The sequence below is a fragment of the Paenibacillus sp. IHB B 3415 genome, from assembly GCF_000802655.2.
GTDB lineage: Bacteria > Bacillota > Bacilli > Paenibacillales > Paenibacillaceae > Paenibacillus_AQ > Paenibacillus_AQ phytohabitans.
This window is the reverse complement of sequence record NZ_JUEI01000057.1, coordinates 1-54,468: the sequence shown is the minus strand read 5'-3', so window position 1 is coordinate 54,468 and position 54,468 is coordinate 1. Positions and strand designations below refer to the sequence as shown.

44 protein-coding genes and 1 pseudogene are annotated in these 54,468 nt (G+C 50.4%); 21 read left to right on the top strand and 24 right to left on the bottom strand.

What is annotated here, in order from left to right; translation table 11 throughout:
• Positions 1–348: 348 nt before the first annotated feature.
• The 6 genes from pgmB to QW71_RS23415 all read left to right on the top strand — a co-directional run bounded on the left by pgmB (position 349) and on the right by QW71_RS23415 (position 8,687).
• Positions 349–1,011, top strand: a complete 663-nt coding sequence (pgmB, locus tag QW71_RS23440; protein WP_039304589.1) for a beta-phosphoglucomutase — start codon at positions 349–351, stop codon at positions 1,009–1,011.
• Positions 1,012–1,365: 354 nt separating this feature from the next.
• Positions 1,366–3,684, top strand: coding sequence for a glycoside hydrolase family 65 protein (locus QW71_RS23435; protein ID WP_039304586.1), 2,319 nt, complete (start codon positions 1,366–1,368; stop codon positions 3,682–3,684).
• A 283-nt stretch (positions 3,685–3,967) separates the two neighbouring features.
• Positions 3,968–5,653, top strand: coding sequence for an alpha-glucosidase (locus tag QW71_RS23430; protein WP_039304583.1), 1,686 nt, complete (start codon positions 3,968–3,970; stop codon positions 5,651–5,653).
• Positions 5,654–5,805: 152 nt separating this feature from the next.
• Entirely contained in the window at positions 5,806–6,666 is an 861-nt protein-coding gene (locus QW71_RS23425; protein WP_200905965.1) for an AraC family transcriptional regulator, read from the top strand.
• A gap of 232 nt (positions 6,667–6,898) precedes the next feature.
• The gene (locus QW71_RS23420; protein ID WP_039304577.1) at positions 6,899–7,744 is read left to right on the top strand and encodes a DegV family protein; all 846 of its coding nucleotides are present in this window, start codon (positions 6,899–6,901) and stop codon (positions 7,742–7,744) included.
• Between the two features lie 142 nt (positions 7,745–7,886).
• On the top strand, positions 7,887–8,687 hold the full coding sequence (locus tag QW71_RS23415; RefSeq protein WP_047013931.1) for a class I SAM-dependent methyltransferase: 801 nt from the start codon (positions 7,887–7,889) through the stop codon (positions 8,685–8,687).
• Positions 8,688–8,813: 126 nt separating this feature from the next.
• Here QW71_RS23415 and QW71_RS23410 read toward each other — a convergent pair whose 3' ends face one another.
• From QW71_RS23410 to QW71_RS38185, 6 genes are all read right to left on the bottom strand, one after another.
• Entirely contained in the window at positions 8,814–10,478 is a 1,665-nt protein-coding gene (locus QW71_RS23410; protein WP_052770145.1) for an ATP-binding protein, read from the bottom strand.
• Between the two features lie 228 nt (positions 10,479–10,706).
• Positions 10,707–11,399, bottom strand: a complete 693-nt coding sequence (locus QW71_RS23405; RefSeq protein WP_039304574.1) for an ABC transporter permease — start codon at positions 11,397–11,399, stop codon at positions 10,707–10,709.
• Positions 11,392–12,309 carry an ABC transporter ATP-binding protein gene (locus tag QW71_RS23400; protein ID WP_039304571.1) on the bottom strand — a complete coding sequence of 306 codons (918 nt, stop codon included), beginning with the start codon at positions 12,307–12,309 and terminating at the stop codon, positions 11,392–11,394. Before QW71_RS23400 ends, QW71_RS23405 begins: the two co-directional genes overlap by 8 nt.
• A gap of 139 nt (positions 12,310–12,448) precedes the next feature.
• Entirely contained in the window at positions 12,449–13,384 is a 936-nt protein-coding gene (locus tag QW71_RS23395; RefSeq protein ID WP_039304567.1) for a sensor histidine kinase KdpD, read from the bottom strand.
• Positions 13,381–14,127 (bottom strand): response regulator transcription factor, encoded by a 747-nt coding sequence (locus QW71_RS23390; protein ID WP_306766063.1) that lies wholly within the window; start codon positions 14,125–14,127, stop codon positions 13,381–13,383. The genes QW71_RS23395 and QW71_RS23390 overlap by 4 nt, the downstream gene beginning before the upstream one ends.
• 18 nt (positions 14,128–14,145) lie before the next feature.
• Positions 14,146–15,045, bottom strand: a complete 900-nt coding sequence (locus QW71_RS38185) for a DUF4362 domain-containing protein (RefSeq protein WP_039304564.1) — start codon at positions 15,043–15,045, stop codon at positions 14,146–14,148.
• 566 nt (positions 15,046–15,611) lie between these two features.
• Here QW71_RS38185 and QW71_RS23380 point away from each other — a divergent pair.
• The 3 genes from QW71_RS23380 to QW71_RS23370 all read left to right on the top strand — a co-directional run bounded on the left by QW71_RS23380 (position 15,612) and on the right by QW71_RS23370 (position 18,198).
• The gene (locus QW71_RS23380) at positions 15,612–16,598 is read left to right on the top strand and encodes a phosphodiester glycosidase family protein (RefSeq protein ID WP_052770144.1); all 987 of its coding nucleotides are present in this window, start codon (positions 15,612–15,614) and stop codon (positions 16,596–16,598) included.
• Between the two features lie 6 nt (positions 16,599–16,604).
• Positions 16,605–17,615: a bifunctional glycosyltransferase family 2/GtrA family protein gene (locus tag QW71_RS23375; protein ID WP_039304561.1), complete on the top strand. Its 1,011-nt coding sequence runs from the start codon at positions 16,605–16,607 to the stop codon at positions 17,613–17,615.
• Positions 17,616–17,709: 94 nt separating this feature from the next.
• Positions 17,710–18,198, top strand: coding sequence for a DinB family protein (locus QW71_RS23370; RefSeq protein WP_039304558.1), 489 nt, complete (start codon positions 17,710–17,712; stop codon positions 18,196–18,198).
• An 81-nt stretch (positions 18,199–18,279) separates the two neighbouring features.
• Here QW71_RS23370 and QW71_RS23365 read toward each other — a convergent pair whose 3' ends face one another.
• The 4 genes from QW71_RS23365 to QW71_RS23350 form a co-directional block, all read right to left on the bottom strand.
• Positions 18,280–18,891: a uridine kinase gene (locus tag QW71_RS23365; protein ID WP_039304556.1), complete on the bottom strand. Its 612-nt coding sequence runs from the start codon at positions 18,889–18,891 to the stop codon at positions 18,280–18,282.
• A 141-nt stretch (positions 18,892–19,032) separates the two neighbouring features.
• A complete protein-coding gene (locus tag QW71_RS23360) occupies positions 19,033–20,163 on the bottom strand; it encodes a glycoside hydrolase family 105 protein (protein WP_235441530.1) in 1,131 nt (376 codons plus the stop codon).
• Positions 20,164–20,203: 40 nt separating this feature from the next.
• Complete coding sequence (locus QW71_RS23355; RefSeq protein WP_039304551.1) at positions 20,204–21,232, bottom strand: dienelactone hydrolase family protein; 1,029 nt, start codon at positions 21,230–21,232, stop codon at positions 20,204–20,206.
• Between the two features lie 19 nt (positions 21,233–21,251).
• Entirely contained in the window at positions 21,252–22,142 is an 891-nt protein-coding gene (locus QW71_RS23350) for a pectinesterase family protein (protein ID WP_039304548.1), read from the bottom strand.
• 73 nt (positions 22,143–22,215) lie between these two features.
• Between QW71_RS23350 and QW71_RS23345 the strand changes: the two genes are divergently transcribed.
• Positions 22,216–23,082 carry an AraC family transcriptional regulator gene (locus QW71_RS23345; RefSeq protein ID WP_039304545.1) on the top strand — a complete coding sequence of 289 codons (867 nt, stop codon included), beginning with the start codon at positions 22,216–22,218 and terminating at the stop codon, positions 23,080–23,082.
• A 31-nt stretch (positions 23,083–23,113) separates the two neighbouring features.
• On the opposite strand, the gene QW71_RS23340 is transcribed toward QW71_RS23345, so the two are convergent.
• Complete coding sequence (locus QW71_RS23340; protein WP_047013930.1) at positions 23,114–24,571, bottom strand: glycoside hydrolase family 28 protein; 1,458 nt, start codon at positions 24,569–24,571, stop codon at positions 23,114–23,116.
• Positions 24,572–24,589: 18 nt separating this feature from the next.
• On the bottom strand, positions 24,590–26,155 hold the full coding sequence (locus tag QW71_RS23335; protein WP_039304542.1) for a glycoside hydrolase family 43 protein: 1,566 nt from the start codon (positions 26,153–26,155) through the stop codon (positions 24,590–24,592).
• Positions 26,156–26,355: 200 nt separating this feature from the next.
• Here QW71_RS23335 and QW71_RS23330 point away from each other — a divergent pair, with 200 nt between their 5' ends.
• Entirely contained in the window at positions 26,356–28,590 is a 2,235-nt protein-coding gene (locus QW71_RS23330) for an AraC family transcriptional regulator (protein WP_039304540.1), read from the top strand.
• A 470-nt stretch (positions 28,591–29,060) separates the two neighbouring features.
• Here the strand turns inward: QW71_RS23330 and QW71_RS23325 are convergent, their stop codons facing one another.
• A complete protein-coding gene (locus QW71_RS23325) occupies positions 29,061–29,384 on the bottom strand; it encodes a hypothetical protein (protein WP_373604789.1) in 324 nt (107 codons plus the stop codon).
• Positions 29,385–30,836: 1,452 nt separating this feature from the next.
• Here QW71_RS23325 and QW71_RS23320 point away from each other — a divergent pair.
• From QW71_RS23320 to QW71_RS23310, 3 genes are all read left to right on the top strand, one after another.
• The gene (locus QW71_RS23320) at positions 30,837–31,817 is read left to right on the top strand and encodes a sugar ABC transporter permease (RefSeq protein WP_039304536.1); all 981 of its coding nucleotides are present in this window, start codon (positions 30,837–30,839) and stop codon (positions 31,815–31,817) included.
• 12 nt (positions 31,818–31,829) lie between these two features.
• Positions 31,830–32,714 carry a carbohydrate ABC transporter permease gene (locus QW71_RS23315; protein ID WP_039304534.1) on the top strand — a complete coding sequence of 295 codons (885 nt, stop codon included), beginning with the start codon at positions 31,830–31,832 and terminating at the stop codon, positions 32,712–32,714.
• Between the two features lie 141 nt (positions 32,715–32,855).
• Positions 32,856–34,400 carry an ABC transporter substrate-binding protein gene (locus tag QW71_RS23310; RefSeq protein ID WP_039304531.1) on the top strand — a complete coding sequence of 515 codons (1,545 nt, stop codon included), beginning with the start codon at positions 32,856–32,858 and terminating at the stop codon, positions 34,398–34,400.
• A 174-nt stretch (positions 34,401–34,574) separates the two neighbouring features.
• Here the strand turns inward: QW71_RS23310 and QW71_RS23305 are convergent, their stop codons facing one another.
• Entirely contained in the window at positions 34,575–35,375 is an 801-nt protein-coding gene (locus QW71_RS23305; protein WP_047013929.1) for an AraC family transcriptional regulator, read from the bottom strand.
• Between the two features lie 138 nt (positions 35,376–35,513).
• On the opposite strand from QW71_RS23305, the gene QW71_RS23300 reads away from it, so the two are divergent.
• Positions 35,514–37,763, top strand: a complete 2,250-nt coding sequence (locus QW71_RS23300) for an FAD-dependent oxidoreductase (protein WP_039304528.1) — start codon at positions 35,514–35,516, stop codon at positions 37,761–37,763.
• 101 nt (positions 37,764–37,864) lie between these two features.
• On the opposite strand, the gene QW71_RS23295 is transcribed toward QW71_RS23300, so the two are convergent.
• From QW71_RS23295 to QW71_RS23275, 5 genes are all read right to left on the bottom strand, one after another.
• Complete coding sequence (locus QW71_RS23295) at positions 37,865–38,980, bottom strand: glycoside hydrolase family 105 protein (RefSeq protein WP_200905964.1); 1,116 nt, start codon at positions 38,978–38,980, stop codon at positions 37,865–37,867.
• Between the two features lie 37 nt (positions 38,981–39,017).
• Entirely contained in the window at positions 39,018–40,814 is a 1,797-nt protein-coding gene (locus QW71_RS23290; protein WP_039304522.1) for a glycoside hydrolase family 2 protein, read from the bottom strand.
• Positions 40,815–40,877: 63 nt separating this feature from the next.
• A complete protein-coding gene (locus tag QW71_RS23285; protein WP_052770143.1) occupies positions 40,878–41,759 on the bottom strand; it encodes a carbohydrate ABC transporter permease in 882 nt (293 codons plus the stop codon).
• Position 41,760: 1 nt separating this feature from the next.
• On the bottom strand, positions 41,761–42,729 hold the full coding sequence (locus QW71_RS23280; RefSeq protein WP_235441529.1) for a carbohydrate ABC transporter permease: 969 nt from the start codon (positions 42,727–42,729) through the stop codon (positions 41,761–41,763).
• A 6-nt stretch (positions 42,730–42,735) separates the two neighbouring features.
• Positions 42,736–44,052: an ABC transporter substrate-binding protein gene (locus QW71_RS23275; RefSeq protein WP_039304512.1), complete on the bottom strand. Its 1,317-nt coding sequence runs from the start codon at positions 44,050–44,052 to the stop codon at positions 42,736–42,738.
• A 318-nt stretch (positions 44,053–44,370) separates the two neighbouring features.
• Between QW71_RS23275 and QW71_RS23270 the strand changes: the two genes are divergently transcribed.
• From QW71_RS23270 to QW71_RS23255, 4 genes are all read left to right on the top strand, one after another.
• Positions 44,371–45,288: a transcriptional regulator gene (locus tag QW71_RS23270; protein ID WP_039304509.1), complete on the top strand. Its 918-nt coding sequence runs from the start codon at positions 44,371–44,373 to the stop codon at positions 45,286–45,288.
• A 132-nt stretch (positions 45,289–45,420) separates the two neighbouring features.
• On the top strand, positions 45,421–45,666 hold the full coding sequence (locus QW71_RS23265) for a hypothetical protein (RefSeq protein ID WP_039304506.1): 246 nt from the start codon (positions 45,421–45,423) through the stop codon (positions 45,664–45,666).
• Between the two features lie 86 nt (positions 45,667–45,752).
• Entirely contained in the window at positions 45,753–45,962 is a 210-nt protein-coding gene (locus QW71_RS23260) for a hypothetical protein (protein ID WP_039304504.1), read from the top strand.
• Positions 45,963–46,090: 128 nt separating this feature from the next.
• The gene (locus QW71_RS23255; RefSeq protein ID WP_039304501.1) at positions 46,091–47,485 is read left to right on the top strand and encodes a SpoVR family protein; all 1,395 of its coding nucleotides are present in this window, start codon (positions 46,091–46,093) and stop codon (positions 47,483–47,485) included.
• A gap of 277 nt (positions 47,486–47,762) precedes the next feature.
• Here the strand turns inward: QW71_RS23255 and QW71_RS23250 are convergent, their stop codons facing one another.
• From QW71_RS23250 to QW71_RS23235, 4 genes are all read right to left on the bottom strand, one after another.
• On the bottom strand, positions 47,763–48,701 hold the full coding sequence (locus tag QW71_RS23250) for a VanZ family protein (protein WP_039304603.1): 939 nt from the start codon (positions 48,699–48,701) through the stop codon (positions 47,763–47,765).
• A 127-nt stretch (positions 48,702–48,828) separates the two neighbouring features.
• Complete coding sequence (locus tag QW71_RS23245) at positions 48,829–49,743, bottom strand: AraC family transcriptional regulator (RefSeq protein ID WP_235441528.1); 915 nt, start codon at positions 49,741–49,743, stop codon at positions 48,829–48,831.
• 67 nt (positions 49,744–49,810) lie between these two features.
• A complete protein-coding gene (locus tag QW71_RS23240; RefSeq protein ID WP_039304498.1) occupies positions 49,811–50,263 on the bottom strand; it encodes a flavodoxin domain-containing protein in 453 nt (150 codons plus the stop codon).
• A gap of 146 nt (positions 50,264–50,409) precedes the next feature.
• A complete protein-coding gene (locus tag QW71_RS23235) occupies positions 50,410–50,997 on the bottom strand; it encodes a TetR/AcrR family transcriptional regulator (RefSeq protein ID WP_039304598.1) in 588 nt (195 codons plus the stop codon).
• A gap of 159 nt (positions 50,998–51,156) precedes the next feature.
• Here QW71_RS23235 and QW71_RS38180 point away from each other — a divergent pair, with 159 nt between their 5' ends.
• The gene (locus QW71_RS38180; RefSeq protein ID WP_052770142.1) at positions 51,157–51,882 is read left to right on the top strand and encodes a hypothetical protein; all 726 of its coding nucleotides are present in this window, start codon (positions 51,157–51,159) and stop codon (positions 51,880–51,882) included.
• 154 nt (positions 51,883–52,036) lie between these two features.
• Here the strand turns inward: QW71_RS38180 and QW71_RS23225 are convergent, their stop codons facing one another.
• Positions 52,037–53,932, bottom strand: coding sequence for a PrkA family serine protein kinase (locus tag QW71_RS23225; RefSeq protein ID WP_039304496.1), 1,896 nt, complete (start codon positions 53,930–53,932; stop codon positions 52,037–52,039).
• Between the two features lie 170 nt (positions 53,933–54,102).
• On the opposite strand from QW71_RS23225, the pseudogene QW71_RS23220 reads away from it, so the two are divergent.
• Positions 54,103–54,468: pseudogene (locus QW71_RS23220) on the top strand (hypothetical protein); the annotation flags it as partial.

Here is a 54,468-nt window from a genome sequence, read left to right as displayed (position 1 = left end):
GAAATGGCGGCCTTTTTCGTCCCTTTTTTTGGGAAATCAACACGCCTATACTTTGTGCAACATTTCCTCCTGCTGAGGGCGTTTCGCAGACGGATTGTTGTACTTTATGCAACATTTTCACCTGCTGAGGGCGTTTCGCAGACGAAATGTTGTACGTGGTGCAGCATTTTCGCTATTTAACCAACTTTTCATTTGGATTGTTGTACGTGGTACAACAATTCTGCCAGCAGTAGGCGCTCCACCGATGATTGTTGTAGCAGCGCAGCATTTCCGCCCATTTATTGTGACGCGCCCATTCGGCGCAATTCTCAAATAGATTATATCCACTAACATTTTAGGAGGTTCAATATGTCAGAAGTTAAAGCTTGCCTGTTCGATCTGGACGGTGTACTCGTCGACACCGCCAGATACCACTATATTGCCTGGAGAGAGCTGGCGGAGGAACTCGGATTTGACTTCACCGAGCACGATAATGAGCGGCTTAAGGGTGTCAGCCGGGCCGCTTCTCTGAATATCCTGCTGGAGATCGGCGGCGTCGAGCTTGGAGAAGAGGAGAAAGCGAGACTGGCCGAGCAGAAGAACAACCGCTATGTCGAATACATCGCCAAGATGGACAGCTCAGAGATTCTGCCCGGCGCGCTGGACTTCCTGAAGGAATGCCGGGAACACGGCATCAAGGTAGCTCTGGGCTCCGCCAGCAAGAATGCGATGACCATCCTGAACAATACCGGCCTGACCCCCTACTTCGATGCGATCATTGACGGCACGCACACCAGCGCAGCCAAACCTGATCCGGAGGTCTTCCTGCTGGGGGCACAGGCAGTCAACATCGCTCCTGAAGAGTGTGTAGTCTTCGAGGATGCCGAAGCCGGCATCCTGGCCGCCACCCGCGCCGGCATGCGCAGCGTCGGCATCGGTTCGCCCGAGACGCTGGGCGCAGCGAATCTTGTAGTCCCTTCTTTGCAGCAGATCAGCGTTGCTGCACTCCGGGAATCTTTTGCCTCTGTTTGACGAATATTAACAGCTACTCTGTAATACGAGTCCATCTCTTCTGCCCTACTCTTTATAAAAGAACTGAAAATGGTCATTAAAATTATGGGGATGAAGCCGCGGAGCGGAAGTTTGGAACTGTAGGAGCGTTAGCGTCCGCCTGAAAGCTTTCCGTAGGAAAGCTCGCATCGGAAGCATATGCTAGAATCAGATTTCATCAGCTGAATATCGCTTACTAATAGAGAAATCTGATTATAACAGCGGTCGGAAGTCCAAACATTTCGCGCAGGGGCGACGGAGTCACCGTAATTTTAATACTACAGCTTTAGTTCATTTTATATACCTCATTCCCCCATTTAAAAGGAGCCAATAACAATGAAACAATACCTCAAAATTGATGAATGGTCCATCATCGAAGAATCCTTTGATCCGCAGACCCAGGAAATTTCCGAAAGCGTATTTAGCATCGGAAACGGGTACATGGGCGGCAGAGCCAACTTCGAAGAACAATACAGCGGGCACAGCCTGCAAGGCAGCTACATGGCCGGTGTATACTACCCTGACAAGACACGGGTTGGCTGGTGGAAGAACGGATATCCGGAGTATTTTGCCAAAGTCCTCAACAGCACCAACTGGATCGGCATCAACGTTGAAATTGACGGCACTCCGCTCGATTTGGCTGCCTGCACAGTCAGCGAATTCCGCCGTGTACTTAATATGAAGGAAGGCACACTCTCCCGCAGCTTCACAGCCACGACCGCAGACGGCAAAGAAGTGAAAGTGGAGAGCATCCGCATCGTCAGCATGGTCCGCCATGAGATTGGCGCCATTCGCTACTCCATCCAGCCGCTCAATTTCTCCGGTGAGATTACCGTGACTCCTTATCTGGATGGCGATATCAAGAACAAGGATTCCAACTACGACGAGAAGTTCTGGAACGAGGTCGAGAAGAAAGCGGAACCGGCGGGCGGACATCTCACCCTGAAGACCAAAAAGCTTGATTTTCACGTAACCTCGGCTTATGTATACGATATTCTGCTGAATGGTGAGCCGGTTGCCGCAGAAGCGGAAGCCCTGGAGCAGGAGAAGTATGTGGGCAGCAAAGTTACGATTCCGGTACAGTCCGGCGATCAGGTGGTTATTTATAAGTATGCCGCGAATGTCACCTCCCGCAATTACGGACTGGGACAGCTGGTAGACGCCGCACGGACCGCCTTGCAGAGTGCGCGTGAAGCCGGATTTGTAGCGCTTTTAACCGAACAGGCCACAGCTTGGGGCGATAAGTGGAAGGAAAGCGACATTATTATTGAGGGTGACGTATCGGCGCAGCAGGCAATCCGGTTTAATATTTTCCAGCTGAATCAGACCTATACGGGCGAAGATGACCGTCTCAATATCGGACCGAAGGGCTTCACTGGTGAAAAATACGGCGGCAGCACCTACTGGGATACGGAAGCTTATTGTGTGCCTTTCTATCTCAGCACCGCCGACTCCACGATTGCCCGCAATCTGCTGATCTACCGTTATAAGCATCTGGAGAAAGCCAAAGAGAATGCCCTAAAGCTCGGTTACAAAAAAGGCGCGCTCTACCCTATGGTGACGATGAATGGTGAGGAGTGTCATAACGAGTGGGAGATTACTTTTGAAGAAATCCACCGCAACGGCGCGATTGCTTACGCGATTTATAATTATGTGAACTATACCGGCGACAAGGCTTATCTCGGCCAATACGGGCTTGAGGTGCTGGTAGAGATCTCCCGCTTCTGGGAAGAACGCGTGCACTATGTGCCGCATAAGGACAAATACGTGATGCTCGGCGTAACCGGTCCGAATGAATACGAGAACAACGTCAACAATAACTGGTATACGAACCGGATTGCCGCCTGGACCATGGAATACACTCTGGAGGCGCTGGCGTATCTGCAAGAGAATGAAGGCACACGTTATGCAGAGCTGGCCGACAAGCTGGAGCTGCTGGAGAGCGAAACTGCGCAGTGGAACGAGATTATCGCCAAAATGTACTATCCGGCTGATGAAGAACGCGGCATCTTCCTGCAACAGGACGGCTTCCTCGACAAGGAGATTATCCAGGTCAAGGATGTTCTGCCGGAGAATCTGCCGCTCAACCAGAAATGGTCCTGGGACCGCATCCTGCGTTCCTGCTTCATCAAACAGGCGGATGTGCTGCAAGGGCTCTACTTCCTGGGTGACCGTTATGATCTGGAGACCAAGAAGCGCAACTTCGACTTCTACGAGCCGATTACCGTGCATGAGTCCTCCCTCTCCCCTTGTATCCATGCGATTCTGGCCTGCGAGCTGGGCTACAAAGAGAAGGCTTATGAGATGTATCTGCGCACTTCACGGCTGGATCTCGATAATTACAATAATGATACGGAAGACGGCTGCCATACGACCAGCATGGCGGGCACGTGGATGTCGATCGTACATGGCTTCGGCGGACTCCGGGTGCTGGGCGACCGGCTGACCCTGAACCCTTCCAACCCGGGACACTGGACCTCTTATTCGTTCAAAATCATGTTCCGCGGCTCCCGTCTGAAGGTCACAGTTACCGATGTACAGGTTACGGTTAGTAATGAAACCGATGTTCCGGCATCCCTCACGATTCATGGCAAGGAGTATACGGTGAACGGACTGAGCAGTGTGACTGCTGACGGTTCTTCGGTAACTGTGTAGTCTCTGTCTCCCCGCCCCGGAGGCATTAAGCTTCTTCGGGGCTTTTTTAAATATCTTGAACTTGAAAATTGAATCAGCAAGAAAGGCGGAGAGGAAGTTTGGAAGTGTAGGAGCGGCAGCGTCCGCCTTTGTCACCGGATTTCTACCGCGATCAGCGGTTTAATCAGGAAATCTGGGGACAACAGCGGCCGGAACTCCAAATCTTCCCGTAGCTGAGACAATTGCTGATTTAATTTTTAAATAGCTCAAATATTTCAAATACCACTCAAAGGAGCCCACCCAAATGAATAGAGCCTTTTGGAAAGAAGCCGTAGTGTATCAGATCTATCCCCGCAGCTTCCAGGACAGCAATGGAGACGGAATCGGGGACCTGCAGGGGATCATCTCCCGGTTGGATTATCTCCAGAAGCTGGGCGTCGATGTCGTCTGGCTGTCGCCGGTCTACAAATCACCAAACGATGACAATGGTTATGATATCAGCAACTACGAGGATATTATGGATGAATTCGGTACACTGCGGGACTGGGAGGAGCTGCTGGCCGGACTGCATGCACGCGGCATCAAACTGATGATGGACCTTGTGATTAACCACTCCTCGGACGAGCATGCCTGGTTCGCGGAATCCCGCTCCTCCAAGGATAACCCCTACCGCGATTATTATATCTGGCGTCCCGGCGGACCGGATGGCGCGCTGCCGAACAACTGGAGCTCCATCTTCAGCGGACCGGCCTGGGAGAAGGATGAGGCGACGGGCGAATACTACCTCCATCTGTTCTCGCGCAAGCAGCCGGATCTCAACTGGGAGAATCCGGAGCTGCGGGAAGCCCTCTATAAAATGATTGCTTTTTGGCTGGACAAAGGTGTAGACGGGCTGCGGATGGATGTCATCAACATGATCTCCAAAGTAGAAGGGCTCCCTTCTGCACACCATGAGGGCCTGGCTCCCGGTGAGTTGGCCGGTGGCGGAGAATATTATATGAATGGACCGCGGGTCCATGAGTTCCTCCAGGAGATGAACCGTGAAGTCCTCTCCAAGTATGATGTAATGACCGTCGGCGAAACGCCGGGGGCAACTGTCGAAGACGCCATTCTCTATACTGACGAAGACCGGCATGAGCTGCAAATGGTGTTCCAGTTCGAGCATATGGATGTCGATTCCGGCCCGGACGGCAAGTGGAATGTGATTCCGTGGACGCTGAAGGGTCTGCGCGATATTTTGCACAAATGGCAGGTAGGCTTGTCGGACAAAGGCTGGAACAGCCTCTATCTCAATAACCACGATCAGCCGCGGATGGTCTCCCGGTTCGGGGATGACGGCAAATACCGTGTGATTTCGGCCAAAATGCTCGCTACCCTGCTGCACACGCTCAAAGGTACACCTTATATCTACCAGGGTGAGGAAATCGGCATGACCAACGTGAAATTCCCTGTGCTGGAAGACTACAAGGATATAGAGATTCTCAATATGTACCGGGAAAAGGTTACGGAAGGCGGTGCAGATCATGACACGGTTCTTCAGTCGATTCACACCAAAGGCCGCGATAACGCCCGGACCCCAATGCAATGGGACGCCTCAACGAATGCCGGTTTCACCGCTGGCACACCTTGGCTCAAGCTCAATCCGCGCTACACAGAGATCAATGTGGAACAGGCGCTGGCCGATCCTGACTCGGTATTTTACTATTATCAGCAGCTGATTAGCCTGCGCAAGCAGCATCTGATCATGGTGTATGGTGAATATGAGCTGCTTTTGCCGGAGCATGAATATATCTACGCATACACCCGGACACTGGACGGTGAGAAATGGCTGGTGCTGCTGAACTTCTGTGACACGCCGCAGACTGTAGAGCTGCCTGATGAGCTGAACGCCGTAACCGAAACGATTATCGGTAACTATCCGGAGGAGCCGGCGCCCATGGACCGCAGTACGCTGCGTCCGTATGAAGCGAGAGTCTGCCGGTTAGGCTAGCTTTTGCCGGAAGCTGACAAACCCCTTGAAACATGACATCATAGGATCATAGACTGTAGGCCGTTGACTGTACCCTGTCTCAGATGAGCAGAGAATAACAGGACCGGCCCGTAGGCCTCGTGATAATATGAACTTAAAGGGAGATGGCAAACTTGGAATGGCTGATCCGAATGAAGAATGCGCTGGATTATATGGAGAGCAGAATGACCGGACCGCTGCGGATCGAAGAGATTGCCGCAGTGGCATATGTCTCCCCTTTCCACTTCCAGCGCATGTTCAGCATGCTGACCGGCGTAACCGTAGCAGACTATATCCGCAAACGCAGATTGACTCTGGCCGCTCAAGAGCTGGCCATTTCAAACATCCGGGTGCTGGATGTCGCACTCAAATACGGATATGACTCCCCGGAGTCATTCGCCAAAGCGTTCCGCAAAGCGCATGGGCTTACCCCCTCCGCCGCGCGCGAGCCTGGGGTACAGCTCAAAGCCTTCCCGCGCCTCTCTTTCCATCTGTCATTGAAGGGAGATCAGGAAATGGATTACAAAATCGTGAATAAAGAAGCTTTTACCGTTATCGGCAAATCAATGGAGGTTACCTGCAAGGACGGGGAGAATTTCCGCAGAATTCCGCAGTTCTGGAATGAATGCAATGAAGACGGCACATCAGATAAGCTGATTGAGTTCGGCTTACGCGAAGAATGGCTCGGCATCTGTATGAATATGAATATGGAGACGGAAATGCTGTCTTATTGGATCGGAGTTGAAGCAGACGCGTCCACTGATCCGCAGGGGTATGAGACTGCAGTGGTTCCGGCTGCGACCTGGGCGGTATTCAAATCCGTAGGAGCTATGCCTGATGCGATTCAAGGGGTCTGGCAGCGCATTTTCCAGGAATGGTTCCCGGGAACGGGCTACGAGCATACAGGCGGACCCGAATTCGAGCTGTATCCGCCAGGCGATACATCAGCAGAGGATTATGTCTGCGAAATATGGATTCCTGTAATGAAGAAATAAAGAATGAATTCCTCCGCTATACCGGAAATGGCTTCTCTGTCCCTGCAAGGACGGTGAAGCTTTTTTGCATGTGCACAGACAGCGCTGAGGGCGGCTGAAGAAGCGGCATAACCCGCAAACCTCACAAGCTAGCATTTTTTATTTTGAGATTCGAAGCAGGCTTGGTATAATAAACAGATTATAGGGTCTTAGTATAGTGTATTGTCATCCAGGATTGGTGAAGGAGATATTCATGTCTATCGTAAAAATCTTTTCAGACAGCACTTCCGATTTGCCGCAAGGCTGGAAGGAAACGTATGATATCGGCATTGTCCCGTTATATGTAGTTTTTGAAGACGGCACCTTCAAGGATGGTGTAGAGATTACACCCGAAGAAGTGTACCGCCGTGTCGCCGCAAATGGTGCACTGCCCAAAACAGCAGCCCCTTCCCCGGCTGATTTCATTGCCGCTTTTCAGCCAGTCGTGAGTAGCGGTGGAGATATCGTCTATATCAGTCTTTCTTCTTCTTTATCCTCTACATATCAGAATGCCCTGCTGGCTGCAGGCGAGTTCCCGGAAGGCCGGGTACATGTTGTGGATTCCCAGACGTTATGCGGCGGGATCGCCTTGCTGGTCATGAAGGCCGCCCGCGCCGCAGCCAAAGGCCACAGTGCAGCCGACATCGCAGCTATGATCGAAACCTCCCGTGAGCGGGTGAAATCCGAGTTTGTCGTCGATACGCTGGATTACTTATATATGGGCGGACGCTGCTCAGGCATGCAGAACTTTATCGGCAGTCTGCTGAAGATCCGGCCTGTACTGCGGCTGGTGGACGGGGCGATTGTACCCGTTGCCAGAATCCGCGGCAAGAAGGAAAAGGCTGTAGAGCAGATGCTTCAGCATGCACTTGCGAATGCAGCCGATATGGACAAGGAGCTGCTCATTGTTGCCCATACCCTGGCTGAAGAGGATGCCCGGTATTTAGAGAAGGCACTGCGCGAGCAGACAGGTGTGGATGAAATTGCCGTAATTCATGCCGGCTGTGTCATCGGCAGCCACTGCGGACCTGCTACAGTTGGTCTCATGTATATGCACTAGAATGACCAGGCTCAACCTTAGACGAATCCAATCTCTGCAGCTTATGCAGGTAAGGATTCGTTTTTTTGTTGCATAGTAAACAAAGTATAGTAAAATCAGAAAGCGGGAATTTCCAATTTTATCTAAAACAAGGGGGCGTAACATGCAGGAGCAGATGGCACGTGCGAATAAAACGGCTTGGGAAACGAAAGCATATCAGGCCTGGATACAGCACCATGGATCACCTGAGGAGCTTGCCAAGCGATTGAAGCAGGATCCAAGGCACCCGTTGCGGCATTGGCTGAAGTACATAGGCAACCCGGCAGGATTGAAGGTACTGAACCTGCTCGGTTCTCACGGAATGAAGGCGATTTGTTTCGCTTTGCTGGGTGCTGAGGTGACTGTCGTGGATATATCCGAAGAGAACCGGCAGTATGCCAGTGAAGTAGCGGCAGCGGCGGGTGTTAAACTAAACTACATCTGTGCAGACGTCTTAAATATCCCCGGTGAGGAAGCTCTGGGAACCTTCGATATTGTCCTGATGGAGTTTGGGATTTTGCATTACTTTACAGATTTAAATGCTATTTTTTCTGTGGTCAGCAGACGGTTAACGGCAAACGGCCGGCTCATGCTGACGGATTTCCACCCGTTCGCCAGGGCATGGATGACAACCCGGAATCTTCAGCACCCTACGGGGAATTATTTTGACGACACACTCAGGGAAGGTGAGGTTGCCTTTGCCAAGCTGCTTCCCGAAGAGGATCGGTCCGGATTAGCACAAGTGGTGACGCGGGGCTGGACTGTAGGCGATATTATCACTTCAGTAGCCTCCCAGGGGCTATATATCCGTACCTTTGAAGAAATCAGGAGTCCAGGGGACCCGAGATTCCCTGAATTCTACACGCTGATTGCGGATCATATTGAGGGGCAGCTGAACCCGTTATATCCTGGAACATCGGGCTAGCAGGCCTTCTCACCCAAGTGGCAGGATCAGCTGGTGAAGGAAATACTTATAAGATTGCTTGAAGCGGTCACAAACAGAAACAGCAAGTCTCCTGCCGGAGGCTTGCTGTTTGTTATATTAGGTCTGTTATACTTCCGCTTCAACCTCTTCCTTCACAAAAGGAAGCATGAACCGGAAGATCGATCCCCGGTTCTCTTCGCTCTCCACGAAGATCGTTCCGCCCATCAGCTCCACCAGCTGCTTGCAGATCGCAAGGCCTAGTCCGGTGCCGCCATATTTACGGTTAATGGACGGATGCAGCTGGGAGAAGGACTGGAACAGCAGGTTCAGCTTGCTGTCAGCAATACCTACCCCTGTATCACGGACAGAGAACTCCAGCAGGTATTCCGGCGAGGCCGGCAGCGGAATATTCTTCACCGACAGGGTCACGCTGCCCTGATCGGTGAATTTCAGTGCGTTGCCGACCAGATTGACGATAATCTGCCGCAAGCGGCTGGGATCGGTCGTGACAATATCCGGCACGCTGGTATCCGCCCACCAGCGCAGGGCGAGCTTCTTCTCCTCCGCCTTGGGAGTGAACAGATCAATGATGCCCTCCAGCATCTCACGCAGATCAAATCTCTCCGATTGCAGCGGCATTTTGCCGGCTTCCATCTTGCTGAAATCGAGAATATCATTGAGGATCTGCAGCAGACTGTAGCTGCTGCTGCGCAGAATCTCGGCATAGCTGCGCTGCTCTTCCTCCAGGTTGGTTTCCAGCAGCAGATCAGCCATCCCGATCATGCCGTTCATCGGGGTGCGGATCTCATGACTCATCATCGCCAGGAAATCAGACTTGGCCTGTGCAGCCTGTTCAGCCGATTCCTTGGCCCGGAGAATCTCCCGTTCGTTCGTAATATCACTGAAGGAGACGACCACACCGCAGATCATGCCTTTATCCAGCAGCGGAGCAATCCGGTAGTTCACGAAGAAGCTGGTCCCGTCCTTGCGCCAGAAGATTTCATCCGCCTTGCTGCGGGTAACGCCATCTTGAATGGTGAGCCGGATGGGACATTCCAGCGGTGAATGCCGGGCTGCACTCCCGCGGATATAGTGAATCATTTCCATCATTGGCAGTCCGGCCAGCTCTGACGGCTCATAGCCCAGCATTTCGGCCCCTTCACGGTTGATAAAGATCGTCCGCCCCAGCGTATCCAGTCCGAAGATTCCGGCAGAGACGGAATTCAGAATCAGACTAAGCCGTCTATCCTCCGCCATCTCAAAAATAAACTCTGAAACCGGCAGTTCCTCCTCTGTCAGCAATCCCTCGTCCGTCAGGGGAGGGAAGTCCGCTCCCTCAAGTCCAATGCGTTCCGCACCGGCCCAATCCCGTCTGCTCATGTGTTCCCAGCTTTGCAGCAGCAGAGAGAGCGGCCGGTTCCCGGTATCATGAACGATGGCAAATACACCGGCAATGCCTTCATCTGTATGAAGCGGCACATACCTTACAGAAACAGCATTACCCCCGGAATTCCCTGCTTTTGCTCCGCTTTCTTCTGTCGCTTCCACAATTAACTCGAAGCTGGATGTAATACCGGCCAGAGCAGATGCGAAATAGGCCTCGCCGGGAGGATGCATCCGGCATTCGATCAGCCTGGCTGCGTCCTCTGTACTTAAGGTCCGGTTGCTGTCGGCATAACGCCCCTGTCTGTCCAGCACGATAATGAGATCCGGATGATGATCGAACAACGCTCTATAAGCACTTTCTTCAGAAAGTGCCCGGCCCAGGATAGAAGCCCAATCTTTATGCATGGCCCACCTCCTCTGCTGCTTCATTCCTGCTATATTATAGGACCATAGACTGCGAAGATACTCTGATTATGTAGAAATCTCTGAATTACTTACTATTATAACAAAAAAACCGCTATTGGTCGCCACAAAAACGCCGGACTGGAGCGCTTGTTCAACTATACAGAAACAATGCCGCCCCTGAAGGGACGGCATTCATCTCATACAATCACAGCGGCTCAGCCTTGCCCGTCAGGCAACATCCTGATGCTCGATATTCCGGATCGACAGATACGCGATTCCCCCACCGACCAGTGCCAGAGAGAGTGAAATCCAGATCAGATTGCCCATCCGGAAGCTTCCGTTTCCGAAGCCGGATGAGATCAGCGTGACAATCAGGACGGCGGAGACAATGGTAGCCGGTACGGATTTGCGGCGCATGCCGAAGTATAACGGAATCAGTGCAATGCCTGCCGCGTAGAGCGCATCCGTCCCGGCCTTCAGCAGGTTTGCGGTGATCAGATCCTGTGATACAGTACCCTGAATCACGTCAGTCATGAAATAATCAATGCCGGTGAGGATACTGCTGATTACAATATCAGACAGGAAGATGCTCAGGAACGTGAACAGAAAGACGATAATCAGCTTAGCGGCCAGCAGCATTTTGCGCGGAACCGGGTACATGAACAGTACAGTAATGGTATTGTTCTTGTACTCGTCAATCACCAGCTTGCTGAGTAAGACGGATGCAAAGATGATAAAGGTCGCTTTTACAAATACGAATACACCGTCAAACAAATCAGGATACGTGCTGAATTCCCCTTCGTTAAGCGATGTAAAGGCGATAAGAACCATGAAGCCCAGAATGGCGAGATCGGCAATCAGCACACTTTTGAGAAAATTGAATTTGTTCTTACGCAGCTCCAAACGAATCAGCTTAAGCATTGCGGGCACCTCCCATCAGTTCCACGAAATGATCTTCCAGCGAATGATGCTTCTTGCTCATACTCTCCAGCTCCACATCTGCTTCTGCCAGGGCCTTGCTCAGCTCCAGCTGCGGAATGTCATCATAGATCCGGATGGTGCGCGGGTCGAGCACTTTGTAATTGGTTAAACCCAGCTTATGCTCCATAATGTAGACGGCCTTGGTGCACTCGCCTGTAATCAGCTCAATGTACTGGGTATTCTGGTTACGGATCGTATCCATCGCCAATTGCTCCACCAGTACGCCTTCGCGGATCACACCGATCGTGTCGGCAATCTGCTCAATCTCGCCCAGAATGTGGCTGGAGATCAGCAGGGTCATGCCGTATTCCCGGCTCAGCATGCGGAACACCTCACGCAGCTCCTTGATGCCGAGCGGGTCCAGCCCGTTGATCGGTTCATCCAGAATGAGCAGCTCCGGCTTGGTCATCACCGCTCTGGCAATGCCCAGCCGCTGCTTCATCCCCAGGGAGAATTGCTTCACCGGTTTCTTGTCCACTGCACTCAGCTTCACCAGCTCCAGCGCTTCCTCCATCGCTTTGACATCATAATATCCCATGTATTCACCGTGCAGCGCCAGGTTCTCGCGGGCACTCAGCTTGTCGTAGAACACCGGATATTCAATGATGCTGCCCATGCGCTTAAGCATTTCGTAAGAGCGGTGGGTCATCTTGTCGCCGAAAAATTCAATCTCGCCCGCCGTCGGCTTCACCAGATTCGTAATCATTTTCATCACCGTCGTTTTGCCGGCGCCATTCGGTCCCAGGAACCCGTAAATTTCACCCTGCCTGATCTCCATATTCACGCTGCGTACGATTTCCTTCTCCTCATAGACCTTGGTTAAATCCCATGTCCGGAGTATGGTTGTCATGTCCGTTATCCCCTTTGACTTCTTCTTTGTCTTCCTAGTATTTATTCTACAGGGCGGAGTTTGCTTTTTTATTACTTGAATCTTACGAAATTCTTAAGCTGCGTCAGGGTACGCGGACCGCCCCGCCAGAACAGGAACTTCAGAAGGTCAGCCGCTGAAAAGAAAGCGTAAATGCCGTCCGGACATACGGCTTGCTGCTTAAGGAAATACGGCCGTTCATCTGCTCGGTGAGCCGCTTGGTGATGGTCAGTCCCAGGCCGCTGCCCTGGTAGTCGCGGTTGCGTGAATCCTCCAGGGTGTAGAGCCGCTCGAACACCTTGTCCTCATGGCCTTCGGCAATGCCTTTGCCCCGGTCCCACACTTCTATACACACCTGACCGGCATCGCTGTACAGCTTCAGCCCCAGCGCCCCTCCGGCATCACCGTAGGCAATAGCATTCGACAACAGATTGGACAACACCCGGTCCAGCGCATCATCGTTGCCCATCATATAGAGCGGCTCATCCGGTATCTCGATCTGCACATCAGCACCTTTGGCACTGAGAATATCGTAGAAAGCAAGAATATTCCTGCGGCAGACCTCACCCAGCTCCACACGTGACAGCGGGATATCCCGGTCCCCTGACTCCAGCTTGGCCAGATCAAAGAAACGGTTCATCAGCGTAATGACTTCCCCCGCTTTGGCATGAATGGTGCGCAGAATACGTTCCTGCTCTTCCGCTGGCATGTCTTTATCATGCAGCAGGGTCTCAATATACCCCAGCACCACCGTCAGCGGGGTCTTCAGGTCATGGGAGATGTTAGCCAGCATACTGCGCATAGACTTCTCCAGCCTGGCCCGTTCTACAGCTCCCTTATGATTGACATCCAGCAGCCGGTTCAGATCGGTCAGCAGGATTTGCAGCTCCGGACTGCTGCTCATCAGAAGCAGCCGTTCATGCGAGCCGCGCTCCACAATGCTCTCCAGCTTGGTATGAATATATTTCAGCTGGCGTGCATGCTGCCGCGAATTCATTACTTGCAGTACAAGGACCAGCAGAAGCAGCGCAATGATGATAATGAACAAGGCTGTCATTGCTGCATATCTCCGAGCTTATAGCCGATGCCCCACAGCGTTTTGATATATTCCGGATGGGAAGGATCATCCTCAATCTTCTCGCGCAGTCTGCGCATATGTACATTAATTACATTCTCATCCCCGAAGTAATCATCCTCCCAGACCATACTGTAAATCTGCGCCTTCGTGAACACCCGTCCGGGGCTGCTGACAAACAGCTTCAGGATATGGAATTCCTTGGCGGTCAGCTTCACTTCTTCCCCGTTCTTCTGCGCCGAGAAGTTATCCAGATCGACCGTTAGCCCGCGCAGTGTAACCACCTTCGATGCCGGCTGCGGCTCCTCCCCGGCAGACGCCTGACTGCCGGCGGCAGCCTGGCTCCCTTGCGCTGCGTACCCGGCCCGGCGAATCGCCGCCTTCACCCGCGCTGCCAGCTCAATCATCGAGAACGGCTTGGTGATATAATCATCTGCGCCGAAGCCAAGCCCCAGCGCCTTATCTACATCACTGTCCTTCGCTGACATAATCAGCACCGGCACAAGGCTCCCGCTGCGGATCATCTGCAGCACATCCGTGCCGCTGCGCTTTGGCAGCATCAGATCCAGCAGTACCAGATCATATGGCGGACCGCCCAGAAACTTCTTCACCGCCGCCTCCCCGTCAAATGCTGTCTCCACCTCATAGCCCTCTTTAGTCAAATATGAACCTACCATTTCGCTGATTGCCTCATCGTCCTCAATCAGCAGCACCCGCTGCAGCATATTGAACCTCCTGTAATCCTATTTGACGCCGCCAGTAGCAGCAGGCAGCTGTAAGTAATTATCCCCGGCTTCTACAAGCCCGATAATGTAATCTGCGGCCTCCGTCATGGTCTTGCCATCCCTGCCGGTATCACATTCGCTCCAGGCATAATGCCGCTCGGCACTATTGATCAGCACCGTCAGATCATAGCTCTCATGCGGCTTGAGGTTGCAGCTTGTACTAAGCTGCTTCTCCCCAAGGTAATTGGCCAGCACCAGCTTCCGGTAGATGCTCTGCCGGTCTGCCTGCGGCAGGGAGAAATCGCTGATTTCGATGGCAGTACCGTTCAGCATATCTTTTACCAAGGACTGCTTCACCGTATTGATCTCATTCCTGTGATTAAACCCGTATTTGAGGATAAATTCAAATTTATCCTGCCGGCCCAGATCGAAGTCAACCGTAAGTAAATCCTGATTCACGGCCTCCCCCTCGCAGCCCTTCAGGGAGTACTTCAACTGATGTTTCTCCTCCGTCCGTACAAGCTCATCACAGCTGTAAGTCTTCACTTCACGGGGTCCGAAGGCATCCTCAGTGGTATCATAACTCAGTTCCAGCCGTCCGCCTTTATACCGCGTTTCAATAAAGATCGGATCGCCTTCAATCGTATACTGCACTATCCGCTGGCTGCCGCTTCCCCGTTCCATGAAACTGTCCAGCTTGTCCAAATTGCTGATTCCGCCGCCGTTAGAGGATATGACATCCTCCTCCTGGTCAATCTTGTGACTGATGGCGGATGAGCCGCCCCGCTCAAATAACGAGCAGCCAGTAACCAGAACCAGCAGAAGTAGCGCCGGAAGAGCTGCCCTGGCCAGCCTTCTGAACAGCACAACCGTTATTCTCAGCTTGCACAGTGTTTTTGAGACGGATGTTAATTTCACGGTTAGTGACCTCCCTGAAATCATGATCGGATGGAGCTTTTGTTAAAGTATACCAATGCTGCGGACGCGATTCTACTACAAAGAGCCATACATACCATCGCACTTTAAGTTGTTAACATACTCCCAGCTTTCACCACAGTGACTGTTGGGACTTCCAACTGCTGTTGCCGCAGCAAATTCTCAATTGGCCCGCTGTATGTGGTAGAGGGTCCGGTTACTTTTTTATAAAATCATGCCCATAATACAACATTTTGCTCATAAAAACGGCCGTAATCCGGATTTGTTGTATGGAATGCAGCATTTCCCCTCCTCTAAGCGGTTTATCCTGACAATTGTTGTATTTCGTACAACAATCCTCCCGAACACCAGCTATTTGCAGAGCCAAGTTGTAGTACGTACAACATTGATGCAAATACAGCTCAACAGATTAACACATCATCAACAGATCAACAGATTAACCCTTGGTTACTTGCACATTCCCCGCAGATACAGCCAGTTAAGATTCATTTAAGGAATGGCACTTATCATGAGCCTTAAGAACTTAATTGAAGAGGTGGTGCTTCGGTATGAAGTCACGCAACACAAGTAATACAGGCAACACTGCAATCCGTTCCGGCAAACGAAAATTATTGATTATGATCCTCGTCATCCTCCTGGGCCTTGGCGCAGTGGTATATCGTCTGGCTGACCGTTATCTGATTGAGCATGTTGAGGTCGTCGTCGCAGACGATACCGCCGGAACCGCTGGTACCGGCAGCACAGGCACAACAACAACAGCCGCAACAGCTGATGTGAATGCAACATCGGATGACTGGAATTACAGCAGTGACGATATCCAGATCAAGATTGATCAGGTGCAGACGGGAACCGGGTCAGACCAGATTACCTATTTCGTCGCAGATGTGGTCCTGAAGGATGCCGGCAGCCTGCGGTCAGCTTTTGCCGATAACAGCTTCGGTACGAATATTACAGAGGACACCTCGGTGATTGCCTCAGCCAATAATGCGATCTTCGCCATTAACGGCGATTACTACGGCTTCCGTGAAGACGGGGTGATTATCCGCAATGGAACCATGTACCGGGATGATCCGGTGCGGGATGCGATGGCCCTGTTCGGAGACGGAACGATGCAGACCTATGATGAGGAGGAAGTCTCTTCGTCTGAGCTGCTGGCTGAAGGGGTTACGAACACCTTGTCCTTCGGACCGATTCTGATTCAGGACGGCAAGATCGTCAGTGATTTCAGCAGTGTCAAAATCGATAACAATTTCGGCAACCGTTCGATTCAGGATGCGAATCCCCGGACCGCCATCGGCATGATTGCCCCGAACCATTACGTGTTCGTTGTAGTTGACGGACGTAAGGAAGGCTACAGCCGCGGGATGACCCTCGCCGAGCTTGCTGATGTGATGGAAGGGCTCGGAGCTGCAGAAGCCTATAATCTGGACGGCGGCGGTTCCTCCACCATGTACTTTATGGGCCGGGTCGTGAATAACCCGCTGGGCAAAAACCAGGAACGCGGCGTCAGCGACATACTTTATATTAAGGAGTGAATCCGGATGACGATATTAATACCGGCCTATGAGCCAGACGAACGGCTGCTGGATCTAATTGTGCAGCTGAACGAATACCCGCTAGGACCCATTGTACTGGTCGATGACGGCAGCGGCCCGGCTTACCGCGCAATCTTCGAGCGGGCTGCGGCATTCGGCTGCACCCTCCTGACCCATCAGGTCAATCTCGGCAAAGGTGCCGCCCTCAAAACAGGCTTCCGGCATATTCAGGAAGCCGGACTACAGGGTAATGTGATCTGCGCCGATAGTGACGGACAGCATCTGCCCCATGACATCAAGCGGATTGCCGAAACGCTGCTGTTCCAGAGCAAGCCCGGCATTGTACTCGGGAGCCGCCGGTTCAGCGGAACCATCCCGCTGCGCAGCCGGTTCGGAAACTCCGTGACACGGTCCGTCTTCGCACTAACTACCGGCACCAAAATCTATGATACCCAGACCGGCCTGCGCGGCTTCCCGTTCCAAATGCTCGGCTGGCTGTGCCGGATTCCCGGCGAACGGTTCGAATATGAGATGAACATGCTGCTGACTGCCCATAAAGAGGGTTATACCATTACTGAGGAGTATATCGATACCGTCTATCTGGAGGATAATAAATCCTCCCACTTTCGCCCCCTGATCGACTCCTTCCGGATCTATCTGCCGATTCTGATGTTCAGCACCTCCTCGCTGATTTCAGGCCTGCTGGACTTCGTACTCCTGTTCCTGTTCCAGAGCCTGACCTATAACCTGTTCCTGGCTGTCGCAGCCGCAAGATTATGCAGCTCTGTCTTCAACTACTCGGTAAACCGGAAGTATGTATTCAGCGGCGGCCAGCAATCGCGCCTCCAGTCGCTGCCCAAGTACTTCTCCCTCGTAGTCCTTGTGCTGCTGTTCAATTACGGGCTGCTCTACTTCTATAATGAGAAGCTGATTATCCCGCTGGTTGCGGCCAAGATTCTGACAGAAATCTCAATCTTCGTATTCAGCTATTGGGCGCAGCGGAGGTTTGTATACTGATCCTGTAAAACCTGACAGACTGTGGTCCAGTTTCTTCAGGTATAGTGGGTTATATAGGTCTCGTATACAATCTGATAGAGAAGGCGGTATTGTCGTGGTAGCCAAAACCAACAAACAGCTCATACTTGAATTTGAATCTTTTATCTCCTACATTCAATCGCTGGACAGCTTGGAAGATGCAGACTGGGAGGCCCCGCTAGAGGCTGGAAAATGGTCCCTAAAGGACGTGCTCTGCCACATTATGCTGTGGGACAAATACTTTTATGAAGAGGCCTTTGTCAAAGTGAAGGAAGGCCAGCCGCTGACGGCAGTTCATCAGGACTTTAATGAATTCAATACCAATGCGGTTCTATACGCCAGGACAGTGACCAAGCAGGAAGCGATCGGACAATTCGTATTGTACCGGAGCAGGATCATAGAAGATGCCGCCTCGTTAAGCGATGAAGCCTTTGAGCAGATTTATCCGGATGGAGACGGCAATAAATTCAGCATCCGCGAACACCTGAGAGATTTCTTTCCACACGACAAGCATCATAAGCAGCAAATCGAGAAATATGTTTTATCAGTTACAGCCATTCAATAAAACAGCTACGGCCCCATCCTCCATGTCACCGGAAGGCTGGGGCCGCAGCTGTTTTTGACTCTCTTTTCGCCGAAACTAAGCTTAATCTTGATTCCTGATCACAATATCGAACTTCTCATGATACGGATGCATGAATAATTCATACTGAATTCTGCGCTGTTCGTGGGATTTCATTAAATACTGAATATCCGTCCCCCGCTCAGCCACATCACGGAATCCCCTCCGCCTCAGCTCGGTCTCCCCATCCGTATATAAGTAGACTTTGAGATCATACAGACTTGGGTCCGTAAAAGCAACGCTCATGCCTTCTACAATATTAATCTTGTTGTCAGAAGATAACAGCGCACTCTTGCTATAATGCGTACCGATGGTATACAGATCCAAGCCGTCCCGCAGCATACGGATGTCTCTCTCCAAAGCAGCCACGTTATGGGCAGCAGGGTGACAGGCGGTCATTTTATCGCGATATTGTTCATTGTTATATTCGTAGTCAATCCTTGCGTACCGTCTAAGATCAGATCCGATAATGTAGGGGTCTGTATTGAGAACATTCAAGTTCTCCTGCCCCAAAAGAGTGATCAGATGATGGGCAAACGTCGTCTTTCCCGATGCCCCGTGACCCGAAATCCCCACGATGACCCTCGCAGCGTGACCGCCAATCCACTCGGCTATTCTGTGCAATTCCTGATTCATAGCTTCCTCCGCATGTCCTTTTTAGAAGTATCCAATATCCTATACTATCACAAAAAGCGGACCCGGATCGGCTGCGATTATAACGATGTTGACGCTCAATTCACCGGTATTCATTCATTCGTCTGCTCCGACTGCAGCAGCCTATTGCCCGTCACGGTACTTCTCCACCTCAAGGGAAGCCAGCAATAATGGCGCAACACCCATCGGCGCATCAGAGACTACCGCCTCAGAAATATAGTAATCATAGGAACCGTTCCGGTCCTTGCTGAGGCCTGCCCCGTGGCAGATCTGATGCAGATGAACACCTTGTTCATCTTCGGTAACCAGATGCGCGAGGATGCCCTCGTAGCCTTTCAGCATCGCTTCCTTGAAGGAAGGCTCCAGGTAACGCAGCCGCAGGGCTTTGGCCATCGCATAGACGAACATGCTGGAGCCGGTGGCTTCGAGGTAATTGCCTTTACGCCCTGCCTGATCAAGCACCTGATACCACAGGCCAGTCTCCTGATCCTGAACCTCAAGCAGTGCACCGCACATCCGCTGGAAAATCCCGATGATCGTTCCCCGCTGCGGATGGGTGACCGGGAAATGCTCCAGGCAGTCCACGGCGGCCATGGCGTACCAGCCCATCGCCCGGCTCCAGAAGTGGGAAGAGAGGCCGGTGGACGAGTCCGCCCATTCCTGCTCTTTGGATTCATCCCAGCCGTGATAGAGCAGGCCAGTCCGCGGGTCACGGGTCCTGCGCTCGATCAATAGCAGCTGATGAGCAGCTTCATCAATCAGCTCGGGACGCTGGAATACGGCCCCGTATTCGGCAAGGAACGGCGAAGCCATATATAATCCGTCCAGCCACATCTGAAAAGGATACACCTTCTTATGCCAGAATCCCCCCTCTGAAGTACGGGGATGCCCAATGAGCTGCGCCGCCAGCAGATGAGCCGCTTCAGCGTAACGCGCTTCCCCGGTCTGCCGGTACAGGTAGAAGAGATTCTTGCCCTGGTTGATCTGATCCAGGTTATATTCCTCCAGCGAATAGGAGCGGATCGAGCCGTCCTCCCCGATGAAGCTATCCATATGCCGGCGCATAAATGCCAGATATTCCGGCTCCTCATGCTGCACACCGGCTCTGGCCACTGACATCAGCAGCATACCGGGCACATAGGCCCAGCGCTCTATGACATACTCGTGCTCCCCATGTTCATTGCATTGACCGATGAAGGTATCCGCGATTCTGCGGGACAAACCTGACGTTGTTGTTTCAGTGATAGACATCATTATTCCTCCTGTCGCTTATGTTCCAAACCTAAGTCCGAGCTCAGGCACCGGCAAGCTGCTTCCGCAGCCACGCAAACGCCGGCTCCCCGTGTATTTCATGCCCTCCGGCAAAAAAATCCGCCTCTACCTGTCCGCCATGCCCCGCTGCGTTATAGATCGCTTCCAGCCGGTCCAGGGCTTGCTTCGCGCCAGCCGGACCAAACAAAGGGTCGGCATCCCCCGACTCCAGGAACAGGCCGCGCGGGGCAATTAACCCAAGCAGATCCGGCATTTCCGCTTCCAGCAGAATGCCCGGAATGTAGTTATCCAGACAATGATTCCGCGTGAGTATGCTGTCCGCAAACGTATTGGCATACCCGCTGACGACCGCACAGGTGATCCGCTGATCCAGTGCAGCCGTGAAGCCGGCGACTAGCCCGCCGCCGGAAATGCCCATAATGCCTAATCGTTCACCGTTAACCTCTTCCCGCGTCTGCAAATAATCGAGCGCCCGCATGCTTTCATAGATCCGGTAGCCTGCCATCGTCTGCCCCGCCATCAATAGCGCGGAGGATAGGCGGAAGCAGGAATTGCGCCCGGGCTCGCCGCTCTCCAGATCCTCTGCCAGCCGTCTGTCGCCGAATCCGAGCACCTCGGGCGCTGCGACCACGAAGCCCTGCTTCACCAGTGAGACGGCAAAATCCTTATGCAGCCCCGGGTCACCCTGCCGCTGCGAGCCGTCCGGATTGAGGCCGGTAATCTCACGGCTGCCGTAGCCATGCCCATGAATAGCCAGAACAGCCGGGCAGGGAGAAGATAACGGCTGCCCCGGAATCAGAAGATACATAGCCATTCTAAGTCCTTCATAAGTGGTAATCTCCACACGCTCACGTATATATCCGTTGCAGGCTACCCGCTCAAGCAGCACAGGTGCAAGTGCCGCCCGTTCCTCCGGAAATCCGCCAAGCCGCCCGGTAAAGCTTGCAGCAAGCTTTGCCCGCCACTCTCCGTAAGGGATGTCCTCACGGAAAGCAGCACTCTGCGCTGCGGAAGCCGTCAATTGCTTCATATATTGTTCCAATGATTCCATCGGGGGTTCCTCCTGGTTCTTAATATCCTTCAGGATGCCAGCCGTCCAGTACGGTCAGAACCCGGTACTCCGCAGCTTCCTCTGCTGGTAACTGGCGCGACCACGCAGCACGGCTCTCCGGACAGGCTCCTGGCCCGCTGCTGCCGTATTCTTCATAACGGCTGGTCTGCTCCCTGTCCGGCTGCCCCCAGTTATGCCAGCCTTCGCCGGTCACCGAACCATCCATGACCGTGCGGATGAAAGCTACATGCGCATAAGGCCGCCAAGGACGCCCAAGATACACCTCACTGACATCTTCGCCGCCGGTAATCCGGCAATTCAGGAACACATAGCCGAATGCAGCTTCCTCCGGTGTTGAAGCGGCTGTAATATAACCTCTGGACCGCTTATTGTGCAGATGGCAGCCCTCAAACAACGCCGTGGCGGCTCCGAAAATATAATCGACATCGCCTTCAATGTAGCAGTCGTTGTAATATTGCTTGCCCTGCCCTGTATAGAGTGTATCCTGGTCACCCAGCAGACGAACGCGCCGGAACACCGCCTGTCCGGCATCAACGAAAGCTGCCACCGCCTGTCCGGTTCCCGGGCCGGAGGCGTTCCTGATGGTCAGATTCTCGGCTGTGAAGCCTTCCGCGAACACATTCAGAGTGCCGCTGCGGAAGGTACCCAGCGGTTCACCGTCCGCTCCCAGAGTGTGGGCATTATCATTCCAGGTAATCACGGTGGAATGGGGGTCCTCCCCCAGCAGCAGAATGGGCGGGGCTTCGCGGACGATTGTAATCTTTTCCTCATAAATGCCGGGCTTGATCCGGATGGTTACGGCCTGCTTCTGCTGCGGCGGAATGGAATCCAGGGCCTCCTGCAGACTGCTGTATCCTTCCCCGGGATTCTTCGATACTGTAATTAACATGTGCGGCTCCTTTCATGGCGACCTCTATTTATTCTATAATAACCGTAACGGTTCAGATGAGAAGAGGAGATTTATGACCAGCGTGACTAGCCCTAATCCGAAATATCATATCGAAGAAGGACGGTTCAGCATTCAGCATATGAAGCGCAAAGGCATCACTGCGATGCCGCGCCCCCACAGTCATGAACTCACTGAGCTGTACTACCTGACAGAGGGTGAGCGCGTATACTTTGTGGATGACCGGGTCGTTACGGTTCACAAGGGCGAGCTGATTCTGATTCCCGGCCGGGAGCTGCATGCTACCGCAAGCTCTGAAATGGCCGAATTCGAACGGATTCTGATCAATTACGATCCTGAGCTGCTGCCCCTTGTGCTGCAAGGTGAAGCCTTGTGGTTTCAGAATCACCGCTACCGTCTGTTCAGGCTGACCCTGCGCGAGCAGAATGAGGCGGAGATGCTGCTAAGCCGTATCCTGGAGGAAGCGCGTGTCCAGCGGCCTCTGTATGAAGCCTCCATCGTGGCTTTGTTCACCGAGCTGATGATTCTGCTCCAGCGCTCGGAGAGTACGACACAGGCCGGCGGGACGAAGCATCCGCTGCATCATCTGGTAACCGATGTCGCCACTTACATCCGGGGCCACCACCGCGAAGCGCTTACGCTGGAAGAGACTGCAGGACATTTCTTCATCAGCCCGTCTTACCTCAGCCGTGTGTTTCACCGCCTGACCGGGTTTCATTTCCGTGAATACATTGTTCATGTCAGAGTCCGTGAGGCCCAGCGCCTGCTGGCCGGAACCTCCGCCAAGATTCAGGAGATCGCCTCCGCAGTCGGCTTCGAGCATCTGTCCCACTTCAATAAAACTTTCAAAAGATCAACCGGGCTGACTCCGCTCCAATACCGCAAGGCATCCAGATCGCGGGCTGACTCCAAGTCTGAATGAATGATAGAAGAATAGCGCGCATCTCCCGGCATCAGCCTGAGCTCTCTGTGATCAGGAGCTCTCCGGACCGGATGAGCTCTACATGGCTGCATTTATGCATCTTCACGATCGGTGCTTCCTCTGTCCTCAGCCGGATCCGGTCCAGCTTCAGATTGCTGGCATACCGCAGAACAATTCCCCGCTTGCTTATGGCGCTGAAATTCTCCACCGTCAGCTCTGCAAGCGGCATCTCCGGCAATCCGTTCACCAGCAGCGCAGTTGCCGCACCATAGCAGTCAATATTCTTCAGTAGAATATTCCGGAACTGGGGAGTCTCCTCCGTAACGGGGAAGGACTGCTCATCGTAGCCTTCAGAGCCCTCAACTCCCGCATAGAACATATGGAAGGATACTGCCTCATGGATAATGCCTGACATCCGGATATTCTCCATCCGGATATCCTCCACTACGCCGCCTCTTCCCCGGGCGCTTTTGAAGCGCAGCCCGATGTCCGTGCCGATGAACAGGCAATCGCTGACTCTGACCGCATGCACTCCGCCCGACATTTCACTGCCGATCACCACTCCGCCATGTCCGTGATATACCGTACAATGCCGGATGGTAATATACTGGCAGGGCATCCCTGCTCTGCGGCCTTCCTCGTCTTTGCCCGACTTCAGGCAGATAGCATCGTCGCCTACATCGAACCGGCAGTGCTCCACAAGGGCGTGTGTGCAGGACTCCAGATCCAGGCCGTCCCCATTCTGTGAATACCATGGATTACGTACCTGGATGTGCCTGACCGTTACCTGTTCACAGCCCATAGGATGAAGGCACCAGGCAGGAGAATTCTGGAAGGTTGCTCCTTCCAGCAGCACCCGCCGGCAGTTCCGCAGACTTAGCAGTGCAGGACGCAGATAAGCCCGGGCAGGCAGATAAGCTTCCATTTCAGTCTGCCCTTCCTCCAGCAGCCGCCGGTAGTAGGCCTCTCCCTCCAATGCTTCTCTAGAAGGCCACCACATCTCATTCTGCTCATCCAGTACTCCCCCGGAGGCAATCAGGCTCTGCCAGTGGAGTTCCGTCATCTTGAAGCGTTTCACCGGGCGCCAGGCCTCACCGCTTCCATCAAATATCCCTTCGCCGGTAATGGCTACATCACTCAGATTTTCCCCATCCAGCGGAGCCTGGCAGCGCCAGCCGGCATTCCCCTCATAATGGGAGAAGAGCAGCGGATACAGCGCGAAGTCCGGCTCAAAACATACGAGTGCCCCGCGCTCGGCATGCAGATTAATCCGGCTGTGCAGCGTCAGCGGTCCCGTACGCCATATTCCCGGCGGGATGATGACCTTTCCGCCTCCTGCAGCTGCGCAGGCATCAAGCGTATCCTGTATGGCAGCAGTGCACAGCAGCTCTCCGCCTGCTGCCCCATAATCCGTAATCCTGAACGTCCGCTCCGGAATTCGCGGCAGTTCAGGTACAGGATAATGATTGGTATCCTGCATGCTGTTCATAGGCTACCTCCTTCCCGTCTATTCAATTTCTTCATAGCTGAACCAGTCGAAATCGGCATAATTGGTGCTTGGCGCCCCTTGGGAACTGGCATACATGCCAATGTACGCCCCTGTGAATCCTCCGGCCAAGTCCGTGCTGAGCACTCTTCCGTCAGCCCGTTCATGTAATGCCGTCCATGAGCCGAATTCGTCTGCTCTATAATAGAAGCTGTACTCCTGCCCTCTGGCCTCTGCCTTAAGCTGCACCTTGTCCTGCGGATAAGGCGCAGATGCCAGCAGCTGCTCATCCCCTCTGCTGCGCACAATCAGTTGCAGCACCTGTTCTCCGTCCTCCAGCTTCAATTCATAGCGGAAGTGGTTGTCCGCATTCTGAATCAGGACAAGTCCGGCGGTTTCGCCTGGTGCCCCCGGCTTGAAGACCATTTCAGCTGCCGCTCTGAAGCTTAAGTGCTGCTGGCGTCTTCCAATGAAGGACGGATTGCTGATCTCTGTCAGCTGCTCCGGCTTGAGCTGCAGCCGCAGGTGTCCCGGACGTTCGGTGAGGCTCCAGAATTCCCCGCGCGGTGTCCGCAGGAAGTTCCAGATCAGGCCGAGCTCTGCGGACTCAAAATCATCACGTACAGGCAGCTGCGGCCACTTCGTTTCCGGCAGATCAGGCGCTGCCGCTTCCAGCTCCAGTACGCCTTTGCCCGGATTCACTACAGGCCATTCATTCTCCCATTTCACCGGGGTCAGGAACGTTTCACGCCCGAGGTTCCGGTAATAGCCGCCGCAGGTCCGGGAAGCAAGACAGAACATCCACCAGTCTCCATGCTGCGTCTCCACCAGTTCGCCATGGCCGACATTCACGATTGGATATTCTCTGCCGAGATGGCGGTGGGTCAGAATGGGATTCGCTTTATGACCTTCATAAGGGCCGGTCACCTTCCGGCTTCTGGCAATCGTGATGGCATGGGTATGGCCGGTGCCGCCTTCGGCAATCAGCACATAATACCAGCCGCCGATTTTGTAGACATGGGGTCCCTCTTGCGCATGCCCCACCTTAAGGGCACCTTGCCAGATGCTGAGCTTCGGACCTATCAGCTTGCCTTGCTTCAGGTCAATCTCCTGCAGCCAGATGTCCATATGCTTCGGATAATCCTGGCCTTCGGGAGGAACACGGTTGCCGGTGTAATATACCTTGCCGTCTTCATCGAAGAACAGGGAGGAATCGATACCCGGCGCATCCTCCAGCCAGACCGGATCTGACCAGTCTCCGGCCGGATCGGCGGCAGTCACATAGAAATTATGCTGATCCTTTTTATTGTCCACGTAGGTTGTAATCATATAGAAGAGACCTTGATGATAACGGAGGGTAGGAGCCCAAATGCCCATCGACGGAATCGTGTGGTCCAGATTCAGCTGGGACGGACGGTCCAGCACATGGCCAAGCTGGCGCCAGTTCACCAGGTCCTTGCTGTGGAAGATAGGAACACCAGGGTAAAATTCAAAGCTGGACGTAACAAGATAGTAGTCCTCGCCTACGCGGATAGCAGAAGGGTCAGGGTAAAATCCCGGCAGCACCGGATTGCGGAATGTTCTCAATACAGAAATCCTCCTTCAAACGAGCAAAATGTAAGCATAACCAATTATAGTTCGTATAAGTTCAACTTTCTTGCTCTTCCTATGCTCTTTTTCCCGTTTTTTATACTTTCATGCTATTTGGCTCCATCTCCCATCTTGTCAATGAATAGCTTGTCCCACTAGAATAGGTGTAGTAGGATTTACATAAAGGGGCGATCATCTTGGGAAAGAGAAAGAAACTGTATACCCGCTTTTTTATGAGCCTGACCCTGATCTCTGTCTGCTGCATTCTAGTACTGGCTATGGCGATATTCTACTGGTACCGGAATATATCGATTGATAATGTCGACAAGGCTAACCAGAATGTGCTGTTAAATACTGAAACCGTATTCACGAACTATAAGGAAATTGTTCAGAACTATACGATGGACTTCTATGCCAACCCGAACATCAGTGCCCTGATGCGGAGCGGAGAGACAGACTGGAGTGACCAGCTCTACAGTGTCTTAAGCCAGATTCGCGGTGCGCTGATCGTTAACCAGTATCTGGAGAACGCCTATATCTTCGGGGAGAAGGAACCTGCTGTCATCTATGAGAACATGCCGCTAAGCCCGGAAGCCAAGCTGGAGCTGGCCCGAAGGATGCGGAGCAGCCGTATTATTGAATCTCCCTTTGTGTGGCAAACCACCCAGAACAACGGCACGCCTGTCACCCTGCTGACCGTCTTCTATAACGACCGGGCCTTTGCAGACAGCGAATATTACGGCGCAGTTGCGCTGACCGTCAATCTCGCCAAGCTCCAGAACAATCTGTTCACTCAAAAAGAAGGCGGAAATACACGTTATGCCGTCATTGACCAGAATGGCGAAATTCTCATGCACAGCACACTCTCCGGCAGCACCTTACATCCGGAGATGCTGAAGCAGGTCGCTGCCTCCACCTCTGAAAGTGGCTCCTTCGTCTACAAGGGCAACGGAGACAAACAGCTGATTACTTATGTGTATTCCGCGCAGGATAAGCTGTGGTTTGTATCAGAGATGTACTATACAGACAGCATCCGTGAGCTTGCCAATGCCCGCAATCTGATGATTGGTCTCTGCCTGGCCCTTATATTGGCTGCTGCGGTAACCGCCAACCTGATCTCCCGGCGGATCTATAAGCCGATCGGCAGGCTGTTTGGCAGTATCGCGAATATCTCCGGCAATGAAGAAGCCTTGAAGGCCGGTAGTGACCTCAATACCGTGAATCTGGAGCTGGAATCTATAGGTGTGAAGCTGGCACAGCTCAAGAAGGAGAGCGACGGCAGTGCCCTGATGCGCTGGCTGCTCTCCCCGCGCGGTGCGGCAGACCCTTCCGGCGGCCTCCCGATGATGGGCATCGGCGCAACAGAAGGTGCTTATTGCGTCTGTGTACTGGCCGTGCTGGAACCAGGAGAGACCGGTGATGCCCAGGAACCTGGCCAGGAAGTCATTCACCGGATTCAAACTGCATTCTCGGAGCTGGCCGAGGTTCAAATCTTCCGTCCCCATCAAGGGTCGGCCGTCCTTATTCTGAGTGAGCTCTATAGCGGAAGCTTCGGGGATTATGCCCACTACCGCAGTAAATGGGAGGAACTCGCTGCACTACAGCTTGAGTCCGGCGGCCGCTGCGCGTTCGGCATCAGCGGGCTGGAAAGTGATCTGGGCCTGCTGAAGTCCAAATACGCTGAAGCAGCAGACTCCATGCAATATCTTAAATTCCATGCACAGCAGAATATCATATTCGCCGACGATACCGTCCATCTGAACAGCAGCCCGGTACCAGACAGTGCGCTGGAGCCGGTACTGCAGGCGGTAAAACAGCCGGAGCTGGCAAGCCACATCCCTCAGGCTGTGGAAAGACTGCTGGCGGTAACCTGCAGCTACCGTGCAGAGTCTGCTACCGTTGCTGTATCAAGGCTTGCCTTTGAGCTGAATCGTACGGCGGATCTGAGCAGCGGGGGCAACCGCCATTCCGGCTTTCTGGATGATTATCAGCAGGTCTGGCAGATTCAGAGCTATGACAAGCTGCGCGAGTGGATTGAACACAGCTGCAGCGCAGCCGTGGGCCGGATTGCCAGCATGAGTGCGGTGCAGACCCGCAGCATGGCCGCTGAGGCTGCCGCTTATATTAGGGAGCATTATAACGACCCCGCCCTGTCGCTTAATGCGCTGGCCGAGAAGCTGTCGGTCAGCCCTGCCTACCTCAGCAGGCTGATTGCCGAAGAGGTGGACAGCAGCTTCCCGGATTTCGTCAACCAGCTGCGGCTGGAGCAGGCAGAGCTGCTGCTGGTCACCGAGCTTGCGCTCGATATCCGCGAGATTGCCGGACGGGTCGGATATAACAGCAGCACTTATTTTACAACCCAGTTCAAGAAGCGTTATGGCGTCACACCGTCCAAATGGAGAATGAATCATATTCTGCAGCAGCAGGAGTAGTGGGGGCTGGAGGAGGCTGGATAGGGGAAAATGGAAACAGCGGCAGCGTGGCACAGATGAAGTCCTGGACTGCCGCTGGTTTGTTGAGATAAGTTTTTTACTTTTTGTGAATAAGGTCTACTTCCCCCAAGGGAATTTAAACCCGCCTAATCCATATGTACTATTAATTTGTTTAATATAATCTTGTTTATCAAAGTGAAACGTTTTTGAGTTATTCATTAACAGTTCTCTGCCATCAATGAAAGTCCAAGTTACAATGTCTTTATTCATTTCGATAAATGAATATACTGCCCCACCCTAAACATGATACAAAATCATATTGCTTAGCATAACTTTCATATAAGGATTGTCCGTCAACTATAAAATCCGCAAAACGTATGGGTCCCGGATAACCATCCCTTAGACGCATTTTAAATTCAATTTCCGATTTTTTAATCATCCTCACCTCTTTATGATAATTGCTCACCGAATCAATCTGATTTTATCAACAGTTCATTGAAAATTTGTGTTACCTCTGCATATCCGACGATCCTAGTGCCCTCCTGTATTCTTATTAATTTACCTATCCACAAAGTTCGAGGATAAAATTCAGGGGTAATGAAAGTAATTGTTCCCATTACAGTTTCACCAGGTTGAACTACAACCGCTCCGTAGTATTGATGTATTCCCGTTGTTAAGTAATCATCTTTAACTAAATGTGCAGGACGATAGCCAGAGTACGATGGTATACTTCGGCCATTTCTTATCCCATCACCTTTTAATATTGTTATTTTAGCTTCAATATCAGGTAACAAGTAATCCACCCGCCTCCCCGTGAGTCCAAATTCCAAATCATTCTTAGCCAGATCCAAAGCTGCGTTCTTGATCAAATTTTCTATTACAAACACTTCAGTTTTAGGAGTCTTCTCCCTACTTCCCTCTCACAGCATCAATAATATATCTCTTGCCTCGCCACGGATTAAATGTATAGCACTAATAGACACTTCCAGTTTTTCTAGAGTTGTATCATTCTATGCGAAAAAGGATTATTTCCCTAAGAACGGTTGTGGATTTTGCCCAAATCTGTTGGCTTATCCTAACTAACTCTCATACCTTCCACACGGAATAGGTCTGCAAAGGCTTAAATGTTGTACGTTTTACAACTCGGCTACCTAAATACCCGGGTGTTTGAACAGATTGTTGTATGAAATACAAGAATTGTCCTGCTAAACCGCGTGGAGGAGGAGAAATGCTGCCTTTTATACAACAATTTTGGTTTACAGCCGAGATTTTGAGGAAAATGTTGTATTTTATGCAGGATTTTCGCGCCCACCCAATATTTTCTTCCACAAGTCTATCATTTAACTTTGCATTCTACTACTTCATTCTCCACAGCTTACCTCTAATATAACGTCAGATATAAACTGGTGAAAACCACTTGGGCAAATTGCCTAGTGAGGGTTTGAGGTTTGAGGTTTGAGGTTTGAGGTTTGAGGTTTGAGGTTTGAGGTTTGAGGTTTGAGGTTTGAGGTTTGAGGTTTGAGGTTTGAGGTTTGAGGTTTGAGGTTTGAGGTTTGAGGTTTGAGGTTTGAGGTTTGAGGTTTGAGGTTTGAGGTTTGAGGTTTGAGGTATAACGTCAGATATAAACTGGTGAAAACCACTTGGGCAAATTGCCTAGTGAGGGTTTGAGGTTTGAGGTTTGAGGTTTGAGGTTTGAGGTTTGAGGTAACCCGCTACCGGTATGCGATAGACTTAATTGCACTTTGTACAACTAAATCGTCTGACTTCCCGCCAATTCTCCGTTTAGTTGTATTTCGTACAATTAAACTGCCTGTTCTAGAACGGTTCCACCCGTTCGGGCAGATTTAGTTGTACAGAATACAGTTATACGATGCAAGCACATCTTTTCGCTGTTTTTAACTGCACATTATACAACTATCTCTGAATTTTCATTTGGAGCTGGATACATAAATTGCTGCATTAAACGAACTTACCTCTTTAGCTCTGATGTTGTATTTATCTCCATACACGGCACTCCCCCCCTTCCACAGCACCATCCTCTGCTTTTATCAGGCATTTAACCATTCTTAAGCAGAAAACTTCTGCTTTTTCTGTTTTTTTAAGCCCGCTCATTCCGCATTTTTTAACTTTTTTCCGTTTATTATAATAGCGTTTACATTCCGTGGCGGATTATGATTTGCCATGTAAAGCATTCTCCTGAATCACGGGATGAAATGATAACGCTAGCATAAAGGAGTGGACTGTATATGACGCAAGAGGCAACACCCGGCACAGCGGGACAGCTTGTCCCGGCAACGCGGACTGTCAGCGCCCGGCGCTTCCGCAAATCTCTGAGGAAGGACAGCTCGCTGTATCTGCTGGCCCTGCCGGGCATCATCATTCTGATTTTATTTGCGTACCTGCCGATGAGCGGACTGATTCTCGTCTTCAAAAACTACAACTTTAACGACGGAATTTTCGGCAGCCCGTGGGCGGGCTTCTCCAACTTCGAGTTTTTCTTTTCCAGTATGGAGGATGCCCTGCGGGCGACCCGCAACACGGTTATGCTGAATGCGCTGTACATGCTGACCGGCACTTTTTTCTCGGTGGCCATCGCCATTATATTGAACGAGCTGCGCAGCAAGTGGTTTATCAAAATCACCCAGAGTGTCATGTTCTTCCCGTACTTCATCTCCTGGATCATTATCGGAGCCATCCTGTTCTCTCTGCTCGACTATGACAAAGGGATTCTCAACCAGCTGCTGCAATCGCTTGGCCTGTCGCAAATGGACTGGTATTCGAGCCCGTGGCTGTTCGTAGTGATCCTGGTGCTCGCGAATATCTGGAAAAGTGCCGGCTACGGCGCGATCATCTACTATGCGGTGCTGCAGGGAGTCGATACCTCCTATTATGAAGCGGCCCGGATCGACGGTGCCTCCCGCTGGCAGATTATCACCAAAATCACGATACCCATGCTGATTCCTTCAATCATCCTGATGACACTGCTCGGAATCGGAGGCATGCTGAAGGGCGATCTGAGTATGATCATGGGCGTAACGTTCCTTAATCCGCTGCTACTGCCCACTACCGATATTATCGACGTCTATGTATACCGCACGGCCATCCGTTCCGGTGAATTCGGCTTCGCTTCCGCCATTACGCTCTATCAATCCGTCTTTGGATTCATTCTGGTGCTGGTAGCCAACAAGCTGGCCGGCTGGTATGACAAAGACAGCAAACTATTCTAGGAGACCGATACGATGCAAACTACTGAAAACAAAGGGCTGGTTATTTTCTTCTATGTCTGTATTGCGGTATTCTCGGTCATTTGTCTGGTGCCGTTCGTGCTGGCGGTATCCGGTTCTCTATCTACAGAGTCGAGAATTGCTGCGGAGGGCTATTCCTTCTGGCCCCGGGGGTTCACGTTCGAAACCTATCAATTCTTGTTTGGCTCCAAAGCAGAGCAGATTCTGCGGGCCTACTCCATGTCGCTGGTCGTAACAGTACTGGGCACGCTGACCGCTGTACTGGTGACAACTGCTTATGCCTACGTCATCTCCGTCCGGAATTTCCGGCTGAAGAACTTTTTCGCCTTCTTTGCCTACTTCACGATGCTGTTCAGCGGCGGCACACTGCCGTGGTATCTGCTGAGCACCAAATACTATCACCTTGGCGATACGCTGCTCGGCCTGTTCATTCCCTATGTGCTAAGTGTGTTCCTGATGTTCCTTATGGCCAACTACTTCCGCAGCATCCCGCATGAGATTGTCGAGTCGGCACAGATCGACGGGGCAGGCCATCTGCGGATTTTCTTCAGTATTATGATTCCGCTCGGCCGGGTCGGACTGGTGACGATTTCACTCTTTTATGCGCTCCAGTTCTGGAATGACTTCTATCTGCCGCTGATGCTGGTTAACAATCAGGATCTCTATACGATCCAATACCTGATGTACAACATGATGGCGAACATTCAGTTCCTGGCCTCCGGCAATGCCGCACAGGTGGGAGGCGCTATTATTGCCCCGCCGCTGGAGACCGCGAAGATGGCGATGACCTGTCTGACCGTTCTGCCGATCGCGATTCTGTATCCTTTTCTCCAGGGATTCTTCGTTAAAGGGATTATCGTGGGTTCGGTGAAAGGCTGATCCTCCGGACACATTGACCTAATATTGGTTGCATCAGGTGTGTGCTCCCATGCTCCGACATGTTGTACAATAAGCTTACGGGAGCACCGCCTTGGCAATATAAGCCTCACAGATTAATTCTAATTCAGGAGGGTGTTCATCATGACAAAGAAAAAAGGCTGGTTAAGTTTGCTCCTGGCAACTGTATTCCTGGTAAGCGGCTGTTCGCAGGGCAATAATGAAAGCGCTAACCCTGGTAATACGGACAGCAACAGCAATGGAGGCACAGCACCGGCAACGGCGGCGGGCAGCGGGACTGAAGGCACGGCTCTGGCGCCGGCCAAGCTGAAGATCGTGCTGTACGGGGACGAGTCGAACCGGATGAAGGAGCTGGCTAAGACGGAGTTCTATGATGTGGTCAAAAAAGAAATCAATGCCGAGGTTGAATTTCAGTTCCTGCCCTGGACGGAATACGGCGGCGGCAAAACGGACCTGATGCTGTCGACCGGCGAAGATTTCGCGACCTATACGGATGCCAACTATATGGTGAAATCTGTCGCCAAAGGGCTCTACACCGACCTCACTCCCTATATCTCTGCAGCAGCAGCGGATTTGAGTGCAGCAGTGGACGAGGCATCCTTCCGGGCCTTCCAGCTAGAGGGGAAACAATATGCGGTACCTGTAGGCAACAAACCGAATTCCGCTGAATTTTACAGTGTGCTGGTCCGGCAGGATCTGCTGGAGGAAGCAGGAATGACACAGGTCTCCTCCCTTGCGGAGCTTGAGCAATTCTATGATAAAGTCCATGCGCTTCACCCCGAGCTGATCGGATATGCCAACACGGACGCCCGCAGAATGCTGCAATATGACTTCACCGACAAGAATCTGTATTGGCAAAATGATTTCATCGCCCTCGATGAGTCTGCCAAGGATGATCAGATTATCAGCTGGTTCGAATCCCCAGAATTCAAGACCTATGCCGGTCTGATGCACGGGTGGTACGAGAAAGGGATCATTCCGAAATACGCCGCAACGAATGTGCCTCAGCTGCAGTCTGACTGGAACTCCGGCAAAGCAATGTTCTGGGCAGGAACCGCAGCACGTCCGTTCGAAGGCGCAGCTACCATCTCGCAGGCAGTGCCTGAAGCCAAGCTAGTTAATTATTTCCTGGGCACCGGCCGTCCAAAAATCAGCAGAGGCACCTACAGCACCGCCTTCTTCGTCTCTGCCGCGGCCAAGGACCCTGAGCGTTATGTCATGTTCTTCAACCTGCTGCAAAAAAACCAGGAGCTGTACGACCTGTTCGCCTATGGTATTGAGGGAACCGATTATACGCTGGACGCTAACGGCCGTCTGACCAAAATCAATACCGATTCACTGATTCCCGATTGGCTGCTGATGAACAAAAACTTCATGCGCTTTGACAACACCGTACCGGATGATTTCATTGCCGATTACAAAGCATGGGATGATGGAGCAATTATCTCCAAGGGCGCAGGCTTCAACTTCGACAATACTCCGGTCAAGAATGAAGAAACCAAGCTGAACGGCGTATTCACCGAATACCTGGCCCCGATCGGCAGCGGCTTCAGTGATTATGATTCTGCTTACCCGAAGGCACTTGAGCGGTTAAAAGCAGCCGGTATTGACAAATACATCGCCGAATACCAAAAGCAGTTCTCCGAGTGGTATGCGAAGCAGCAATAGAATTCAGCCGCAGCTGCACAGCGGTGTGATGATGACAGCCTTAATATGAACTTTCCTGCAGCGCGCCCTCCTTATTCGGAGAGGCGCGTTTATTGTGTAGAAGACTGCTTGCTTGCAAATTCTTCCGCGAACGGTGTGGTACCTCTTAGGCGAAACCTGATATTTGGTGAATTCTTATAGCCGGTGCAGCTTGCGGTACTTCGAGGGGGTTAAACCAAGCTTCGCACTGAACACGCGGCTCAGGTAGAAGCCATTCTCATAACCGCATTGCTGGGCGATGATTTCAATGGACTGTGTGGAATCTTCAAGCAGCCGGCAGGCTTTTTGGAGCCTGAGTCCGGTCACAAATTCTGAAGGTGTCGCCTGATACGCTGCCCGGAACCGCCGTGTTAACTGCACCGGTGTGATACTAAGCGCGGCCGCCAGCTCCTGCATCGTCATAGGGGTGCAGGCATGCTCAAGCAACCATTGCCTGGCCTTCTGCATGTCCTGATCGGAACTCTCCCCTTCGGATTGCACTTCTTCCGCCGCAAAGCTGCGCTCGATATCAAGGAGTCTCCACAAATCCTCCAGCATATGCTTCATCCTTCCAAAGCCCGGCTCCTCCTGAATGCTTCTTCCGATGTTCCTCATATAACGGTAAGTCGACAGCAGACGCTCCACATCCCTGACCGTCCACCTTCCGCCTAGCGTTGCGGCTGCTTCTTCAAGCCCCGGCTTCTCCTCCCATTCGAACTGGATGAAATGAAAGGTTAAAGTTGTGACCGTTCTCCGGTAAAAGGCCGTACCCGGCGGACATACGATGATATCCCCCCATCCGGCTTCTCCCTCATGATCTCCGAACCGGTAGGCGAATTGCCCTTGTTCAACCGCAAATATCGTCCACACAGGATACGTGTCATACTCCAGCAGGAACTGTTCCTTCTTCTCCCAATACGTATAGGCTACTGGATGAACTGACCAATTAATTCGCATGCACAACTCTCCCTCCAACCAGTAATTGAAATGAAATAAAGTATATATCAAAAGAAATTATATGCATGTTATTTGATATACAGGTCATTTATTATGAAATTACGGATATATTATCACAGTTAAGGGAGAGGTTCAACAATGCGGAAAGAAACGGTCAAAACGGATGTCACCGTTGTAGGCGGCGGTCTGGCAGGAGTATGTGCGGCGATTGCAGCGGCACGTCTGGGGCAGACGGTCGCACTAGTCAACAACCGTCCAGTGCTTGGCGGCAACTCCAGCAGTGAGGTACGGGTATGGGTGTGCGGCGCCACCTCACACGGCATTCACCGGTATGCCCGGGAGACGGGGATAATGGGGGAGCTGTTTGTAGAGAACCAGTACCGCAACAAGGACGGTAATCCATACTTATGGGATATGGTTGTGCTTGAAGCCGTGCAGGCTGAACCGAATATTCAGCTGTTTCTGAACACGGATGTGCATGAAGCCGAGGCCGGTGAGGAAGCGGGCGGCGGGCGGCAGATCCGTTCGGTTACCGGATGGATGATGGGATCAGAGCGTAGCATCCGTTTTGAGAGCCCGGTCTATCTGGACTGCACCGGGGACGGGCTGGTCGGCTTCCTGGCTGGTGCAGAATTCCGGATGGGCCGCGAAGCGCGCGATGAATTGGGCGAAGAATGGGCACCGCTGGTTGCAGATGATATCACTCTCGGCAGCACCCTGCTCTTCTATACCAAGGATGCCGGTCATCCGGTCAAATATATAGCTCCGGCTATGGCCATCGATATTACACAAACGTCAATCACCGAGAACCGCATCATCCGCAGCGGCGACAATGGCTGCGCATACTGGTGGATTGAGTTCGGCGGCGAACAGGATACCGTTCATGATAACGAGGCCATTCGCGACGAGCTATGGTCCATCATTTACGGTATTTGGGACTATATTAAGAATTCCGGTAAATTTGACGCCGGGAATATGACCCTGGAATGGGTCGGCTCCCTTCCCGGCAAACGGGAATACCGCCGCTTCGTAGGCGATTATATCTTGAACCAGAACGATATCCTTGCACAGCGTGAATTCGCGGACCGCATTGGCTTCGGCGGCTGGTCGATCGATCTGCATCCGCCGCAGGGTGTCTATGCCACCGAATCCGGCTCGAAGCATATGTATTCTGACGGCAGCTACCACATTCCGTTCCGTTCACTGTATTCCGTGAATGTGAACAATCTGCTAATGGCCGGCCGTGACATCAGCGCCTCGCATGTGGCGTTCGGGACGACCCGCGTTATGGCTACCTGCGCGGTCATCGGCGAAGCAGCCGGCACCGGCGCTGCGCTCTGCGCCGCCAAGGGGGTAACGCCGCGCGAACTGCATGCGAACCACCTGAAGGAGCTGCAGCAGACGATGCTCCGCCAGGATGCCTCTATCCTGGGTCTGAACAATGAAGACGAAGCCGACCTGGCACTCCAGGCTGCCGTCAGCGCCTCCAGCGAACGGAGCCGCTTCGCAGTGGAGCATCCGGCATTCAGTGTCCCTCTTACCACCGACATCGGTATCACCCTTCCGGTTGATCCTCTGCTTGATGGAATTGAGCTGCTGATCGATGCGAGCGAAGCAGCGGAGCTGACCGTCCAGCTGTGGGAGACCGGCCGGCCCGAGAATTATGTTCCGTATGCGCTTCTGCAATCCGCGTCGGCTTCTGTCAAATCCGGGAACCAGCAATGGGTGAAGCTTGACCTGCACTGGCAACCGGAGACGCCGCGCAATGCTTTTCTGATCATCAAGGCTAATGCGGCAATCACCCTGCATATGGCAGATCAGCCGACTTCGGGGATACTCGCCTATGGGCATAGCGACACACCGGTAGTATCCTTGGATTTCCAGAATCAGCCCGCACAGCCCGTAGTCCTGTGGGACAAAAAGAAATTTGACCATACTGCACCATGCATCCGCCTGTCTGCGCCATCGCATGCCTTCGCTGCGGTCAAAGCAACGGACGGATACCTCCGTCCTTACGGAGGCCCACATCTATGGTCCTCTGAGCAGCTGGAATCCGGCCGCGAGGAATGGCTGGAGCTGGCCTGGACCGCCCCGGTGACCCTCCGCCAGGTGCATGTTACCTTCAATGATGATGTGAATGAGGACCTGATCAACCTGCATCATCACATCACGCCTTACGAAATCCTGCCAACGCTCGTCAAGGATTATCGTATTGAAGCTTACATGGACGGCAACTGGACAGCAGTCGCCGCAGGAAGTGACAATCACAAGCGCAAGCATGTGCACACACTTGCCGAAGCTGTAACAACTGATCGCCTGCGCGTTATCGTTCTGGAGACTAACGGCAGCGAGTACGCGGAGATTATTGAGGTGCGGGTTTACGAGTAACTGGGTAAAGAAGATAAAATAGCCTAATCCTTTGGCGTAAATGCTCAAGGATTAGGCTATTTGTATCCAAGAAGAGATGAATAAATGAGCTTACGCAGGGTTTATTTTAAAGCTTCATACAAGGCAATAAGAGCCAAGGACTGTCCGTATGCCATTGGCATGAGGGTAATGTTCTTGTAATGATCTTTATCCAATCCCATACCGGTTCCGGCCGACACATTCAGTACGGTTCCATCTCCGCTAATATTTTGACATACCGACTGAATGGCCTTGTCTGCCGCAGCTTGATAGGAAGAATCCAGAATACCGGCTTTAATGCCTCTTAGGATACCTGCGGCAATGGCGGCCGAACCGGATACCTCTTCATAGCTGGTGGGGTCCTGCAGGACTGTATGCCACAGGCCGGAAGCTGCCTGAAGGGAGACCAAGGCATTGACCTGAGCTTTATACGTGTCCACCAGAAATTTCCGGAAACCCGGGCTAATTGTATCCTGGCAAGCTTCCAGGTAATCGACGATACCATAAGTGAACCAGGAATTGCCGCGGCACCAGAAGATACTGCCGAAATTATCATTACGCTCGAAGCTCCAGCCGTGGAAGAACAGGCCGGTATGCTTGTCGAACAAATACTTGATATGGAGCAGAATCTGGTGTTCAGCTTCATGCTGCCACTCCGGACGGTTGAACTTGCGCCCGGCCTGGTTCAGAAACAGAACCGCCATAAAGAGCGTATCAATCCATAGCTGTCCATTGTGCAAGTGAATTCCATCCCGGTTGCCAATCGCAGTGACCGTATGCTGAAAGCCTCCTTCATTGGTTTTGGGCAACTCATGAAGGAGCCAATCTGCATGTTCCCGGCATAGCTGTTCCAGTTGGCTGGAAGGCTCAAGCTGATCCAGGAGCAGAACCAAAGCCAAATAAGGAGCTGTAGTATTAATGTTTTTTGAAGGCAGTCCAACCTCCAGATTACGGGAATACCAATGCTGCAAAAATTCCATATAACGTTGATCGCCGTAATACTTCTGCAGCTTGTACAGACCATACAGGCCGACGCCCTGCGGCCAGTCCCATTCTTCAATTCCGAAATCCCGTTGCACAATCCCTATTCTTGTATCGGCCTGCACCACGGTTTTATCCTTTTCATAGTCGCTACCGCCCAGATTCATAAGCTTGTCTACTACCAGTCCAATTTTTTGAAGCAATATTTCATTTGTCATGGATTCATAAACTCCTTTATCATTCAATATGTTCCGGTTAAATTGTCCGCAGATGCCATTGACTATTAATTTCTTTAATTAACGACATATCGCATTTGGGTGTTCGATCATATGCCAATAGACCGTTAATTTCTTGCTCAACATCTGTTAACTGCGTATAACAATAACCATAAATAATCTTAGAAGCGTATACGGACTTCATAATTCTTTCATATTCTAGAACAAGATCCTCCGAAGATTGTGCACTGGTATATCCCCAACCATCGTCAGCGCCAGCCTTATAGCTTATACCCCCAAATTCAGTTAACAGGATTGGCTCTCCCTGATGCTCATAACCATCTGCATATACGCTGCGGGCTGATGGCTTGGAAGCAAGCAACGTTTCCTTCGTGGACAGAATCCGCTTGAATTCTTCATACTTATCGGGCTCATCTGCTCTGCCATGCTGATAATTGTGTACCGCACAAATGTCAGTTCGTGTCATTTCCCATCCATCATTCGATATCACTAATCGGGTATCATCCAAGGAATGAATAAGACTATACATGGCTAAGCTGTGATACTGCTGCTGCTTATTCGATTTCACCATCGGAATTCCCCAGCTTTCGTTAAGCGGAACCCATGCAACAATAGACGGATGATTGAAGTCACGGTCAATAATTTCAATCCATTCTTTGGTTAACCGGGCTACAGCATCACTATTGTAAGAGGCGCTGGCAGCACATTCTCCCCATACAAGGAACCCTATGCGATCTGCCCAGTATAAAAACCGCGGGTCCTCTACCTTTTGATGCTTACGGCAACCATTGAACCCTAATTCTTTAGCTAATTCAATATCTTTCTTCAGGTGTTCATCCGTTGGCGCAGTAAGTAATCCTTCCTGCCAATAACCTTGGTCCAGTACAAGCTTTTGATAATAAGGTTTGTTATTCAGATAGACCATACCATTCTCTGTATGAACTTTCCGCATGCCGAAATACGATTGTATACAATCCACCTCAACCCCATGATCATAAAGCTTCATTTCAACATCAAACAAATTAGGAGTTTCCGGAGTCCAGGTCCAGCCGGCATGATGAAAGTTTGTCCGGAATATTTTCAAACCGAATAGATCTACCGTTCTACGTGTTATAGGCTGCAGCAACCGTACCCGATCCTGAATAACAGGTACTCCCCGAAAAGAAATACGAATATCCAAATCTAATTCTTCTGATCCATATCCCTCAGATTTAACTTCTATTCCAATGCTCCCTTGATCTACATCGGGTTCAAACTTCACCTGATGAATATAAACAGGGTTTACCGCCTCCAGCCACACGGTCTGCCAAATCCCTGTAGTGCGGGTATACCAGATGCTTTCCGGCTTCTCTAACCAGAACTGTTTACCCCGGGGTATAGTTTCATCCTGTGAAAGATCCTCAACATGAACAGTCACCTGTTCCTCCTGCCCGGTTAATGCATGCGTAATATCAAAAGAAAATGGAGTGTGTCCTCCCTCGTGCATGCCGATATAATGACCATTCACATACACCCAAGCTCTATAATCTACCGCTCCAAAATGTAAGACAACACGCTTCTTATACCAACCTGGATCAAGTGTAAAATTACGCTTATACCAGACATAGTCATGAAAAGAGGTATCGTGTATTCCACTTGCAGGGGTTTGAAAAGCAAATGGAACTTGAATGGTCTGACTGAAATTTTCACTTGGATCATACCATCGCTGTGCAGCTCCAACATTCCTGTCATCAAATTCAAATTGCCATGCTCCATTTAAGTTAAGCCATGCGTCTCTAACTAACTGTGGACGAGGATATTCCATCCTATGTGACATCTATCTTCATCTCCTATCTTATCCATTCATATGTTGTTACATTGGTCAGTTCTTTATCTGTTATCATCCTTTAATTCCGCCTGCTGTAGAACCGCCAATAAAGTACTTTTGAGCAGAGAAATATACAATAATCGAAGGTATTAACCCTATAATTGACATAGCAATATTTTTATTCCAGCTAAAATCAACAGATGTCGTATCCATTGCCATTCGAAGCGCAATTGAAACAGGATACTTCTCGACTGAAGAAATATAAATTAAAGGACCCTGAAACTCAGTAAATGTCCACATGAACTGGAATAAAGCTACTGTAATAAGGGTAGGTTTAAGAATAGGGAGCAATACTTTAATTAATATATTAAAGGAGTTACACCCATCTATTGTTGCTGCCTCGTCCAGCTCCCCGGGAATCGTTCTTAAAAATTGAACCAACATATATACAAAAAATGTATCACAAGCAAATGCAGAATTGGCAATTAGAGGAACATAAGTATCCAAAAGATCTACATTCTTCCAAAAAATATACATCGGTACTCTAGTAACGATTCCCGGAAGAAAAAGAGTAGCGATCATAACTGGAAATAGCACTTTTTTCATAGGAAAGTTAAATCTTGCAAATCCATATGCAGTCAGAATACAAGAAATCAAAGTTAATAATACTTTTGGAATTACAATCAAAAAAGAGTTTAAAAAGTAGGTTCCAAATGTATACTGGCTAGAAGTCTTCCATCCTTCGATATAAGGTGTGAAATCAAAAGACTTAGGCATAAACCATATTGATTTAAAAATCTCTGTATTACTCTTAAAAGATGCCCCAAATAACCAGAGAACCGGATAAAGCATAATTAAAGTCCCTATTATCAAAAAGAAATATTTGAAATATAAAGCGATTTTTCTTTTATGGTACTCACTTCTGTTATCTTTGTTTCTCATTGCTTGCTCCATGTTATTTCCCTCCGTCAGCATAAAACACCCATTTACTTGACGTTTTGAACAGAATGGCCGTGAATATCATAATCATAATAAATAACACCCAGGACAAAGCACCAGAATATCCCATGTCAAAGTTTTTAAAAGCACTATCGTATATATACATTGGTAATAGGTAGGTGCTCTTCATTGGACCTCCACCCGTAACTAAGAATGGCCCCTCAAATTCCTGGAAGGCTTGCACAAGCTGCAAGATTAAATTAAAGAATATAATTGGGGTTAGTTGGGGTATTGTCACTGAAAAAAACTGTTTAAACTTTGAAGCTCCATCAATGGAGGCTGCTTCATATAAATCTTGCGGGATTTCCGACAACGCATTCAAAAAAATAACCATCGCAGAACCAAACTGCCAAATACGTAATAAAACAATAGTAAACATTGCTCCACTTGTGCTAGAGAACCACCCGATACTTTCCAGACCGGTCATATTTAACGCCATATTGATTAACCCATCACTTTTAAATAAGAACTGCCATAATACTGCAATAGCTACATTGGCACCTAAAATAGATGGAATATAATAGGCGGTTCTAAAAAATCCGATTCCCTTTAATTTAGCATTCATAATATAGGCAATAAGCAGTGCAAATGTTAATTTAAATGGCACGGTAAAGAATACAAATTTGATTGTGGCTTTCACCGAGATCCAGAAGGTGGGGTCACTTGTAAACATCCGTGAATAATTATCCAGTCCAATAAAAGCAGGCTTATCCAGCAGGGAGTAGTCTGTAAAGCTGTAATACAGTGACATGATAAATGGGTAGATTACAAAGAAACAAATCCCTATTAACCATGGTGTTAAATAGAATAAGCCTGTATACCTATTTTTATTCATGGCTATTCGCATTCCTCTCGTAACATTTAACGCCCAAAAATGGAATAAACCATTGTATAAAATTTCGGGCGTTAAATGATAGTTGTTCATTTATGTTTACTTTTTAAAGCTTTGTTCTTGTTCCTTGTAAGCTGCATACAGTTCCTTTGCAGCTTCTTTCGTATCGACCTCACCATAATCCAGCTTAGTGATTACATCCAGTGACACATCATTCAACTTTGCTGTATCCCATTTGAACATAGTAGAAAGCTTGCTATCATTTTTTTCATCGCCTAATTTTGTGATTTCAGCTGTTAGAGGAGTAATCAGATTGTTCTTTTCAATCACCTCTTTTCCCGCTTTGCTGTCGGGAACACCATTTTCAAGCATTTGAATTTTATTTGCTTCTTCACTATTCATTAAAAAGTTAATTAGCTTCGCAGCACTTTCTTTGTGTTTTGTTTTTTCAGGAATGGAATATACCATGGCAGGCTTCGTCCAGACACCCGTAGACTTTTCATCCTTCATTGAAAGAAAGCCAGCTACCTCTAAATCAAAGCCTTGTTCTTTTAGTTGATTTTGAATGGTATTCGTATTCGATGTAAACTCGAATAAGCTAACCCACTTTCCTTCCATTATTTCTGTTGCTGTCGCACCTTCTATTGACCCTGAGTTATCCACTTCTTTTTTGGATGGCATAATTCTTTTCTCTACCAATTCGCGATAGAAAGATAGCATGTTCTCAAAATCAGATTCTTTATAATTTAAATTCCCATTATCATCAGAAAGCGGAAGTCCGGTTTGCTGTGCTAAAATTGAGAAAAAAACGATCGGGGACGCATATTTTGACCCTACCAAATTCGCCATCGGATAATGATCCTCGGGCAACTTATCTCTCATTGCAAAAAGATCATCCCAAGATTGGGGTGCTTCAATTCCATATTTATCAGTCACCGTTTTGTTATATAGTAACGGTCTATAGACAGTTGAAAGGGGAAGCCCTAACAGTTTACCGTCCTTTTCTAAGGGCGCAAGCACATTTTGTGAAAAATTAGAAAGACCCAGTTCTTCACCCAACTCTTTCAAATCTGATAATTGATTTACATATTGATCAACCCACATGGAATCTAAACGAATAACATCAGGAGCAGTCCCTCCAGACAATTGGGTAGTCATTTTTTCTTGATAACCCGCATATCCGGCGAATTCCGCCTTAACTTTAATATTAGGATTTTCTTCTTCAAATTTACTTATAGCTTCCTGCACAGCTTTATTGCGCGAATCCCCACCCCACCAACTGATGCGAAGTTCTTCTTTTTTGCCACTTTCTTTTCCACCATTACTAGCTGAATCACTAGTTTTCCCACACCCTGAAAGAAGTGAAAAAACTAATAGTCCCGCAACAATAATAGTTAACTTTTTTGTGTGTTTCACAGTAAACCCTCCCCAAAATAACTTATTTTTCTTTGTTTCACTTGTCCAAGCAAGCAAATACTATCATGATGAAAACGTTCTTTCAAGCTTGTATCAACGTTATTCCTGATTTTCAACTTTGTGGTATACAAAAGAAAGTCACCGCTTAACTAGATCTCTTATTGTAAACAAAAAAGTTAACAATATGTTATACACTTGATTTTTCAGATACGGAAAGTATTGGCGGGGTACGAAATGTGAGTTATAATGTTCAACAGCCGCTAGAAGCTAGATTTATGAGAATTGATTCCGCTAGTAAATCCGAGTGAGGAGGTACATATGTTCTTAGAACTCGATGAGAATGGTATTTCTGTTTTGAAAGCACTGGCATCTGACACAAGAGCTTCCATTCTCAAATTATTGTTACATACGCCTCTTAATGTTAGTGAGCTCGCCAAAAAACTAAAATTAAGCAAAGCTATCGTTTCACGCCATATCCGATTACTAGAGGACGCCAAGATCATCAAGCTCCAGGAAAACTTAGAGGTTACCGATAGCAGAAAGAAGAATTTTATTCTTGCTGTTGATCATATTTCCATCAACTTACCAGAAAAACTTCATCTTCCTTTTAATGTGATTACTAATGAAATCAAGCTTGGATACTATTCTAATTTTTCAGTCACCCCTACATGTGGATTAGCTAGCCCAACTAAAGTAATCGGAAAGTTAGATGATCAACGGGCATTCGTATCCAATGACCGGATCGATGCTTCATTACTTTGGTTTGCGGAGGGCTTCGTTGAATATATTATTCCGAATGATTTTAACAAAAATTTTACTGCAGAATTATTAGAGTTATCCCTGGAGCTTTCTTCAGAGTTTCCTGAATCCAATAATAATTGGCCAAGTGATATCGCGTTTTATATAAACGATGTTTTTTTAGGCACCTGGACTGCTCCAGGAAATTTTTCAGATGTACGCGGAAAATTAACACCAACCTGGTGGGATAACAAACTTAGCCAATACGGCCTTTTAAAACATTTAAGAGTCACCAAGAAAGATACCGGAATAGACGGTCAAAAAATATCATCGGTTACACTTGCCAATTTAAAGATCGAAGATTCCCCCTTCATCAAGTTGAAGATTAGTATTGATGATCATTCTAAAAACAAAGGTGGACTTACTATTTTCGGGGAGCACTTTGGAAATTATTCGCAGAATATTCTACTTAAAATATTCTACACTGAAGCAGAATAATGAATATTTAGGCTGGGCACGGGGCTTACGCAAAAAAGGCTCTCCATGAACGATATTCATCGTTTTGGAGAGCTTTTTAATGGCCAATAATCTGATACAATATAAGGACAAACCCAATTGGAGGTGCCCGCCATGCAGTGGGAAGAAGTTCGTAAGATTTATCCCGATCAATACGTCAAGCTTCAAATCCTTGCATCACATACCGAAGGCAACACCAAGTTTGTAGATGAAGTCGCACTGATCCGTGCTATTCAAGACCCCCAAGAAGCGGCTAAGGAGTTGCTACAATCTAAGGATGGCATGATTGTGTCACATACCGCAAACAATGAGTTGAATGTTGAGATTCGAACACTGCGTCTAAGTCATGTATCGAAATAACTTCTGCTAAGCTCCTCTACCAAATGATTGCATAACAAATCATAGACCCCGTTAATGATAGAATGAGCAAAAGGAAGGTGAGCAGAATGTCCATTTCCAAGGAACAATTGGAACAGAGGAAGGATGAACAGCCTATATTTACAGATGAACAGAAGAAGAGAATGACTTCAGTTATCTTTAAAGACGATGCCGTTCTGTCACAGCTTCAACAAGCACAGAAAGATCGCAATACAGGAATTTCCACATACAGCAACAGCGAAGAGGAATTTGCACAAGTATTACAGCGTAATCGCTAATGGATTAGGCTTTTTTTCTTGTAAACGGGCTGGGCTCAATAAGCCCCTTCATCCCGCCATCATACTCCCTCCCCTCCGCCCATATACATAGGAAGAACGGTTCACAAGCTGGAAGGAGAGATGGATGCATGCCCGGTGATGAGATTAAAGCGCTGGAACGGGCGATTGCCGAGATTACGGAGATTGCTACCGGCTTCGGCCTCGATTTTTATCCGATGCGTTATGAGATATGTCCTGCGGATATCATTTATACCTTCGGTGCCTACGGGATGCCCACCCGGTTCGGACACTGGAGCTTTGGTAAGACTTTTCATAAAATGAAGTCGCAATACGATTTCGGCCTGAGCAAAATTTATGAGCTGGTGATCAACTCAAATCCGTGCTACGCCTTCCTTCTCGACGGCAACTCCCTGGTGCAGAATAAGCTGATTGTCGCCCACGTGCTGGCGCACTGCGACTTCTTCAAGAACAATATGCGCTTCTCGATGTCCAACCGGGATATGGTCGAGAGCATGTCGGCCACCGCCGACCGGATCGCCGATTATTCGGTTACCTATGGAACGGATGCGGTGGAGAGCTTCATTGATTCTGTGCTGGCTATTCAGGAGCATATCGATCCAAGCCTGATCCAGCCGCGCAAGCTGGGCAAAACCCATCTGCTCGAAGCCAAAATGAAGGAGCGCAAGGACTCCCCTCCCGGCGGTCCCGGCCCTGCGAATGCCTACAGCGAGCTGTGGGATCTGGAAAAGAGTGATGTCGTCCCGCCAACGCCGGAAACTGCCGGCAAACGAACCTTCCCTCCGGAGCCGGAAAAAGATATTGTCTGGTTCATCCAGCAGTATTCCACCGCCCTCGAAGACTGGCAACGCGATATCATGACCATGCTGCATGACGAAATGCTCTATTTCTGGCCGCAGATGGAAACCAAGATCATGAACGAAGGCTGGGCTTCCTACTGGCATCAGCGGATCATGCGCGAGCTGGATCTGACGGCCGAGGAAACGGTGGAATACGCCAAGCTCAATTCATCCGTGGTGCAGCCTTCCCGCCAGAGCCTGAATCCTTATTACCTGGGACTGAAGATCTTCGAGGACATCGAACGCCGCTGGGACCGGGATAAAATGTTTGAGGTGCGCGAGTTGGATTCCGACATCTCTTTTATCCGCAGCTACCTGTCGAAGCAACTGGTTAATGACCTTGATCTCTACGTCTTCGAGAAAAAAGGCCCGGAATGGAAAATCACCGACAAAGCCTGGGAAAATGTGCGTGACCAGCTTGTGCTGGCCCGGGTTAACGGCGGCTCACCGTACCTCGTCGTCCAGGATGCCGACTATGAGCGCAACGGCGAATTGTTGATCGCCCACCGCTACGAGAGCATCGAGCTGGATCTGAAATATCTGGAGCGCACGCTTCCGCATATCTACTCATTATGGGGCCGCACCGTACACCTGCAAACGGTTGTGGAAGACAAAAAAGCCCTTTTTACCTATGACGGCAAAAAGGTGCAGAGGAAGTTTATGTAGGTAACATGTATATTCTCGTCTAACAAGCCGCAGGCTGATTGCGATATGCAATTAAACTGCGGCTTGTTTGAAAATATAAGAATTTATACGTTGCACATGATAACTTATCCTTCTATTTCTCGCTGAAACGGTACCGTCCTTTAAGAGGACGGCGAAGCCGTTTCTACTTGTCGTATTAGACTTCCAAGTCAAACAGTTTACCAAGCGGTATCTGAAAATCCTTAAACACATCCTTTTGACTGTCCAGAAGAAACAAATCGCAGCCTGCGCTATGAACTTAGTTCCAGAAATATTGCATCCGCTTATACCCGACATCCCATATTTTTAATTCGCCCTTAATCGTGATCTTCAGCTCGTTCCCCGGCTCGAGGGGTATCCAGAATAGTGACGGGAACACTTCCGGATTACTCCGCTGATCTTCTCCAGAACCGGTCAGGATCTCCCTGCCATCCAGGGTCATACTGATGCTTCCGGAATAATCGGTTGGTTCAGGGCTTCCATAGTAGAAAGAAAAAATCGTCTGTCCCTCAGACTTATACGTGAACGTTCTGGAATCTCCGCCTTCAGCGCCATATAGGTTATAGCGGAGCGGTACCTTCTGGCCGATGATTTGAATACTGTCCGGCTTGTCTCCAGCGGATGAATTACCCGAACTGTCCGTCCATTCATGGATCGCCACAAACGGGCCCTCTACTTTAGTTGTTATTTTCTCTAACGCAGCGCCTAATCCCCATAAAGCTATTAAAAGAACCAACCCCGATATAGCCGTTGTCACCAGATTGCGCCCGAGGCTGCGGGAACGGAAACCAAGCTTGTATGCCCCAAAACCGAGGGCTGCGCCAATCGTATTCTGAAGCGCATCGTTGATATCGAAGCTGCCGAGGAACGTAAGCGCCTGGATCGTTTCCAGTACAAGAATCGCTATGAAGAATAGGGTGATGAACCGGACGAAGCTGACCCGGTACAGCCATGGAATCAATATACCGAAAGGAATAAACGCAATAGTGTTCCCGAAACCCACCATACTCATTAGGCTGGGATGCAGAAGCTCCGCCAAAGACGGTAACGTAATGAAGTTGTCGGGCATAAAAATAAAGGTGTAGCCAAGCGAGTGGTCATTCGATTCTCCTCTGCCGAAGGCGAAGAACATAAAAAAAAGTATAAACAATGTGTACAATACGGTTATAGTTAGAATAATCCTGCGTTGTTTAGCCATGGTTAACTCCTTTGCCGGATGTATATTGTTAAACTGAACTGACGGCCCCATTGTACCACATCTTTACAATTACCTGCTAAGTGGTTTCATGAAACCCTCCAGTTTAACCCTTCATCCTCTTCTGACACTACACCCCCGCCCGCTCCCGCACCGGAACATAGATCTCCATCACCGTGTCCGCCCGCGCATGGCACCGCTCGTCGTAGTACTCAAAGTTCAGCTTCCCCTCGTCGTGTACATAGCCGCTTTCCGGGAACCAGTCCTCGAAGATATATTGCCACGTAGACTTCACCACTTGGGCAAAAGTATCCGGGTTCTCCTCATCGCTGAGATCCACCGGAGGTGTCGTGAATACCGCATACTTCGCCGCCGGCACCACAGCCGTGAGCATGTCTGCGGAGACTTGGCTGAAGTCCTCCACTATAACCCCCAGCAGGTAGACGGCGTTGCCGCCATCATCTGCCGGAATACATAAGCCAACCTCCCCGTGCTTCGGCGGGTTCAGCTTGGCGTACATTTTATCCTCCAGATTGTCACCCTCATAGTAATACCAGAAGGAAGCGACGTCCTGCGTATAACTTCCGGCCTCCACGTTCGTTTCTATACCATAACCAGCCACTTTAAACACCGGTTTGCTCACCATCACGGGCTCCCTGATATAATCCCCGATTTGGTACACCGCTCTGTCCCGGAGATAGCCGTCCATCCGCGCCGCATACTGCGAAGGACTGTAGCCGAAGGCCTTGCGGAAGGCTTTGGCGAAACCGCCGGGGGTCTCAAAACCATACTCCAGCGCAATATCCGTAATCCGCCGCCCGCCAAACAGCTCTACTGCTGCCAGGGACAGCCTCCGGCTGCGCACATATTCCATGACCGGCATCTCTTGGCATTGGCTGAACATCCGGCAAAAATGATACAGCGAATACCCCGCCTGGGACGCGATCTCTTCCGCCGTCAGGTTCTCCCGCAAATGCTCCTCAATATAATCAATACTCCGCTCGATCTCCCTGCTGTAATTCAGGTGCTCCACCAGCCTTTCCATAACACAAAGCTGATTCCATTATAACAACCGGCAGCCAGCGGGTCTGTTCCAGTTTTGCTGCATTACTCTAGCTGATTAAGGAAGCTTTATCTAATAATCCAGCCGCAAACTTGCGGGCAGCCGCGAAATCCTGCTCATTGGGATGGCCTTTTTTGTCGAGATTGAAGCCCAGCGGGCTGAATTCCCCGGGGCAGTTGAAATCACCGATGACGTTACAGCCTTTAGCCGCCAGCTTTGCCTTAACCAGCGCTTTATTCTTGAATTCCCCCGACCCGGATGTGCAGAAAATAAAGACATTCTTGTCCCGGAGCGGCATCTTTTTGATGAATTTGAACATCCTGCGGTGGATTTTGGAGGCGTAAATGCCTGAACCCAAGCCAATCAGGTCATATCCGGACAGCATCTCCGGCTTAACGTCCTCCACTTTGGCCAAATCTGCACCCAGCACTTCAGCCATAGCAGCTGCAATCTTCTGTGTGTTCTTACTGCGGCCTGATCTGTAAATAATGATAGTCTTCATAATAGCGCCTCAATTCGTTATATTTTTAAAATATGAATGAACTTAATTATATTCATTCATTTCAAGCCGGAATAAAATGCCCAGTACATCCACTGAACATTTAATAGTGTATTCTGCCGCCGGCCAAAAGAAGCCGGAGACCTTTGTCAATGCTGTGTATCCGTCAAGCCTTTCATGATAAACTCGACTAAATAATCCAGGATCTGCGGAAAATAGCTAACCCCGATCTCTTCCTTGTGGATGTCAATATACGGCACGGAGTTGAACAAGGCAAGAATCATGCCGTCCTCCAGATCCTCTCTGATCTTCCCCTTGGTCTTCCAGTACCGGATTAATTCCAGCGTGCCGCTGTTCATCATTTCATGAATACCCTCTATTCCGCCATGCTCATAGAATTCCTTCTCCAGCTTGCTGAATAGAGCTTTGTTGTACCATTCCTTCAGGATTGGATTCGTATTGATCCCGCTGTAATTAAGCGCCATGATTTCTTTGAGCACTTTGGCAGGCTCGTCGTCCAGATTGACCGAAGACTGCAGGATGCTCCGCTTCAGCTTCTCGTTCTCCTGCAGATAAATATCGATGAACAGCTTCTCCTTCGAGGCGTAATAATTGTAGAACGTGCCTACGGCGAACCCGCACATTTTGGTGATGTCGGAAATATTGGTGTCCTTGAAGCCTTTGGAGCTGAACAGCTCTTTGCCGCATCTGAAAATCTCAGCCTTCTTATCTTCCATCCGTAAGCCCTCCGTGCCTGAGTGAATAATATTTAATTCATTCATAATGTAGCACAGCGCTGCTGTCATTACAACACACTTTTAACTCCCCTGAATCGTATCACTTCAAGGGTGAGATGAATAGGCTGTTGTAATTAATTGAATAATGGAGGTACCCTCATGACCTTTGAGAACGAATATCCGAACAGTCAAGCTTATCCATCCGCCTATCCTTATTCTCCGCGTAACACTTCCTTTCCTTACTCGCATTATTACCATCTGGTCCGCTCAGAACCCGGTCAAACCCTTCCGGCAACAAAAAACCAAAGTGTAAAAAATGAATTCGTAAAAGGGCATATGAACGCAGATGTCGGCAGCGGGCAAGGGATTCATGTAGATGCCGGAGGTGAAGTGGGCGGTAAACACGGCATCGGTGTAAATGCCGGCGGGAATGTAGCATACACCGGCGCTGGTATGCATGCAGGCGGCCACATCGGCAACACTTCTTATGGAATCCAGGCACAAGGTAACACCCATCTGGACAGCGGCCAGGGTCTTGGACTTAATGCAGAAGCCCAGGCCTTCGGCAAATACGGGCTGGCTGCCCAGGCAGCTACCCAGCTGGGCGGCGGCCAGGGAGCCAATTTTCATACGGGGGCACAAGCCGGAGGTGAACACGGTCTGAGTGCAGAGGCCGGCGGCCATCTGGGCTTAAGTCAAGGTGCCGGACTCCAGACCCAATTGCAGCTCGGCGGTGAAAATGGGCTCGGTGCCCAGGCCAAGGCGCAGCTCGGCGGAGGTCAGGGCGCAGGCTTAGGCGTTACCGGACAGGTAGGCAAGTATAACGGACAATTAGGCTTTACTATTGGCGGCAAAAATCAGGAGGCCAAGGAGCTTCAGGAGTAAGCCGGGCCCGGTCTATCTTTATAAGGGGAATATCCGAGCGAAGTCATAATTATGGCCGGGTATTCCCTTTTATACGAACCAGCACATATTCAGCCGTGACAGGAAAAAGGACTACCTTCCGGCAGTCCCCAAGATCCGTGAAGCTGCGTCCCCGTCAGCGGTTCAGCAGGCTTCCGACATATTTCAGCAGCTCATTGGCGCAGATCGGGCAGTAGTTATGCTCGTCAATCAGGCGGCGGCTGACTTCGTTGATGCGTTTCAGCTGGCTCTCATCCGGCGTTTTGGAGGAGGTGGTGATTTTGACGATATCCTTCAGGTCGGTGAACAGCTTCTTCTCGATCGCTTCCCGCAGCCGGTCATGGTTGTTGTACTCGAACTTCTTGCCTTTGCGGGAGTACGCGGAAATACGGATCAGAATCTCCTCGCGGAAGGCCTTCTTGGCATTCTCGGAAATGCCGATCTGCTCTTCAATGGAGCGCATCAGCCGCTCATCCGGCTCCATCTCCTCATCCGTGAGCGGGTCGCGGATTTTGGACCAGTTGCAGAAGGCTTCGATATTGTCGAGATAGTTCTCGAACAATGTTTTGGCGGATTCTTCAAAAGAGTACACAAACGCCTTCTGCACTTCGCTCTTGGCGAGAATATCGTATTCCTTGCGGGCAATGGAAATGAAGTTCAGGTAACGCTCGCGTTCCTCCTTCGTGATCGAAGGATGCTGGTCCAGGCCGTCCTTGATCGCCCGCAGCACATCCAGCGCGTTCATGCACTGCAGGTCGCCTTTGATCAAGGCGCTGGAGATACGGTTGATGACATAACGCGGGTCGATGCCGGACATCCCTTCGTCCAGGTACTCGGTCTGCATTTCCTTGAGATCGGCTTCCTTGTAGCCCTCCACCTCTTCGCCGTCGTACATGCGCAGCTTCTTGATCAGGTCCATGCCCTGCTTCTTGCTCTCCTTAAGCCGGGTCAGAATCGAGAAGATCGCCGCCGCCCGCAGCGCATGCGGGGCAATATGCACATGCTTCATATCACTTTGGCCGATGAGCTTGGCGTAGATTTTCTCCTCTTCCGAGACCCGCAGATTATAAGGAACCGGCATGACGATCATGCGCGACTGGAGAGCCTCATTCTTTTTATTGGAAATGAAGGATTTATACTCGGTCTCATTCGTGTGGGCAATGATCATCTCATCCGCCGAGATTAACGCGAAGCGCCCGGCCTTGAAATTGCCCTCCTGGGTCAGCGACAGCAGATTCCACAGGAATTTCTCATCGCATTTCAGCATTTCCTGGAACTCCATTACCCCGCGGTTAGCCTTGTTCAGCTCCCCGTCGAAACGGTAGGCGCGCGGATCGGATTCCGAGCCGAATTCCGTGATGGTTGAGAAGTCGATACTGCCCGTCAGGTCGGCAATATCCTGCGACTTCGGATCGGACGGACTGAAGGTCCCGATACCTACCCGTTCTTCCTCAGACAACAGCACACGGACTACTCCAACCTGTTCAATATCACTCTGGTATTCATTCTTCAGCCGCATCTGGCAGGACGGGCAGAGATTGCCTTCGATGCGTACACCAAGCTCCCGCTCGATCTCTGGCCGCAGCTCCAGCGGAATCAGATGCAATGGATCCTCGTGCATCGGGCAGCCCGCAATGGCATATACCGCACCTGCATCCGTACGCGAATATTGCTCCAGTCCGCGTTTGAGCAGGGTGACGAGTGTCGACTTGCCTCCACTGACCGGTCCCATCAGCAGCAGGATCCGTTTGCGCACATCCAGCCTCCGGGCGGCGGAATGGAAGTATTCCTCCACCAGCTTCTCCACCGCACGGTCCAGCCCAAAGATTTCCTGTTCAAAAAACTTATACCGTTTACGTCCGTTGATGTCCTCGACGCCGTGTGACTTAATCATGTCGTATACGCGGGAATGAGCCGTTTTAGCGGGAGAGGGGTCTAGTCTCAGCAGTTCTATATAGTCCTTGAAAGTGCCGCTCCACGCCAAACGGTCGTTCTCAGCCCGATACGAAGCTATACGCTCAAAAATATCCATGGCTCGCTGCCTCCTCTTGCGCTCCTACTTGCTCCACCAAGCTTAGAAAGTGTATTACATACCTATGCGGCGAGCCCGGAATAGTTGACCTCTTTTTTGCTGTGCTATAATAGAGAATCATGATTTCCCTTAAATAATTACGCTGCATTAAGAGCGCAGGAGTGAGTACAATGGCGATCAAACAGGAAACGGAGCTGTATGCTCCTTTGAAGAGTTTTTTTGAGCGGCAGGGCTATGATATCAAGGGTGAGGTGCGGACCTGCGACCTGGTGGGCATCCGGGAAGACGAGGATCAGCCGCTGATCGTGGAGATGAAAAAATCGTTCAACCTCGCCCTGCTGCTGCAGGGGGTGGAACGGCTGCGCCTTAGCCCGAACGTCTATCTCGCCGTGGAACGCGTGCGGGATAAGAAGGGCGCGGTGAACCAGCGCTGGGGCGAGCTCAGCGGGCTGTGCCGCCGGCTCGGACTCGGGCTGATCACCGTCGTCTTCTACAAGACGAAGGCCCCGCTCGTCGAGGTGCTCGCGGAGCCGGGC

Coding starts and splice junctions, on each gene's coding strand:
- QW71_RS23270 (WP_039304509.1), top strand. CDS start 44,371: ATGTTCTTAGAACTCGATGAGAATGGTATTTCTGTTTTGAAAGCACTG.
- QW71_RS23340 (WP_047013930.1), bottom strand. CDS start 24,571: ATGAACAGCATGCAGGATACCAATCATTATCCTGTACCTGAACTGCCG.
- QW71_RS23400 (WP_039304571.1), bottom strand. CDS start 12,309: ATGACAACCATACTCCGGACATGGGATTTAACCAAGGTCTATGAGGAG.
- QW71_RS23255 (WP_039304501.1), top strand. CDS start 46,091: ATGCCCGGTGATGAGATTAAAGCGCTGGAACGGGCGATTGCCGAGATT.
- QW71_RS23350 (WP_039304548.1), bottom strand. CDS start 22,142: ATGTTAATTACAGTATCGAAGAATCCCGGGGAAGGATACAGCAGTCTG.
- QW71_RS23280 (WP_235441529.1), bottom strand. CDS start 42,729: ATGAACAACTATCATTTAACGCCCGAAATTTTATACAATGGTTTATTC.
- QW71_RS23305 (WP_047013929.1), bottom strand. CDS start 35,375: ATGCGAATTAATTGGTCAGTTCATCCAGTAGCCTATACGTATTGGGAG.
- QW71_RS23435 (WP_039304586.1), top strand. CDS start 1,366: ATGAAACAATACCTCAAAATTGATGAATGGTCCATCATCGAAGAATCC.
- QW71_RS23360 (WP_235441530.1), bottom strand. CDS start 20,163: ATGATGTCTATCACTGAAACAACAACGTCAGGTTTGTCCCGCAGAATC.
- QW71_RS23245 (WP_235441528.1), bottom strand. CDS start 49,743: ATGGAAAGGCTGGTGGAGCACCTGAATTACAGCAGGGAGATCGAGCGG.
- QW71_RS23235 (WP_039304598.1), bottom strand. CDS start 50,997: ATGGAAGATAAGAAGGCTGAGATTTTCAGATGCGGCAAAGAGCTGTTC.
- QW71_RS38180 (WP_052770142.1), top strand. CDS start 51,157: ATGACCTTTGAGAACGAATATCCGAACAGTCAAGCTTATCCATCCGCC.
- QW71_RS23375 (WP_039304561.1), top strand. CDS start 16,605: ATGACGATATTAATACCGGCCTATGAGCCAGACGAACGGCTGCTGGAT.
- QW71_RS23415 (WP_047013931.1), top strand. CDS start 7,887: ATGCAGGAGCAGATGGCACGTGCGAATAAAACGGCTTGGGAAACGAAA.
- QW71_RS23290 (WP_039304522.1), bottom strand. CDS start 40,814: ATGTCACATAGGATGGAATATCCTCGTCCACAGTTAGTTAGAGACGCA.
- QW71_RS23285 (WP_052770143.1), bottom strand. CDS start 41,759: ATGGAGCAAGCAATGAGAAACAAAGATAACAGAAGTGAGTACCATAAA.
- QW71_RS23395 (WP_039304567.1), bottom strand. CDS start 13,384: ATGACAGCCTTGTTCATTATCATCATTGCGCTGCTTCTGCTGGTCCTT.
- QW71_RS23380 (WP_052770144.1), top strand. CDS start 15,612: ATGAAGTCACGCAACACAAGTAATACAGGCAACACTGCAATCCGTTCC.
- QW71_RS23405 (WP_039304574.1), bottom strand. CDS start 11,399: ATGCTTAAGCTGATTCGTTTGGAGCTGCGTAAGAACAAATTCAATTTT.
- QW71_RS23240 (WP_039304498.1), bottom strand. CDS start 50,263: ATGAAGACTATCATTATTTACAGATCAGGCCGCAGTAAGAACACACAG.
- QW71_RS23345 (WP_039304545.1), top strand. CDS start 22,216: ATGACCAGCGTGACTAGCCCTAATCCGAAATATCATATCGAAGAAGGA.
- QW71_RS23320 (WP_039304536.1), top strand. CDS start 30,837: ATGACGCAAGAGGCAACACCCGGCACAGCGGGACAGCTTGTCCCGGCA.
- QW71_RS23225 (WP_039304496.1), bottom strand. CDS start 53,932: ATGGATATTTTTGAGCGTATAGCTTCGTATCGGGCTGAGAACGACCGT.
- QW71_RS23300 (WP_039304528.1), top strand. CDS start 35,514: ATGCGGAAAGAAACGGTCAAAACGGATGTCACCGTTGTAGGCGGCGGT.
- QW71_RS23260 (WP_039304504.1), top strand. CDS start 45,753: ATGTCCATTTCCAAGGAACAATTGGAACAGAGGAAGGATGAACAGCCT.
- QW71_RS23295 (WP_200905964.1), bottom strand. CDS start 38,980: ATGACAAATGAAATATTGCTTCAAAAAATTGGACTGGTAGTAGACAAG.
- QW71_RS23365 (WP_039304556.1), bottom strand. CDS start 18,891: ATGAATCAGGAATTGCACAGAATAGCCGAGTGGATTGGCGGTCACGCT.
- pgmB (WP_039304589.1), top strand. CDS start 349: ATGTCAGAAGTTAAAGCTTGCCTGTTCGATCTGGACGGTGTACTCGTC.
- QW71_RS23265 (WP_039304506.1), top strand. CDS start 45,421: ATGCAGTGGGAAGAAGTTCGTAAGATTTATCCCGATCAATACGTCAAG.
- QW71_RS23250 (WP_039304603.1), bottom strand. CDS start 48,701: ATGGCTAAACAACGCAGGATTATTCTAACTATAACCGTATTGTACACA.
- QW71_RS23310 (WP_039304531.1), top strand. CDS start 32,856: ATGACAAAGAAAAAAGGCTGGTTAAGTTTGCTCCTGGCAACTGTATTC.
- QW71_RS23410 (WP_052770145.1), bottom strand. CDS start 10,478: ATGCATAAAGATTGGGCTTCTATCCTGGGCCGGGCACTTTCTGAAGAA.
- QW71_RS23430 (WP_039304583.1), top strand. CDS start 3,968: ATGAATAGAGCCTTTTGGAAAGAAGCCGTAGTGTATCAGATCTATCCC.
- QW71_RS23355 (WP_039304551.1), bottom strand. CDS start 21,232: ATGGAATCATTGGAACAATATATGAAGCAATTGACGGCTTCCGCAGCG.
- QW71_RS23315 (WP_039304534.1), top strand. CDS start 31,830: ATGCAAACTACTGAAAACAAAGGGCTGGTTATTTTCTTCTATGTCTGT.
- QW71_RS23420 (WP_039304577.1), top strand. CDS start 6,899: ATGTCTATCGTAAAAATCTTTTCAGACAGCACTTCCGATTTGCCGCAA.
- QW71_RS23390 (WP_306766063.1), bottom strand. CDS start 14,127: ATGCTGCAGCGGGTGCTGCTGATTGAGGACGATGAGGCAATCAGCGAA.